The organism is Bythopirellula superficialaquae (assembly GCF_059632245.1).
In genome coordinates, this window is record NZ_CP197426.1 from 2,882,487 (window position 1) to 2,940,157 (window position 57,671).

Sequence of the window (57,671 nt, forward strand, 5' to 3'; positions counted from 1 at the left end):
AGTAATCGGGACATCGTTATGCCGTGACTTTCGCGTCATGGTTCGGTTATCGGCCCACGAACTGCATTTTGAGCCTCCGCTAGCCCGAGGATCTCCTGGCAACGTTTGCAGTGGCAGCCATGACCAACCGAGTGCGACGTACTAAGTCAGAGCGCGAGGCATTCTGACAGCGCAATTCAATGACCAAAAGGCAGCCAGTGAGTAAGTCCTTCTTGTCCAGATATCTCTCAACGCACCACTTGCGGCGGTGCAGCTGCCGGCAGGAGCTGACACGCCGGTCGGCGAATCTAGTATCTCATGACGGTTCGACATGTGCGAGCAAGTTTGACTTGATCACTGCGTTCTCGGAAAAAACGGTCTATTGATGACCAATGTCACGCGATGATGAGTTACTCGGCTTTTTATGCAGCCCATAGTCGCCGGAGGCTCCGGCCAACCGTCCGCCAGGTACAGACGGCCCGCAAAAACACTCGTCGAGTCACTCGATTCGCACGAATCAGCTTCGCCAAAAGATTTTTCTCCGCGAGCAGAAACTGACTGCAATGCCAACTAGCAGTGTGATAATGACTGCCCTCACAAATCCCATCCACGGCGATGTGACCATTCGACTCAATATCTCTTCGAGCGACGTCAGCGCGAGCAACGGGAGAACGAGGTTATGGATACCCACGTAGGCCATCATCGGGTTCTGACCGTTATCAATCAGCATCGCTACCCAGCGTCGTCGCTCCAACACATCCACGAGAATGGTGCACGCAATCAGTACGCAAATTGCTAGACCCACCGTGACGAAATAATAACTCATGGTCGCGTGATCTTTCTTGATGCCGCCTTCGTAGGGCTCGAAGAACAATCCTAAGACGAGCCAGTAAACTGCCCAATGAAACAGCCGTTGGAGGAATTTTTCTGTGTCGTCGCCCGGATTTCGCATCAGCCACGCGCCGAACACACACAAGGCAAACGTGGCCAGCGTTGTCGGCCGGAGCCACCGCGCATAGAGTCCAACCAGTAATACGATCACCAACACGATCATCAGCCCTGCGATTCCCACGAATCGGTTGCGCGACCATTTCGATTTGGCTTTCTGGGAATTGCGCTTCATCCAATCGAGCAGCAAGTCGCCGACGATGGTTCCAGGGATCACAATGAAAAGGTATTGGCAATATTCAAGCTGGTAAATCCACTCGGCGGGCGACCACATCCACAGGTCGTGCACCCAACCCTGTGCCGTGGTCGGGATGTTTGAAAGACGAATCGCCAGCAGCACGCCCAGGATGCCAAGGCGGAGCAGCAGATTGTTCCATGTGGCCCACCAACAGAGCGAGCCGAACACCACCATATTCGCCAGCAGCACGATGATGATGTCGCTGCGAGTGAGCGAGAAACCAGTGTTTTCCGGATAACGCAGAAGCGCGAACAACGCAATCGCACCTGCCCAGCCAGCAAGACGAATACCCCAACGAACGTACCGCGGCCACGTCTCCGGAAATCGCGTAAAGATCGAGAACAGCAACCCGAACGCCAGCAACGCGATGAGTTGCGTGGTAGCCGTGGGACGATCGCTGATTATACTAGGCTTGATGGCTTGCACGAAGAGGGCGAAGAATGCCAATAGCACACCGCGTTCGAGAATGAAACGGGCAATTTTCCAGTTCGGCTCGCCGCGCTCAATGCGCCGCTTCAACGCGATGGGAATCGCGGCGCCCAATGCAAACAGGAAGAAGGGGAACACCAAGTCGACCCAAGTGACACCGGGCAGGCTGCCGTTGAATATGTCATCGGGCGGCGGAACCTGAGCGTGGTACATCCACCCCGGCAGGGAGAGTTCGCCGAAGGGAAGCTGACCGGAAAGCAACATGCCAAGAATTGCCAATCCGCGCAGCGCATCGAGTCCCTGTGCACGAGCTAGTTGTGCCGCGATCCGACCTGAATGGTGCTCCGTCAAGTGTCCCCCCTCGGTAGTTTTACTGTCGGCTGCCGAATCCGGTCCCGCCCGTGCGTAGCTGGCAATCAGATCCTGGTGATTCTGGACAGCAGTTTCTCGAATCCGAGCATTATCCGGTATTTGGGTCGCGAGGTCACGCTCGAATCAAATGCGGATGCAGAGTTATCATGTCTGCTCATTGGGATATTCGTAGAGTCCGGAGCTGGCAGCGTCTCTTTAGATAGATTAACTGAATTTCCGTAACGCCTGGGCGCGCGAAGTGATCTGTGCATCAAGGCCGATGAAGTCTGCGTCAATGAACCGACCATAGCCCCCTGGATTTGTGACGGTGACGAATCTCCCCAGGTCACGTTGAAGCCTCAACTACGGCAGCTTCACTGGGTTCTCCAGTAGAGCCCGACCCAGAAAAAACGATCAGAGTGACGCCAGGCGTCCCCTAAATCGGGAATCGGCACGACAGCCACCCGCACGCCGTTGCAATACGCAGCGGAGTTGATGACGCCGCCGCGTGGCAACGCCGACGTGTTATCGGATTTCTCGGGAGTCACGATGTTCTGCTATACAAAGAAGTTTGGATTGATATTCCGATGGTCGTCCCTCTCGCAGCGATTCAGTTCTATCCTGGGAATGCATTGCCTCTACAACAAAATCCCTTCGATTGCCGCCATTGTACACTGCGCCCGAACTGCATCAATTTCCAGCGCGCTAACAGGATTGGCCTGAGCCTTCGCTCGGTAGCTCGTTCCGTAGCCATCGGACCAACTGCATTAGCCCCGTTCGGGCGTGCCCAGATGGGCGTCTCATTTTCGCTTGACTCCTCGAGCGAATTGGCGATTCGTCATGCTCGCGTAGCAGTCAACCCATCTCACCCCGGGCGGCGTCCCAAAAATCGGCCGATGTGCCGGGTGGGATTTGCACCCACGTGCGTTTGCCGACTTGCACGCCGCAACGTAATTTGACCAGGGCCATTCCTTAGCGAATTGACCCCGCGCGACTGCGACGGCAAGATCCCGTCACAACCATCCCCATCAGTAGGACGAGTGTGGAAGGTTCAGGCACGGCTAAACTGTTTGCGGTGAGTGTGCCTGCCCCAAAGTTGTTCTGCCACGAGGCCAGATGGCCGACATCGGTGTTCCGCTGCCACGCTAAAAAGTCACGCCCATCGACGTCGCCGTCGAAATCGAAGTCGCCGTCAGTGAGCGGCTCGAGAAAGAGCCCAGCCGAATCGATCCAGATCGCGCCATTGTCGGAGCCAGGTTGTCGGAAGACGAACGACAGGCGAGCCTCGACGGCATTTGCCGGAGCGACAGCTTCGATTTCGTGATCGAACCAGATGTTTTCGGCGGTAGTCCCATCATGGATGAGTTGAGACACCTCGCCCAAAAAAGCACTCGACCCAGACGCAGCCCCAAAGGCACTGTAGAATTCCAACTTCATAGTCACATCATTGCTCTTACCAAAGAGGGTGTCCCAGGAGGGAGTGCGAGAACTTGCCACCGCTCGCAACGAGTCGCCTGCTGTGATGGCTACGCCCTGCGTGACGCCGGAGAAGTTATTAGGGCCATTGAACTGCCCATAGAGCTTCAGGGCGTCTGAGCCGGTCCTGGCCAGATCGCCATTCGCTGAGACATTACCTATGGTGTTTCCGAAAGTGTTCCACCCAGTGAGCGAGCCGCCGGCGGCGTCAAAGTCTGCATTGGTAAGTAAGTTGCTGCCAGGCTCGGGGTCAATCGCCTCTCGTTGCCAGTACCGAACATAGTCAACAGTCATCGTCTGGGGCCAGATGGTTGAACCATTGGGATCGCCGCCGAAATCGCCGCCGACAGCCAGATTCACAATGATGTTTTTCGGTGTTTCAAAGATCGGCCGATCTGCCGTTTCGGTGACCGTGAAATGTAGGTTGCCGTCGACATAGTATTTGATGCTCGTCTCGTCCCATTCGGCGGCGTAAGTGTGAAAGCCAGCATGGAAGTTAACTGGCAGGCCACCAACGTTGGCGGTGTATTCATCGTAGACGAATTGATGCTGGCCGCAGCAAGGGCCCGGATTCGTCTGCCAATGGTAGGCGCTAGAGACGAGGTTGGGTTGGCTGCCACGATTTTCCAAGATGTCGATCTCACCCCCCTGGGGCCAAGGGACTTGATTCGCGTTCAGCCAGAACGCCGGCCACATCCCTTGAGATGTCGGTAGGTCGACCCGCGCCTCGAACCGCCCCGGGCCGAACAGATCTTTGGAAGTAATTAGACCCGATTGGTAACTTTTGCCTTCACGAGGCACATTGATGGCCGTGAGTTGCAAATTACCGCCAGAAACCGCAACTTGATTCGGATGGTAGTACTGCTTCTCGTTGTTGAAGCTGTCTTTCCGATCGAGTGCTGTCCAGTTTTGGGAATTAAGTGAAGTACTGTCGAACTCGTCGTTCCATACTAAATCCCAGCCAGGAACATCGGGAATCTGCGCTGAAACAATATTTGCCAGACATCCCAACCCTAATATTGCCAGCAGGAAACTGTTTCGGCTAAGACCACCATGTATGTGGCAACTGGAATAAGATTTGGACATGACACCCCTAATGCACTGAGTTTACCATTGACGAGCGTCTGACAGCTCTTCATGCACTGTTTCCTTAGACATTGTAGCCAAATGCTGGCGTACAGGCCACTCTTTCCGAGTGTTACTAGTTTAAGCCGTGTAGCATTGGCGTACTGGCATTTTTAGCCAGGACAATTTCTGGAAGCTTACTCGGAAAGCGCGTACTTTGTGTTTGCCAAGAATTTGAGTTGGGTCTGTCAGCCGCCTCACATAGCGTCCGATTGTTGTGCAGGAAGTGGGAGCTAACCTCTAAGTTGGGTCTGACGACCAATAAAACAGGATTACACGATCAGGGCTCTCCAACGTCTGCTTACATGTTACATGGGCGGTACTCGGGTGGACATGTCGGTTGTTCGTGTGACCTTCTTTGGCGCACTGGCGATGGCGTCAACAGCCGGGATTGGTAAACTATTTAGTGTCGCTATATGTCACTCACTGCAGAAATGCGACAGAACAATCGGTTGATCATGAGTGGCGGGCCAAGTCCGACATAAAGCAAGGCTTTCTTGCGGCCGCCAAGTTAACCGTGGCGTTATGTGGTAATCTTCCGTCTGGCCATGGAGAGGATCCAATAAATGACACCATCCACGAAAAAGAAACTCATTGAAGGTAATGCTGCCATCTGGGCCATCGCATCGTTGTTATCTTTCATCCTGCCGATGGTCGCAGAATCAGTCTCCGATGGCCCTGCAGCCTTCCTCAAAATGATGGTGCATACTGGGCCATTGCTGATAGGGCTCTTTTTATCCAGCGTTCTGATCAACAAGGCAATCGGCCAGACAACAGAATGATTCCTGGGCCGTATTTGCAGTTTGACCAACAAAACGATTCATTGATCGCGGCATTCCCTATTGAAAGCGGATTCACAATTCGACCGCTGTTAGTGCCATTGAAGTAATACTAATGCTCAGCAAATATCAAGACGCCGCTCAACAATTCAACATTCGCAAGACGTTCTGAGTGAAATGTCGATTCGTCATGTGCGTGCGAGACGCGGTCCCATGTTCCGAAAAACGGCCGGTTGCTGACTTGTCTCACTCTCCATCCAGTTCTGTCACCAATTACGCGATTCGCCGCTTCGCAAATCTTGCAATGATTGTCATCAGCAAAAGAGCAAAACAGGATGGCTCCGGTACGGCGGTGCTCGTCGCGGACAGCGAACTGAACCCGTAGTTGTTCTGCCAATCGCCAAGATCTCCGAGACTCGGATTGCGTTGCCACGCCAAAAAATCCCGTCCATCGACGTCGCCGTCGAGGTCGAAGTCACCGGGCTCGAACGGAGTGTATTCCAATGCAAGGCTCAACGGAGTGTCTTGAACGACGCTGAAGCGGCCGGTGGGAATCCCATTGGCGGCGGCGAACTGCGCATCGTCTACAATGAAATTGATGTCTTCGATGGGCATTCCCGAGAAGCCAAGAGCGGTGTCAATGAAGGGCCAAACGTACTCTGCATACGGATCGAAGTCTAGTAGGGCACCGGGCGTACTGCTTCCCATGAGGAGCGAAGTCATTTCAATCGTCATACCTGCCCCCGGCTCGGCTTCGAACTCCACACCGCCGTTGATGACGAACAGCCTATCCCAGGAATCCAAAAGAAGTTTGTCGATTTCGAAGCTAAAGGTGCTGTCGCCGGGATCGTTCGACATCACCCACGTCAGCGCATTGCTCGCGGTATTGGTAAAGTGCAGTGGGCCCGGACTGTATCCCGGGGCCAGCGCGCCGCCGGCATTCACTGTGACGACGCCGGCGATTGCTCCAGTGCCGGCCAGCGTGGCGCCGTTGTTAATTGTAACGGGACCGGAGCCAGTTGCACTGCCGTTGAATGGATTATTGTTGGCAGCCAACGTGCCGCTGTATACGATGGTTTCGCCTGTATAGGTATTCGAACTGGTGAGCGTCAGCGTACCTTCATCATACTTAGTTATGTTGCCAGCACCGGAAATCTGGCCAGGATACCAGATATTATCGGCTCGCCGAAAAACCACGTTGCCGTTATTCACCACGTTGCCGGATACGAAGCCTTCGGTGCCGCCGCTTCCGACGTACAATGTGCCCGATGCACCAATGAAAATGTCGCCCGTTCCGGTCGCGCTGCCAGTGGCATTGTAAGCGTAGAGATTGCCGTAGAGTGTGGTGCCGCCACTGTACGTGTTTGCGCCGCTGAGGTGGAAGTCGCCCGTGCCGGTTTTTGTTAAGCTACCTGAGCCGCTGATGACGCCGCCGAAGGTGGTCGATGTGTCGTTGCCGCCACTCGTAAGGTGGCCGCTGCCGAGGGTAACGTTGCCAGAACCTTCGAGCGAACCTATTGTCTCATGGAAGTTATTCAGATCGAGTGTCGCGCCACTGGAGACGGAGACAGACGATAGATCGGGAATTCGTTCATTGTTCCCCAATTGGATTGAACCCTCACTGATCGCAGTGTAGCCCTCGTAACTGTTGGTCCCCTCCAGCCGCAGCGTACCTGCGCCGGATTTGATCAAGTTGCCACCGGCAATGGCTCCAAGCCCGGCGGTGCGTGTTAGTGTCAGAGTCGTTCCCGCATTAGAAACTGCGATCTTGCCAGAGCCATTCAGTGTCTCAATAGAACGATTCGTTGAAGCACTTGAGCCGGTGTACTCCAACGTCCCACTGATTCCGATCGAAAAGTTTCCTCGCCCAAATGAGGAATTCGAACCGATGTTCGCGATTGTATCGCCGCTGAGAGTGCCGCCAGAAACACTGGTATTTCCGGTGTAGCTATTCATGCCAAGAAGTAGCAGCTTGTTGTTTCCCACCTTGTTGACGTCGCCCGATCCAGTGATTGTGCCGAAGAAAACGTTAGCAGTAAGGGAATTGCCGACAATTAAATCGCCGCCGCCTGAAAGCTCGATGATGCCGACCCCACCGACCAGGGCAACGGTCTCATTGAACCCGTTGAGGTCGAATGTTCCTACTGAGGAAAGAAATAAAGTGCCACTATCAGCGACTTGTTCACTTGCACCAAGTTGCAACACGCCGCCCCCTACAGAAGTATCGCCGGTGGAGCTGCTAAGGGCGTTCAGTTGAAGGGTGCCTCCACCCTGTTTAAAGAGGGTTCCTTCACCGCTAATAACTCCGGTCAAAGTGAGAACAGCATTGGGAGCAATATTGATGATACCTCCGCCTTCACCTAATTCGATAGTACGATTGGTGCTGTTGGATGGGCCCGTGTAGTCGAGCGTCCCGCCATCGGAGAGTGCAAAGTTTCCTCGGCCAAAAGCAGAGTTTGAGCCGACATTCGCAATTACATTACCGCTAAGTTTGCCGCCGGAAATGATATTTGTGCCGTTATAGTCATTGTTTGAGTTAGAGAGCGTAAGAGTGCCTCCACCCTGTTTAACGAGGTTTCCTTCACCGCTAATAACTCCGGTCAAATTGAGGACAGCACTGGAATCAGTAATACTAATGCCACCTCCGCCTTCGCCTAATTCGATAGTGCGATTAGTGCTGTTCGATGGGCCCGTGTAGTCGAACCTGCCACCGTTTGAGAATACAAAGTTTCCTCGGCCAAAAGCAGAATTGGAACCGACGTTGGCAATTTGGCTGCCGCTAAGTATGCCGCCAGAAATAGTATTCGTACCCGAATAAGAGTTATTACTATTAAAAAGTACCATTGAGCCGCCACCAGTCTTTGTAAGGCCGCCGCCGGAGCCGCTAATGACGCCGGCGAAACCGGTAGATGTACCGTCGCCGCCGGTTATGAGCGTGCCGCTGCCGAGCACGACGCTCGCGGTTGCACTGGGGCTGGATAATGAACCAATGGTTTCGCTGAAGTTGTTGAGGTTAAGGACGCCGCTGGCATCGAAAATAACTGCAGAATTATTAGGAATACGTTCGTTGCCTCCAAGGCGCAATGTACCAGTCCTAACCTGAGTAGCGCCTTCATAGGTGTTGTCTGCATTAAGCTGGAGAGTACCTTCTGATTCGATATAAAAATCTCCGGGGCCGCTGACGACACCCTGCAGAGTAAGTACGTTGGCGGGGTTGTCCACATCTATGGCACCTCCGCCAGTGCCAAGAATGAATGTGCGATTGGTTGACGTGGCGGGGCCTGCATATTGGAGGCGAGCGTGATTGCTGATCTCAAAGTTCCCCTGACCGAACGACGAATTGGCGCCTATGTTGGCCATGGTCGAGCCACTAAGTGTGCCGCCTGTGATAATCGTGTTTCCCGTGTACGAATTGTTCGTAGCAGAAAGGACGAGCCCTCGATCACCGCTCTTTGTGAACGAGCCCGTGCCGCTCACAAGCCCGCTTAACGTGAGAGTCGCACTGCCGCTAACCCGGGAGACAGAGATGCCCCCGCCATTGTTGAGAGTGAAAGTGCGGTTGGTAGAGACTGTCGAACCCGTGTAATCCAACGTACCTCCGTTAGTGAGCGCGAAGTTACCTTGGCCGAATACCGAGTTTGAGCCGTTATTGGCAAGCGTCGCGCCGCGGAGGGTGCCCCCGGAAACCGTATTGAGCCCAGTGTGCGGGCTACTTATCGTAAGTGTAAGAATACCGGCTCCGGTTTTAGTAAATCCTCCGGAGCCACTGGGATTATTCGTGAGGGTGAGTTCGGTACCAGAATTGGTCACGTCGATGATTCCGCCGCCCGAGTTCATGGCAAACGAGCGATTAGTGGATGCCGACACACCGGTGTATTCGAGCGTCGCGCCATTTGTAAAAGTGAAGCCGGTGGCAGTCGCTCCGAACGCGGAATTGACGCCTCGGTCCGCGATCGTATTGCCGCTGAGGGTTCCGCCGGAAATGGAAGTGTTTGCAGTGTAGGTGTTCGTCCCGGAGAGGATTAACTTACCGGTCCCATTCTTGAGCAATCCTTGCGGCCCACTGACCGTTGTTTCAATTGAAAGTGATCCGTCCGTCACCGAGATTTCGGGTGTTCCGGTAGTGATATCAAGATGGACCGTCCCCGAGCCCGAGATTGATCGCGACGACGCATTGGAATAAAAGAGGTTGGTCAACGTCATGTTGCCATCAAGGGTGAAATCACCCGCGTTGAGCGGCATACTGCCGATGTCCGCCGACTGTCCAAGCCCGTTTGGTGCAACACCTCCCACCCAATTCAAACCAGTTAGGAGGTCGCCGGGATCGATGGCATCCCAGGTTCGCGTTTGGGCACTCGTGGCGACCGGAAATGTTGCCAAGGATGCCATCATTGCCGCGGCGTGGAGGAATTGGAAAATTATCGCACGACAAAGTCGAGAATAAGGCACAGTGAAATCTCCATGTGAGCATGCTCGTATGTTGCGCTGCAAATTGACTACTTTGTTCGCCGTTGATAAACAATGAGTATTGCGCTGACCAGCAAGAAATATGTGCCCGGCTCTGGCACGGCAGTTTGTGTTGTTATCAACGAGCCCGACCCATAGTTGGCCTGCCAATCGGCAAGATCGCCGACTTCTGAATTTCGCTGCCAGGCCAAAAAGTCACGGCCATCGACGTCGCCATCGAGGTCGAAATCGCCAGGCTCGAATGGAGTGAATTCCAGTGCGAGACTCAGAGGTGTGTCTTGAATGACGCTAAAGCGGCCCGTGGGGATGCCATTGGCGGCGGCGAATTGAGAGTCGTCAACAATGAAGTTGATGTCTTCGATGGGCACTCCTGAAAAGCCGAGGGCTGTGTCAATGAACGGCCAAGCATACGCTTCGTAGGGACTGAAGTTCAAGAGAGCGCCGGGCCCAGCGGACACGCTGCCGGCTTCGCCTGCTCCGTCGCCGAGCGCTGAAAATGAACCGCCTCCTTCGTCGACTGCCAACGAATTTACCTGAACCGTGATACCCGACTCTGAATCCCCTTCGAAAACAACGCCCCCTTGGCTGGCAAGGAGCTCGTCCCACCCCGAAGCTGCCCCCGCGACGCCATCGGCGTTGTTAATATCGATTTCGAGTGTGCCGGCGTTGGGGGCATCAGGCAGAACAACGGTCACGGCGTCGTTCGTTGGCTTTTTGAATACCATTTTGCCAGCGCTATTAGGTAGGCCAACATCGATATTGAAGATCTCAAGGCTCCCGATGATGGTTTGACTGCTAGTATCCACCGGCCCTGAGAGATCTTTAGCTTCGATGAGTCCTCCGTCAATGGAGCTGCCCTCTCCAAACGTTAGCTTGTCAGCCTTAATTGTTTGAGTATTGATGACGAGTGTGCCAGGGAGTATCTCAATCTCTTCCCCGCTGGCGCCGTCAAGCACGGTGTCGATCGAGATCCTGAGTTTCGTAAAATTGATCCCCGGCCAATTAACGTAACCGCCATTGGGCTCGAGTTCCCCCACGACTATCCCGGTTCCAAGCAGGGATCCTCCGGCGTCAACGCGTACTTTAACGGGGCGGTCATTCGCTCCGATCCGACCCTGGCCCTCCATCGTCACGACGCCACCAGCTTCGATGATAAAGGCGCCGTCGTCCCCAAGCACAGGGTAATCGGGACCGACGACGACGCCTGGCAAATCTAACGAACTGCGGACGTACGTTGATCCGTAAACGTGTATGGCGGAGACAATTTTAGATACTGTAGCCCAAGCCTCTTCGGAAGGTTCAATAATCAAATCATCGGAGATTTCGAAAAGTTCGGTCACTTCCTCGCTCCGCTGCGTCCTTCGCAAGTAGCCGCCGCGAAGCGCAACGGAACCGTCAATTAGTCCAGCGCCTTCGAGTTTAGCACCTTCGACAATCACGTCCGAAGCAATGGTTCCATAGTTTGTGAGCGCAGCGTATTCGGTTTCAGAAGTCCCGCCAATGTAAAGCGGATCACCAGTCGTCTCGATTGTGCCGCCATGATCGTTTAGGATTTCGCCGTCAAGGAACTGCGTGTCGCCACCGAATTCGAGCGCGGCCCCATCCGCAACGGCAAAGTTGCCAATGTTCGTACCACCGGACAAAAGCGATAGTTTTCCATCGTAAACACTAACCGTCCCGGAGTTGTTAAAAGTTAAGCCACCGTAGAAGCGAGTCGTGCCGGTGCCTTGCTTGGTGAACGTACCGGCGTTGTTAAACGTGTTGGTGCCTCCATTGCCATGAGCGTAATTGGTGCCGCTACCGGCACTGGTAAAATCGCCGTTATTCTGGAACGTGCCATTGGCCATTCGCAGATTGCCGGTCCCGATCCACGTCACTGAACCCTCATTCACTAACTCTCGATTGAGGTCGTGATAGTAGTTCTGGTTAATCGCCAGCGTTGCGCCTGATGAGATCGTCGTCTGGCCAGCACCGCTCATCACGCCGTCGGTCCAGGTTGAGGAGCCGCTGAGTGCGATGTTGCCCGATCCGCCGAGCGTACCACCGGACAGATTCAACGCGTTGGCCGTCGTTGTGTTGTTGAGCGTGGCCAAAGTGACCGATGAACCGGTCACCGCCAGCGTGTCGACCGACACGGGTCCGGCAACTGTCATGCTTCCGCCTTGAAAGGTGAGCGTGCCGGTCGTGCTAATCGAACCATCGTAAGTGCTGCTGCCGCCGGTTACCTTCACATTAAGCCCACCCGTAATGTCGACATCGTCCGTCATCACATGATTGCCGCTGAACTCCAAGGTAGCGCCGGATAGTCCCGTAAAATCATCGGTATGGTTACCGCCACTTTCTAAGCGGAGGGTTCCTTGCTGAACGTCGACCGTCCCGGAGTTGTTAAATGTTAAGCCATCGTAGAAGCGAGTCGTGCCGGTGCCTTGCTTGGTGAACGTACCGGCGTTGTTAAACGTGTTGGTGCCTCCATTGCCATGAGCTTGATTGGTGCCGCTGCCGGCACTGGTAAAATCGCCGTTGTTCTGGAACGTGCCATTGGCCATTCGCAGGTCGCCGGTCCCGATCCACGTCACTGAGCCCTCATTCACCAACTGTCGGTTGAGGTCGTGATAGGTGTTCTGGTTAATCGCCAGCGTTGCGCCCGATGAGATCGTCGTCTGGCCAGCACCGCTCATCACGCCGTCGGTCCAGGTTGAGGAGCCGCTGAGTGCGATGTTGCCCGATCCGCCGAGCGTACCACCGGACAGATTCAACGCGTTGGCCGTCGTTGTGTTGTTGAGCGTGGCCAAAGTCATCGATGAACCGGTCACCGCCAGCGTGTCGACCGACACGGGTCCAGCAACTGTCATGCTTCCGCCCTGAAAAGTGAGCGTGCCGGTCGTGCTAATCGAACCATCGTAGGTGCTGCTGCCGCCGGTCACCTTCACATTAAGCCCACCCGTAATGTCGACATCGTCCGTCATCACATGATTGCCGCTGAACTCCAAGGTAGCGCCGGATAGTCCCGTAAAATCACCGGTATGGTTACCGCCACTTTCTAAGCGGAGGATCCCTTGCTGAACGTCGACCGTCCCGGAGTTGTTAAATGTTAAGCCACCATCGATGTTAGTCGTGCCGGTGCCTTGCTTGGTGAACGTACCGGCGTTGTTGAACGTGTTGGTGCCTCCATTGCCATGAGCTCGATTGGTGCCGCTACCGGCACTGGTAAAATCGCCGTTGTTCTGGAACGTGCCATTGGCCATCCGCAGATTGCCGGTCCCGATCCACGTCACTGAGCCCTCATTCACCAACTGTCGGTTGAGGTCGTGATAGGTGTCCTGGTTAATCGCTAGCGTTGCTCCCGATGAGATCGTCGTCTGGCCAGCACCGCTCATCACGCCGTCGGTCCAGGTGAAGAGAGTATTCACAATGAGATTAAACGAACCGGTAAGCGTGCCGCCGGCAAGTGCCAATCCTTCGATGGTGATATCCTGGTTTAGCGTGACGCCGCCGCTATTGATCACGGCGTCGTATGTAAACCCGCCGTTTCCATTATTTGGAAAGTCGAGCGACGTCCAGTGGGGCGAGGTCCAATCGTTCGTCGTGCCATCCCAAAGTGAAGTTACATCGGCTGCTGACGAGGCTCCGAGAAAAATCACAAAACAGATCATCCACCCGAAGACCGATACGCAAATAGTCTGACGTAGCGTACTCATGTCCAACATGATCCCCCCAATAAACGTTAATGCTCAGGACGCGAATCACTTTCACACTCACTGAGTTAGCCGTCAGCGCTGCTTTTTTGTCACCGAATCGTAGCAGAATTCTCGTCACCACGATAAACGGCGGCAGCTTTTCTCCGCTACAATTAAATTTCAGGAAAACCGGTGACGGATTTCCGTCTAAACCGGCTTATATCTTGGAGGAACTTCATGCCAGGCGAGCCACAATCAGAGAGCAGTGACTTGCTTTCCCGTGCCGCGTCTGGCGACCAGCGGGCGCAAGCCGAATTGCTGAGCAGATATCGCGACCAGCTCCGCCGGGCGATTACCATCCGACTGGATCGCCGGGTGAGTGCCCGCGTGGATCCCTCGGACATCGTGCAAGAGGCGCTTAAAGTCGCCCACGAACGGTTGCCGGCCTATCTGGCCGATCCCCAAATTCCTTTCTATCCCTGGCTCAGGCGGATCGCGTGGGACCGGCTGGCGGATGTCTATCGTACGCATGTGGCTGCTGAAAAGCGTACCGTTCTCAAGGAACACGCTTGGACTCCCAATCTCAATGACGAATCGGTGGCCGAATTAGCGCGGACCATCGTCACGAGTAGCATGAGTCCTCACGAGATCGTTGCGGACGCGGAACTTCGAGCCCAGGCAACTGAGGCCCTCATGCAACTCAGGCCGCAAGACCGTGAGGTATTGGTGCTCCGTTATTTGGAGCAACTGGGCGTGTCAGAGATTGCAAACGTATTGGGTATTAGTCAGACTTCAGTTACGTCGCGTCACTTGCGTGCTCTGCAACGCTTGCGGCGACATCTCGGCACCAGTCTGGAGTCCTGATTTCGATGAATGCCTCGGTTGCATCTCTTAATTCCCTTGATGCGGTTGATCCCAAAGTGGCAGAGATTGTCGAGGCGAGGCGATTACCGCCATGGTTCGCCCTTCTTGTACCGTTCCAAGTGCCTCTGAAATCGTGCAAGTTCGTCGGGCCGGGATGCTGTTTTAATTGCTTTCTCAGACCACGAAATAGCGTTCGGAAAGTCACCGGTTTCGGCGAATCCGGCTGCCAATGTGTCCATAACGTTTCCTACTTCGTAGTGGGTGACGTCTGCAGCTCTCGAGGCTAACTGGATTGCGCGTTTTCCATCACGAACCTCGTCTGAGTCGGATGTCGCCAGTAGCCACGACAAGCGGTTGGCATTATGCCAGTCATTGACCGACAACACTCTGACCGCATCATCGATGTAGTCGCGTGCCGTCGATGGATCTCCATGAGTGGCATGCCATCTGCCCAAAAGGTACAGTGGGCTCGCTAATTCGTGGGAGTCTGATCCAAACTCTCGTCTAATCAGCACGAGCGATTCTTCAAGTTGACCCTTCGCTTCCTCATGTTTGCCTTGCCGACTAAGCACACTGTACCGAATATCCATCGCGAACTGCACAATTTCAATTGACATTCCCGTGATGCGGCTTCCTATGTCTATCACCTGTTCGCTGAGTGTAAGAGCGTCGTCGTTCTTGCCTTGAAGAGAATAAACATAACTAAGCTGCTGCATTGCCTCGATTGTGAGCCGATGTTCAGGACCAAATTCTTTGCGGCGAAGTTTGACGACCTCCTCCTGCAAAGTTGAGGACTCCTCAAACTTGTGTGCACCTCGCAGAGACGTTGCCAGCCGCTCCTTCCATCTGACAGTCTCGTTTTGGTCGGGTCCGTATAGCTCACGACATACTCGCATGCCGGTTTCGCAAAGTGCCTCGGCTTCCTTCCACTTATTGAGTTTTAGATAAGCGAAGTATAATTTACTCATAGTCCAGTTCGTCTGGCTGTCCTTTATTCCTAGGACATTCAGCTCGCTTTCGAGTAATTCCTCATACAGCTTTGTTGCATCGTAATATTGCTGGCGTTCAAGGAATAGAATGCCGAGATTCCTAGTTAGACTCATTGACAAGGGGTCCCGCACGCCCAGCACCCTCCGACTGGTTTCCAACGTTTCCTTCCAGAGCTTATCAGCTCGCGACACATTGCCGTCATAAAAGCAAAGAACAGCCTGGTGTTGTAACGCAGTGAGTGTTTGACGGTTTTCGGGACCAAGCACCGCAAGGCTACTCGCCAGAGCCTCCTCGCATAAACGGTGCGCTTCGCTACGACTGGATTCGTTTTGCCCGCTGTCTGCAGTGAGAACTGATACTAATCGATTCTTTGACTCAATAGTAAGTGGGTGCTGCGATCCGAGATCATGCAAAGTCACTTCTAAGGCAGCCGCGCATAGTGCACGCGCCTCATCGATCTTTTTCTGGCCAAGTAAGACATCCGTTAGCGTCGTTGTCGACTCGAGCGTTTCGCGGCTGGTACGTCCTAATAATTGGCTGCGAGTCTGCAGGCCATTGCGTGCATGAGGTTCCGCCTTCTCGAAATTCCTCAGAGTCAAGTAGGTTTTGGCCATGGCCGTCCGGATTGAAGCTTCTACAAGCGGCTGATCAGAAAATGCGCCTGGTATGCGTGCCTCCGCATTCGCTAGGACTTCGCTCACTGTGACCTCTCTGTCCTGCGCCTTTTCATCGGCAGTGGCCGCCAACAGGTCATTTACCAAGAAGTTGACAACGGCTTCACTTCCAGCCGCCGCGCGCTCGGTACGACGGCGCTCGGCCAAAAGCATGCCGGTCGATGCGAGCGATCCAACTGTCACCAGCAGAAGCACGGCGGCCGTTCCTGCGACTAATCCCCGGTGCCGCCGCGACCACTTGGCAAGGCGATCAATCGCCGTCGGCGGTTTCGCCTTGATCGGCCGATTTTCCAGAAACGCCCGCAAGTCTTCGGCCAACCGTTGGGCCGTCTGGTATCGCTCCTCGGGATTCTTCGCCATCGCCTTGAGCACGATGGTTTCCAACTCGGGTGCAATGTGGCGGTCAATCTTGCGGAGCGCTAAGGGCTCCTCAAAGGCGACCTGCTTCAACAATTCCGACCGATCGGTTTCTCCGAACGCCGGCTGGAGCGTCATCAGTTCATAGAGTGTCGCGCCCAACGAATAAATATCCGCCCGATGGTCAATGAGCACCCGCTTGGCGAGAGCCTGTTCGGGGGCCATATAGCGGAGAGTGCCGATGATGTCGCCGGTCATCGTGAGGCCGGCGTCGGACTCGATCCGTGCCAGTCCAAAGTCAGTGATACAGAGTAGCCCTTCTCCATCCAACATGAGATTGCTGGGTTTGATGTCGCGGTGCAGGACGCCCATCTCGTGAGCGTGCTCCAAAGCCTCGGCGGCCTGAATGCCCAGCCGTGCAGCCGTGCGATAAAACTCCCCGGCGTGACGTGAATTGGCCGCCGGGATTGTGGAAAGTGCGGCGACCGGTTGGGTGTCAATCGCGGAATCGCATGTAGCATTTCTTTGCCCCGATTCCTTCCCTCTTCCGCCCTCTCCTTTCCGCCTTTCCTCTATGAATTCTGCCAGCGTCCGCCCGCAGATGAGCTGCATGGCGTAATAGTGAACTCCGCGATCTTCGCCGACCGAGTACACCGACACGATATGCGGATGATCCAGCGCGGCCGCGGCGCGGACTTCGTTGCGAAATCGCTGCAACATTTTTTCCTGCGCTAGCGCCGCGAAGGGAAGCACCTTCAATGCCACGTGACGGCCCATCGAGATTTGCTCGGCCTCGAAGACGGTCCCCATCCCACCCCTGCCTAGTTCGCGGATGATGCGAAAGTCCCCAAGCTGTTTTATAGCAGGTGGAGCCGTGTGATTGGCACCCGGCGTTTCATCTGCAAGTCCAGGCATATCGCCGAGTCGCAATAGGGCTTCCATCGTCGGCAGCAGCTCGCGAAGCTGATCCGCGTACTCGGGGTGCGCCGCGGCCAAGGCTTCGGCATCCACTCGCCCGCCATCTTGTAGTCGGCCAAGCGCGGCTTCGATGATATGCTCGACCTGAGGGTCAATTCTGTCGGCCGTGCTCAACGAGGAAACAAGAGATTTCATGATTGTTAGTAACAAGTCGCAACAGAAGGGTTTACAGGCAAACCCAAGGGAAGTGGCGATTTACGTTTTTGAAACCGCTGATCGACGTCAGCAATCGCTAATAGACATGCATAATGCCTATCAGCGACGATTAGCGTCCACTGGCGGTTAGCGTCTTCTCTGATGAATCTGTTCGTTCCTGTTGATGAATCTCTACCTTACGCGTCTCGACCTGTGCATCATCCTCACAATTCGTCCCCGAGCAGTCGCCTGAGCCGCTGCAGGGCGCGCAGATGTTGCGAGCTCAGTACAGTGTGACTGATCCCCAAGAGGGCGGCAATCTGCCCGACCCGCAAATGCTCCAAATACCGCAGGACCAGCATTTCACGATCGTGCGGCTTGAGCTGCAAGAGGGCGGCCTTGGTGCGGGCTTGCATCTCGGCGAGATTAAGGACATAGAAACTAATCCACGATGGTACCGCGCTGCGAAGGGGTGGGGGCGGATTCAAGACTCCGCCGTTCCCTACTACACCCGGTGAGGATTTGAAGTTTGATCGAAAGGCTCACATTTGTCTGCGCCGTGAAAGACAACGACGTGTAGTTTGCCAAAAGCAGAGCGATTTGGAACAAACGGGCTAGCTTACCTGGCTCGCCTGAAACGAACCGTCATCACGCTCTCAAGCGGTCTGAGTCGAACCGCGAGGAATTTATTGTAATTACGCCCCCCTCTTCTTCTGCAACGTTCTCGGCAAGGGGTGTTCGGGTTATCAACCGAAGTATAACAGATCGCCAGGAGAGGACCCGACCGGGGGATGGTCATGCAATTCAAGCATCTGGAGCGAAATGACGGTTCGACCTTGGTCTCAAACGTAGGTCTGAACGCGCTGCCCGGCGTAGTCGGAGTGACCGCGCCTCGCCACTGCCGGAAGTGCGGTCGGAGCGAAAGACCATTGCGAATTGGTGCGGTCGGCAAGGTGTAGCGGCTGATGCGTCCGCCGGCAGATGAGCCGCCCCGCCGATGCATTGTTGTGAAAACGCCCCCTGCTGGCGCAGAACTGCTTTATGCGTTGCTTGTTGAGGCTGCTAGTCGCCGGTAAACTGTTGCCGAGACATGGGTTCCGTGAATCGAAGACTGCATGGCGGAGGCGTAATATACGGCCGAGCGCCAAATTATCTCCGTCTTTCGAGCACTATGCGGCGCTACTCCTTAGAAATCTTGTTAGACGGCGGCACACTCCCTAAAAATGTCATGCCAAAAATACTTCGAACCAAGGAAGCTCGAACAATGGCGCGGACGATCCATATACGAGTTCTTGGGTGTGAGATTCTTCAAAAGATATCTCCTGCCTACTGAGCTGTTGCTCTTCCGTCTGCGCGGAACGAGGGCGATTCAGGGAGGTCGAGGGGTCCTAAAGGCAGAACTGAAGCGGCTCGAGTGGGAAACAAGGAGGAACGAAACAATTCATGTGCTGGCCCTGCTTCTTATCGGTTGCATTTTGGTATTTAGATTTCCACGATTGTCCATAGAACAGTTTCTTATGATCTTCGCCATCAACCTGTATGTAAATGTCTATCCCATTTTTTTGCAGCGCTATAATCGCTTTCGAATAGTGAGGTTATTGGGAGAGGCAAGGCGATGAAAGGCCTAGTCACAACGTCGCCTAACCATGGCGCTGCAGCGCACCGCCGCCCCGCCGGGCAGGTGGACGGTTCAGGTAATTTGGCCGCGACTGTTGCAGCCGACCGGGCGTTTCCGGCGGCGGTCGCTGAGCTTGATCGTTATCTGCCCCAGGCGGGCGTGACATTACGCTTGACTTCCTGAGCGAAAAGTCGGTTTGACATGGGGCACGAACAAGGTCTCTTGCTGGCAGAGTGCTTTGCTCGGTTTGACTTCGCCCTTGGCGGCCTCGATTTGATATCGGTCGCTTTTTCCGCTGCGGCTTGCGCCTGACCGCAATCTGCCGCAGTTGATGCAACTTCAGCGAGATAGTACGTCGCCAAAGTGAGCGAAGTCAGGTTCACTGCCGATGGTTAACGCGCGAATTTGTTGACGGGGCGTGTAGACACAATTAGTTTGGTCATAGGATACAAATTCAGACGATACGGCCGAACTTTCAATTGACCGGTTCTAATCTTGCTCGCGAATTGCGCACTGTTATATTTGGTCGCTCCGTCATGTGCGTGCGGTTTGGTTGCGGGGTCAGCCGATATTCAAGCAGCCATACGTATCGCGAGCTTCGACTCATCCGGGCATGCACGCACTATTCAACTTCGAATGATGTATCCCAACTTCACCTTTAATGCGGAAACGACGAATTGGGCAATCGACCTGACAACAATCTTGCGGTGGCAAGAGCTAGAAAGGCCAACAGTGTGAAGGCAAAGCAACCTGTATCTCGGATCGCAGAGAGGCCGCTTCTATGGTTGGCGATGTGGGCGTTGCTAGTCTGGCCGTCATTCGCTCAGTCAGCCGACCTATCAGGCTGGGACAGTGTCTGGAGCGATGAATTCAACGGCTCGTCGATTGACTACAGCCGCTGGGAAGTTGCCAACCGCGAGTTCAGTCCTAACAACGAACTACAGTTCTACCGGCCCGAGCAGGTCTCGGTCAGTGGCGGCCAGCTGCACATTACGGCGATCAACCAGCCGCTGGCCAGCAAGCCCTACCGCTCCGGCTTAGTCCGCACGTGGCAGGAGCACCGCTTTGGGCGGTGGGAGGTCCGCGCCGATCTGCCTTGGGGCCAGGGCATGTGGCCGGCCATCTGGCTTCTGCCCCGCGACCTCGGAGCCGGCTGGCCCACTGGTGGTGAGATCGACATCATGGAGAACGTCGGGAACAACACGTTCTTTGTGAAGGGCTCGTATCACTACAACTGGACTCCGGGCTCTCCCATCACTAGCAACCAAGATTACATCACTGGGGAGGACTTCGCAGCAGGCATGCACGATTATGCCGTGGAGTGGGAGCCGGACCAGATCCGCTTCTACGTGGACAACAATCTGTACCACACGGTTGACAATCCGATCCAGCCGGACGAAAAGCCTATGAGCCTGATCATCAATCTCGCCGTTGGTGGGAACTGGCCGGGGTCGCCGGACGGCTCGACGGTCTTTCCTCAAACGTTCGACATCGAGCACGCCCGGTACTGGACCCGCGACGAGACCGAGCTGATCAACCCCGACTTCGACCGATCAGGATGGGGGCTCAATGGCTGGACCGTGTTTGGCGATGAGATCGGCAACGTTTCGGCCCAGACCGAGGCCCCGCTCGACGGGACTCACTCCCTAAAGCTTTATGGACAGTTCAATGGGACGACGAACTTCTCCGGTGTCGCCCAGGGAATCAGCGTTCTCCCGGGACAGAACATCGTTGCCGAAGCCAGTGCCTTCGTACGGAGCCAGGACTCGATCTTCGGCACCGATAATCAGGTTCTCATGAAGCTTGAGTACTACCGCAGCTTTGGCGCGGCCTTTGGCGGTCCGGAATTTCTCGGCGAAGTCCCGCTGGTGATCGCTGACGGGACCACTGCGGAGGACGCTTGGGCCTTGCATCAGATCACCGATGTTGTCCCGGATGACGCGGTAGAGGCCCGGATCAGCTTCGTGTTCAGTCAACCAGGGTTCGGCGGCGGTGCGGTGCATATCGACGCTGTCTCGCTCCTGGCGACCGACCCCATTGCCGGTGATTTTGATCGTAACGGCATCGTCGACGGTAAGGACTTCCTACTATGGCAGCGTGATCCTAGTGTCGGTTCTCTATCTGACTGGCAGGCCAACTACGGTGCTTTCCTCAGCGCTGCCACGACGAACGTGCCCGAACCTGGTGGGGCTGCGTTGGCCCTCTTCGCGGTCGCCTTAATGGTCATTCGACATTACCGCTATTGAGTTCGGCACGCCGCGAAATTGGGCTTGCTGACAAGCTCCTCTGCAGCAGCGTTATCATTGCAATAAGATTGCGTTTTTGGATGGGGAGGCCCGCCTTTTCGCAAAAAATCGTGACCAATGCGGGCGTGACATATGTGAAATGTGCATGTTTTGCTTTGCCGCATGCTTGGACCTTCTGTGGAGAATCTAGATTACCTGTCAACAGAATTGTATTGGTTGGTACCCAACTAATTTGTAGCTCTTTGAAAAGCCGCATAAGGTCAAGCTTCTAGGATCGACGCGATAGTCCAATCTGATATCGCAGATTGACTATTTTGACATTCAATACCCACTCTCTGTCTGAGTCAGGGTATCTAACCTCCCTGAGCTCGATCTCGAGCAAGCGGTGGGTAAAAATCTTGCGGCCATGGGGCCCCCCAATCCAGATAGAGAATCATTGGGATCAGTCCAGCAAAAAATGATCTCGCGTCTGCGGCTTCAGAAACCTTGTCTCGCGCGTCTAAGGTTAGTCTGGATGGAAACCAGAGTCTGACACACGACGTCCTACCTAAGCGTTCTCATGCGTTCCAGGGACCATTCTTCACGTGGTGAAGAACTCCCTCAAGCGAATATCGACCGTGGTCTCTTGCAATCAGACGCAAACTCTTGCATTTCATAGCGAGTATCGCATCTCAAAACGCAACCGGTCAGCGATGATCTGCTCGCTGACCGGTTACGTGTCTTTTCTCAGCCAATCAGCCGTGCGACTTCGAGCCCCTTGGCCAGATCACGTTCCGCATAGACCTGGGTGACGTCGGCCGCACTATGACCCAAGATGATCTGCGCGGCTTCCAGTCCAAACTGCTTGCGGACCTCGGTCGCCGCGGCGTGACGCAGCTGGTTAGGAGACCAGCGATGGTCGGATTGCCACTGCTTGAGGGTGGCGACTTCGGCTGGGCTCAGCGAATCTCGGATGATCGATCCTAGCTCCGGGTGCGGAAAGGCTTTGTCGCAAGCGTAGTGGATGGCTCTACGATAACTATCGGTCGCGTAACGATTACCCGGGGATCGTTGAGGCTTTCGCTTGCGATTTGTGCCGGGACGGTTTCCGCAGCTTAAGGGTGTCACCCGCTTGGCAGAATCGATAGCACGCTTTTTGGCGACACTGTCGCAGGGCTTAAAGCAGTATTCCTCCTCACCGCGAGCCAAGTATCGCCAGAGAATCCCTTGAGCTTGTGGCCCCAGCAACACTTTTCGAGGTCGTCCATGATGCTCCGTCTTATGAGTCGAGGGTTGATAAAGCCAAACGTCTCCGCTGCGGTCAACGTCACACGGTCGCAGCAAACAGACCTCGGCAGGACGCATCCCGGTAAGCCGCTGCAAGCGGACCATATCGGCCACAATAGGGCCCATGTAAGGCAAAGTCAAGTCAACGGTCTGGTCATCTACTGGCAGGATGGGGTCTGTTTCCCGGGCTCCAGAGCGACCCACTCTGAGGCCGGCCACAGAGAATAGGGCTTGTGAGACCGCAGCTGGCAACAGTTCCTCAGCCACGGCCCATTTGAACATCCGCTTGATGCGGCTGGTTTGAGCGTTCACATAGCTGCGCGAATGATTCGCGTCGATCATCCGCTGCCGGAGAGTCTTGAGAGCCAAGGGACCAAACTCAGCTGCAGGTTTTTTACCGTACCACTCGCGCAGAAAACGGAGGGCCAAACGGATGTTTGGGGCTTCTCGCGTGCAATTGCCGTTGCGCTGGTAGTACTCTATGGCGAACTTGTAGTAACGGGCACAGATCTCAACGACGGTGATGCCATCGCTTGCTGCCACCAGCGGATTGCGGCTGTTCTGCAGCCACTCTCCGACCAGACGATCGTAAGCGATCTTGCTCGTCTTCGTGTTGTGTGGCCCCAGATAGATATCCCGACCGTTCAGCGTGACGACGGCCTGCCCGCTCGCGCGGTGCTTGCGATACTTGGGCAGATGATTGTTCGACCAAGGCATGATGCGGATCTCCTCGAAAATCCAAAAACGGTATGTACCGTTTTTGAAGCTTGGGAAACGCCGCGCTGTCGAACGTCGACAGGTAACAGAAACTCTTATTTCGGCAGAGGTTAGAAGAAGTACAGCCCACAGGAGTCGAACCTGTAACCTTCGGATTCGTAGTCTAGCCTATTCATCCGTACACGTTTCGGATACAATGCGAACACCGTGTTTTGTAGGTTCAACCAAAATTGCAATTCTGTCTTGCGTGACGATTCGGGCGCGATTTAGGTAACATTCTTGGTAACACAAACCAACTAGCGGCTTGATCACCGCGTCGGCTCCCATTCGCTGCTTAACCTTCCAGTGGCGGCGGATGGGGACCGGGTTGGAACTGGAAGGATTCTCATGCCGGTTCATATCAACGAAACAGCCGACGGTATGGCGGCTATCAAGGCTTTCAAAGACAAAGTAGCCGCATTGTCAGGACTCGGGAAATATCCGACCAATAACGCGGAATGGGTGACGGTTTTGACTCGTGCCGGATTCTCCGAAGAAAGAATCGAGCAATTCCTAGCAATGAGTGGTGCAGACGGTTTCGACTCGGTAGGGGAACTGCCATCCTGTTACATGTCGAGCGGGTCCGATGATTCCCCGCTTTTCTCGGTTCGATTGCTCGAAGGATTGCAACTCTGGTTCGACCGGCACAAGAAACCACCTGGAAAAAATAACACTCTATTCTCGCAAATTAAGGTAGAGCGAGGACCCAAGCAAGATTTCGTGCATCTAAGCAACACTCGATACGCCGTCACACCCGATTGGGCTGATGCGTTTGAGGCACTTATCTCCGCGAACGGACAGCCGGTTGGTATCACCAAAACAGCCGAAGGGGCTGGCTACGTCCGCAAGCCAAAAGACCAGATCAAGAACCTCAAATTACATCCAGACCTAGCGGCTACGTTTGCGAGAGGCAACGGAAATAGCGGCTATTTTCTGAAGCCTGAATTCTGCGCCCAACGTTAGGCGCATTTCGACCGATGGTTGGGCGCCACCGTCGGAAACTATAACTCCTATAGCTGAATCGCACTGGTTGGCGATTCGATTCTAACCGCTATGGAGTTTTCTAAGATGGCTGACACGCAACGCGAACCCGGCGTGATTCGCGCGGATTGTGCCTATTCCCTGGAACAAGTGAAATCCCGTTTGGGACTCGGCACGGCTGCTATTCGCACAGCACGGCGGAAGGGACTCACTGTGAGGCGCGTCGGGCGGAAAAGTTTCATTATGGGCGCGGATATTCTCGCCTATCTCAAAGAGCACGCCACGATTGTCGTGTGACCAACAAAAAACCCGCCACGGGATAAATCGCCGTAACGGGCGCACGGAGGCTAACCATGCACGATCATTCTAACATTCTGGAAGCGGACCCGCCAACAGATAGCAAGGCGGCTCGATTTTTAAGCGAAGCTCACCGGCGGGAACTGGTCGAGGGTTCGGGACTCACCGAAGCCACGATTGACGCGGCGGGATTTTATACCGAACAAAGTACGACCGCATTGTCGGCTCTGCTGAATCGGAAGTATCAAGCCAAGTACGGCGCGGCTCTGGTTATTCCCTACCACGATGAAAGCGGCACCGTGATACTACGGCGGGTGAAGCCGAACAATCCGCCGAAGGATGCGAAGGGGAGATCGAAAAAATATCTTCACCCCAGCGAAACCGGCGCTCGAGTTTACTTTCCGCGTGACGCATGGCGAGCGATTAACGACCCGACGGCACGGCTCTTGATTACCGAAGGGGAAAAGAAATCTCTTGCCGCAACGCAATCCGGGTTTGCTTGTCTTTCACTCCCCGGGGTGAACACGGGACAACGCAAACAAAGCACCGGATTGTGTCCTGACCTAACTCGAATCGAGTGGAAGAATCGGGAAGTGTTTATCGCGTTCGATTCTGACGCAACAACCAACGACAACGTGGAGCTGGCGTCTCGCAAGTTGGCGGCGGCTCTGGTGGATCGCGGCGCGAAGGTTCGCATTGTTCGCATACCGACCGCAGAGAATGGCGACAAGCAAGGCATCGACGATTTTCTTGTTACTCATGGTGCTGGCGAATTCTCCAAGTTGCTCGACAAAGCTCACGACCCGGAACCACCCGACGCGGGAGAGTTGAAAGACAACGCCAAGAACGCGGATCCCGCGACCGAAGCCGACGCGATGCTGGGCGGTTGTCAGTCTCACGGATTGTCGCGGCTTCGCTATTGGCGTGGTGGTTGGTGGTGGTGGTCCGCTGGTTGTTATCGAGAGAAGCCAGCCGACGAAGTGCGCGGCGAGACCGTCAATAATCTCAATCCTCGGTGGTTCAATATCAAGACGAACCATATCTCGGATGTTCTCGAACACTTGCGAGCGAAGTCGATGTTATCGGCAACAACCGAACCGGGAACGTGGTTGGGGAAAGCTCCGTTCGGTTGGAACGCGGCGGATTGTATCGCCACGAAAACGGAAGTGATTCACCTACCGAGTTTGGTAGAACGCCGGGAAGTGTTTTCTTGGATTGCCAGTCCGGCATTCTTCACAACCACAGCGTGTGAGTTCTCGATTGACGTGAACGCACCATTGCCGGAAAAGTGGCTCAAGTTTCTCGATTCACTCTGGCAGGATGACCCGCAAAGTGTCGAAGTGCTGCAAGAGATTTTCGGCTATCTTCTCACCGCCGATACAAGCCAACAAAAAATGTTCATGCTGGTTGGTCCCAAGCGTTCCGGCAAGGGAACGATTGCCAGAATTCTCACGGCTCTGGTTGGCAAGGGGAATGTCGTGGCACCAACTCTATCGGGACTCACGGGTGCGTTTGGATTGCAACCGTTGCTTGGCAAGTCTCTGGGGATTATTGCGGACGCGAGACTATCACGCCGACCGGATGAAGCCGTTATCGTCGAGCGGCTTTTAAGTGTCAGCGGCGAAGATACTCAAACCGTCGAGCGAAAGCACCAAACCGCTGTCACCTGCAAGTTGCCGACGCGTTTCCTGATTTTATCCAACGAATTGCCACGGTTGAACGATGCGAGTGGTGCGGTGGTGTCTCGCATCATCATGCTCAACACGATGCGAAGTTTCTATGGAGCGGAGGACCACGGCTTACTTGAAAAGTTGCTCCCCGAATTACCGGGAATTTTCTTGTGGGCGGTTGGTGGTTGGGCACGACTGCGGGAACGTGGTCGTTTCATCCAGCCAGATTCAAGCCTAGAAGCTCTTGGCGAGCTGAATGACTTAGCATCCCCGGTGGGTGCGTTCGTGCGCGACTGCTGCAACGTGGGACCGGCGGAAGTGGTTCCCGTGGCTGACTTGTTTTCGGCTTGGAAGAAGTGGTGCGAATCCCAAGGCAGAGAAAAGTTTACCGGGACTTTGCAGACATTCGGGCGGGATTTACTAGCCGTCGAATCTCGCATCCGCCGGGCACAACCCCGTGAGAATGGTGGTCGAATTCGGGTTTACCAAGGCATCGGATTAAAGGATGGATTTTGAAAGTGGAACGCAGTGGCACGCGGTCCCTTCTATTGCACGCGTAGGCGGGAAAACAAATATGAGTACAGAGATAAATAACAATATAGAGCTGCAATGGGTTGGCTCGCGTTCCATCGCGTGCCAGTCTCTCCCGTGGTGGCTGGCATCGGCTGCCGTGGAAACCCCGCAAACGCCAGAAACCCCGGCAATCCCAGCGGAAACCACCCCCGACGAATCGGAAACCTATTTCCCCGACGCGGTGGACCCTGCTGAGTTCGACGAAAACGAATTCTTCTGGTCCCATCTCTCCGACCGCGATCACGCCTATCTGACTTCTCCCCGCGAATTCCCGGCGGCTTGTCCGTGGTGCGGTGGTAGGACTCGGCATAGTCCGGCGTGTGAGGAACTGCGGGACCGACCGGGACAAGTTGTGCTGGAGTTCGGGAAGTACAAAGGCAAAGCGATTGCATCCGTACCACCCGACTACCTGAGCTGGCTATTGAGCTGCTGCGATTCCTTGCGGCAAGAGACACGGCAAGCCATTGGCGATTACCTGGAGCAAATGCGATGAACACCACCACCCGACAACGTGAACTGCCGTTCGATGAAGCCTACAACCGTGCAAGAGAAACCAAAGCCGAGCGTGTCGAGCGGCTACTTGGCAAAGCTCCGAAGCAACTGACCACGGCGGCGCGGATGTTCGATGAGAGTGCTTTCGCTGAAGCCAGCCGCATTGCACGCGGGGTTGGGTGGAGTGAGTTACATGCGGTTGCTCATTCGGTCGTGGCGGCTGAATCGTTCGGCGAAAAGGACCCACTCCTAAGTGCTGACAGTGTAAGGACTTGCGGAGCGGGTCCTTCCTGGAGTTAAGGCACTATGCCGCACAATGAATAGCCAATAACAACACTAGAAAAAAATTGTGACAATGCGACAACTCACGAAACCCGCCGAGATTGAACTGGTCAAGCTGCTGGCTCGCCATCAAGCACCGTGGCAACCGGTGCGGCACGACCGCGATAAAGCTCCGGCGATTCATGCCGCACGGCTTGCCGGTGGTTGGTTCAGCCTGGAACGCCTGGACATAGCAGAGCGGAAGCGGCGGGAACGTGCCATCGACGTACTAATTGCCAACGGCTTGCTCGAATCCCCCAAGGTGCTGACGGCGGACGGGAAGCGGCTGGCGAGATCGTGGACGTGGACCTACTCCACAGAGACTCTCTGCCGAGCCGTTCAACGAATCGCGGAGCGGGTGACGGCTGGCGATTGCCGACATGCCGGGTTGGTCCCTGAGACTCTCATCGTCGGCAAACAATGGGGTGATGACGTTCGACCGTTCGCGGCTTTGCAATCCATGCTGCAACCATTGTTGGCGGATGGCGTGATTGAAACCGAAAGCACTTGCCACGGTCAGACCTATTACCGCTTGGCGGACTCCCTAGGGGATGCTATCGCGGCGGCTCGTTCGCTGCTGGTCGATGGCGTGGCAATCCGTGGCGAGTTGCTGGACATGTATTTGAACACCTACACCACGGCACGGCGGGAGTTGCTGACTAGTGGTGCATCCTATCAAGACATTGGCGGCATCTCGTTACCGCTTTGCGTGGAGCTAGATAGCGGTCGTGATGATAACGACCTACAAAAAATCAGTTGTTTGTTTTCCAAGGATTTTTTTAACGAAGGAGTTTGAGATTATGGCAGTTGCCACATTGAAGAAACCAAAACAGGTAGCAGAGCCTCGGGTGGTGCTTGCCGAAGGGCTGGACGCTAATCATCCCTTGGCACTGGCTGGACCGTCGCAAGGCGATTTGTCGCAGGCGAATCAGTCAGCACTAAATGCGTATTGGCGGACGGCACTCGATTGGATTCGCGATGCAGAATCGCTAGTCGAGGACAGGGCGAATCTGTTAGCCAGCGGCATGGACAAGAAGGTGCGAGAAGTTCTCGCCACTTCCGAAAAGATACTCACCCGCCGGGCTGAACTGGAGAATGAACAGAAGCGTTTGAGAATCGAGAAGTATCGGATAGCGGCGATTCTCAAGCCTGAGTTTGCCAGAATCAAGCAAGAGTGCGCGGCGGCGCTCGATCGAACGATTACCGACACAATCGAGGTGATGAAGGCGGAAGGCATCAATCTTCACGAATCGGTGTTGCGACATCAGGCGGCGAATGAACGACCCGTGCTGGTGGCTCGATCACGGCTCACGACAGCCACACAAGAGCTACAGGCTATCGAGGGTCTGGCGGAAGTCGCCAAGAGAAGTGCCGAACAGTTTGGCATTCAAGAGATTGTGTTTCCGGTCCCCGATGGCGAGCAAATGATTATTGCCCGGTTGGCCAGTCTTTAACCAAAGGAGTTAGTTGAGATGAAATCGAAAATTAAGTTTGGAAATCAGGGTTTCAGCATTCGCAAAAAGGTTGCGAGGATCGACCAAAAGAAAGCCGAGCTATCGCGGACGATGACGCGATTCGAGCGAAAGCTGGTTGGCCTTCCCGATCCGCGTAAGGCATCGGTCCGATTGATCGGCAAGCATGTCGAGCGGACCGATGCCGATGGCACGATCACTCGCTACTTGGCACCGAAGCCGATGTTTCCGAAGAAAGCCACAAAGATGATCGCAGTTTAATCAATTCCGCTGATCGTGGAGCCGGATGACAACGGCGTCGAAGTGATACAGCGGGTGGCCCTGGCGCCCCGCTACTCTGGGCGGGTGGCTCGCAGCGACGCACCTCTACATCGCTGTGAGCCTGCCGGGGTTTTTAACATAGGAGTTTATTTCAATGGATGCGTTTGGCTCAAAAGTTTTGTATGCGGTCGTGGCTGAGAAGTACGACGGCGAAAAGTGTTGCATCAATAAGCACAACGAGATTGTGCCGATGGGCGAATCGGCGGGCTTTGCGGTTCCCAAGGTGATGCAGAAAGTTTTGCGAGATGCGAAGAGCGGACAAGTGCCGGGCGTGAAGCCTGAATCGGTTGAGTTCCGCAAGTTCGCTCGTGGTGGTGGGCTTCCCAGATAAGGGGTGCTCGTTGCTCCCCCCAAGCCGTCGTCGTCGTGGGAACGGGCGGCGGCGGTTGATTTAATTCAAGGCGATGATGGAAGTCAACCCAACGGAAGCCGAGATCAGGATTGCTTGTGCGAAGATTCAAGCCGGTTGGAGTGAAGCCGAGCGGCGGAAGCGTGGGGCGTGGATGGTGCAGGAAGTCGTGACGATCCGGGTCGTGGCAGATTCCGGCGAGCTTGGCGAGTTGGTCGACGGGATGATTGAGATGGACCCGCAACGGGTAGGTGTCAACATCAAGGCAACACGTTTGAACGCGGGAGAAGCCATCCTATGCGATTGATTTTTGACAGAGTTGACTAAAACGGATCGATTGAAGCAAAATAGCGTTATCAAAGCTCGAAAGAGCACAGCAAGAAATTATCAAAATGAAAGCAAGAAAAAAGAGCGCGTTGCTGCGCGGGTATGCGGTATCCGTAAGGACCGCGGGGGTACTTGCTACTCCTGATAGTGCCAGCGTAGCAACGCGCTTTTCGTTGCGCACTCTGCGCGGAAAGGTTTCACCATGCAGGATGAAATCAAAGTCTATGTCGTGAAGTATCCCGGGCGCACTAACCTAATGATGCGATACCTGGACCCGGCCACCAACAAACAAGTGGCACGCACCACCGGGACTAGCAAGCAACGGGAAGCCGAGAGAATTGCTTACAAGTGGGAAGCCGAGCTACGGAAGGGGACCTACCAAAAGCCTAACCGCATGACCTGGGGAGACTTCCGGCGAAAGTTCGAGACGGACTTCATGCCGGATATCAAAGGCACCTCGGCGGCTAACTATGATTCGACGTTCAAGGCGTTCGAGCAACTAACAAACCCGCAATACCTAGCAGACCTAACCACGGCGCGGGTAACAGCATTTAAGCGCGAATTGCAGAAGCCGTACACAATCACTAGAGGCAAGGGAAAGAAACAGACAAGCCGGGAGTCGAAACGGAGTGATGCGACCGTAGCGCGGCACCTGCGGCACCTGAAAGCGGCGGCACGTTGGGCGCACGAACAAGGCTATCTCTTGAGTGTTCCCAAGTTCAAAATGCCGGACGGCGTTAGCCGCATGAAGGGGAGACCAATTACCGGCGAGGAATTCGACCGCATGATTGATGCCACAGAGAAGATCGTCGGCAAGAACGCTGCCGATTCGTGGAGATTGCTGCTACGCGGGTTGTGGACTTCGGGATTGCGGCTAGGCGAGGCTCTGGCGTTACGCTGGGATGCCAAGTCTGGTTGTCCCCGTGTGATTCTCAACGGCATGAAAAGCGTTCTGGCGTTCGATGTTGATAGTCAGAAGTCGGGTAAGGTTCAACTAGCACCCCTAGCACCGGAAGCCGTGAACCTGTTGAAACCCATAGAACGCCAGCAAGGGTACGTGTTCTCTTTATCACTCAACGGCGATCCGGTTCGCCGGGAAGTCGATACCGTCGGCAAGGTAGTTAGTGCGATTGGCAAGGCGGCTGGCGTGGTGGTTGATGCCGAGCGTGGGAAGTTCGCCACGGCTCACGACCTGCGGCGTTCGTTCGGTTTTCGGTGGAGTCGCAGCGGAATCAGTATTGCCGAGCTGAAGGAACTGATGCGACATGCCGACATCGAAACCACGTTGACCTATTACGTGGGACAAAATGCCACAGATACCGCAACAAGGCTCTGGCAGGCGTTAGGTAACACTTTGGGTAACACCCCAAAGTCAGAAGAGCAAAAAACACTAGAAAAACAGTACAGCCCACAGGAGTCGAACCTGTAACCTTCGGATTCGTAGTCCGATGCTCTATCCAATTGAGCTAGGGCTGCAAGTGTATTGATTTCAACGCGTTGTGCCGCGGGCGTCAATGGGCCTTGAACCCCACTGGTCGCCTTTCTCGCGCGGGCTGCTTACCTTACGAAAGCGAACTCACGCGAAACGAACATTCTACACAAATTCCGGGCGCCGTTAAGGGCCCGTGAGTTACCGCTTTTCCGGGCCACCTGGGGCCGCTGATGCCAGCCTATCGTTGGCAGATAGTGCTATTTCGGCAGTCTCGCGCCCGATCTCGAAGCCACCGCCGCCCCGGCCAAACAGGAGGCCCAAGCGGAATATCTTGCCAAGGGAGTGACACCCGAGGATGGCTTGGGTTCGGACTAGGGCTCTGCGCTACGGGATTTCATCATCGGTTTCCTGTAGTACAAGACTCGATCGCGTGCCACTTAAATTACTTCTTGGAGACCGCCTTCAGCGATTCTAGCACTGCGACGATCTTCTCGTGATTACTTTGAGTTTGGCTTACCACCAACGAGTTATTCTTATCAAACGGCATAATTTCTCCTTCGCCCGTGCCTGCCGACATCCATGATGCCGGTTCAACGGTGGCTTGTAGGTGTGCGATGAGAATGGACGCATCAAAAACAGTCCCATCCTTTGAATCTTTGAACACTGGCAAATCATCAACAGTGTAGACAATGCGGATCAGCACATCACTTTCATCGACCGCAGCGGTGCTGATCCCCGCGATGGCGATCATCACTGCCGATATGGCAACTAGCTTGACGAATTTGGGCATGGGAGAATCCTTTCAGATCGGGGAAGAGTCGTTAGATGGAATCATAATCCTAAGCCAAGCGAAAGACGTAGATCAGTTTGCCCGGGAAGTGGAGGCATTTCCGGCATCGATTGGAATGGAATAAATTTTTGGTTGGAAGCTTGCTCTCCACCTCTACTCAGCAGATTTGCGAACAGAGCTGAAAACAAAATAGACCGGGATCATCTTGCGCAATTTACCACTCAATTAAGTTGATCGCCGCCCAATCGTGCCAACCTTGCCGAACTCCACCTTGGAATCTTTCGCCAAAAACGCTATACCAAACTCACCTTCCCCGCGCTTCTCCCTCCCGCTCTCCTTTCAATAAGGTACTCCCCATGGCGAAATGGTTTGGCCTGTTTCGGTTCGTCTCTGTCTGCCTCGTTGCGCTCGTCTGCGAATGGGCTCAGGCCGAAGGGCCGTGGCCGCAGTGGCGTGGTCCGCAGCGTGACGACATCTGCACCGAGACGGGACTCATTCAGGACTTCCCCGAGGCGGGGCCACCCCGGTTGTGGATTTTTGAAGACTGCGGCGCGGGCTATTCCGGTCCGGCCATCGTCGGCGACAAGGTCTACATCTTGGGCGGACGCGAGGGCAAAGACTTCCTGCTTTGCCTCGACGGTAACTCGGGCAAGGAATTGTGGGCGACGGAACTCGGCACGATGTTCGAGAACGATTGGGGCAACGGCCCGCGCTCGACGCCGACCATCGAGGGCGATTTCATTTACGCGATGGCTTCGAGCGGCAACTTGGTTTGCTTGAAAGCCGCCGACGGCGAAGTCATTTGGACCAAGGCGATGCAGGATCTGGGGGGCAAGATCCCCGTGTGGGGCTACAGTGAATCGCCACTGGTGCTGGACGATAAAGTCATTTGCACCCCGGGTGAACAGCAAGGGGCTATTGCCGCGCTCGACAAAAAGACGGGTGAGCTGTTGTGGCAGACGAAAGACTTGGTCGACGTGGCCCACTATTCGTCGGTGATGCCGATGGAGCATGACGGCAAAACAATTCTGGTCCAGCTGTTGTTCAAAGAACTTGTCGGCGTTGACTCTGCCGACGGCAAAGTGCTGTGGACGGTCCCCTTCCCCGGCAACGTCGCGGTGATTCCCACGCCGATTGTCTCGGGAGATAAGGTCTACGCGACGGCGGGTTACGGTGCGGGCTGTGTGATGCTGAAACTCGATGGCGATAAGGCGGAAGTCGTTTACGAAAACAAGAATATGACCAACCATCATGGCGGCGTGATTCTGCTCGACGGCCATATTTATGGTTATTCGGATGGCAAGGGCTGGGTTTGCCAGAATTTGGAATCAGGCGACATGGCGTGGCGCGAACGCGAAGCCCTCGGCAAGGGAGCGATTGGCTACGCCGATGGGCGATTTTATTGCCTGGAAGAAGATACGGGCGAAGTCGTACTGATCGCCGCGAGCGACAAAGGCTGGGAAGAGCATGGCCGATTCACGCTTGAGCCGCAAAGCAAGATACGCAAAGAACAGGGCAAGATTTGGACCCATCCCGTGATCGCCGATGGCAAGCTGTATTTGCGCGACCAGGATTTGGTGTACTGCTTTGATGTCAAAGCGCAGTGAGCTATACGGGGTCGCTTTACTTGCTGTCCGGCGCCGCCGTTTTGGGCTTCGGTTTGAGCACCACCCGCACGGGTGTTCCCAGTCGTGGAATCTTCTCGGTGTTGGCTTCGAACATCAGGCCATCATTCACTTGGCTGCTCTCAACGGGGATATCGAGCATCGCGGTTGAAAAGTTCGAGACGCAAATGAGATCTCCCGACTCGGCTTTGTAGTATTCCTTACCGGTCTCTTCGTCTTGCCAAAAACCGCTGCCAGCAAAAACCCACGGATAAGTCATCGGTTTCTCGGTGCGAATGTCTTTCACCCAATCTTGGGCCTTCGTGCTGTGCCATTTGCCTTCCTTATCGGGCCAGCGAATCTCAATTTCAATTTCCGAGCCCGCGGGCGCGCGAAATTTGGGACGAAAGCTCGCTGTATGCCCAACTTCCGCCCCTACGGCCAAGAGCGCCGCATGCAAGGTTTTCGCGCGGCTGAACACGGCCACGACCGATTCATGTTCTTTTGTGCCGACGGGGCAGGCCAACATTTCGAGCATTCCTTCGCGGAGCGACACATAGCCATCCACGTAGACCTGCTTGTTTTTCATATCCACCCAAACCACATCCGGCTTGGGAAGCGCCTTGGCACCCTCGGGCGCGGGGATCTTGGGGGGCCGGGTTTCGCCCGTCTTGGGATCAAAATACATGTACAACGCTTCTTGATCGCTGACATCATCGCCGGGCTCGCGCGGCGATTCGGCTGCCGCCTGTGGCTCAGCGGCTGGTTGCGTTTCCGCCTTTTCCTCAGCTGAAGAAACGCTCACTGCAACTGAAAGCAGTGCCATGATTGCCAGCAAACCCCAGGCGAGTGAATTCTTGTTCATGGCCAACCTTCGCCTATTCCGGTTTTTGTGCAGATTTTTAGAACTTCAGTTGCCGTGAATTATAGCGTCTTAACAATTGCCTGTCCCCGAAACTTCCCGAATAAAAATCCGTCTTCACCCCGTGAAGTTACGCTTCCCACACCTTAAAATGGCACCGCCGCTTAACCGTGCAATGACGCCACGAAACCCGTTTGAATCCGCTCAGCAAAATCTATGTCCGCTACGATTGACACCAACCTCGAAACGTCAACATCCCTCAACGGCCACGCCACGGCCAAATCTTCGTCGCGACTTTCCGCGCAAATGGGCCGCGCGAATTTCTGGCGCGAAGGTGCCCCCAAGAAAGTGAACGGTAAAGACGGCTGGCAAGTTTGGTCGAACCACTTGGCCAAGCGTAAAGCGCCGCTATCGCTTGATCGACTTTGCAAGGCAAAAGGGACCGCGTTGATTTGGGGGCTGAATCCCGCGCAACTCCCCACGGCCACTTTTGAGTTGTTGCAGCTGGTCGCGCAAATACAACGCAAGACGCCTCCCAAGCCGATCGTGCTTACCGACGCGCTCACACAATGGCTCTCCGGGACTCAGTCGCAACCACAGAGCTTGGAGTATGCACTTGAGTGTTTAGCAGTCGCTCACTTGCTTCCCTTCGCTGCTGCGCACATTGAAGGCGAACTGTGGTGGTCGGCGCTCGATACCTTGGCCGACACGGTCGAGCAATCACACAATTGGCATATCGATGCCGAAGTGCCTGCCCAGCAAGGATTGGCTCATCAACTGTTGGTTGGTGAATTGCCTTTGACGCTCGCTTATTTGTTTCCCGAAATTCGTCTGCTGTACAAACTTCGCACGGCCGGTTGGGATACGCTTGCCGAAGGGCTTGTCGAATTTCTCAATGGAGCGGGTTTGCCCCATGCGAGTTTTCTGCCCATCTTTCGCGGACTCATCGCCTGTTGGACGCGCTGCTGTGCGTTGACCGACGGGTCGAAGAAGAACATCTGGAGCGATAAAGCCGAAGCTCAATATCAAATGGCGGTCACGCGATCGCTTTGCTTATCATCGGCCACGGGGGCTGCCCTGCTCTGCGGCGATGACGTGCCGAATTGGACACCCGACTTTCTGGCCTGCATGCTACACGTCGGCGGAGATTCTTCCGATCGCAGCGCCGCGCGGGACTTGTTCGACAAGAAACTCACCAAGCAACTCGCAGGAAAATCAAACAAGCACGTCCCCGAGTTTTCGGAATCGTGCGAATGGGCGGGACTGGCTATGCTGCGGACCGAATTCGGTCGCGATAAAGCCGTACTTGCGATTGATTACTCGACCCCGCAGATGAAGCTCGATTTCTGGTGCGGCACGCAGCAATTGCTCACCGGCATTTGGATCGCCGAGCCCACTGCAGAAGGGAAAAAGCTCAGTCCCATCGGCCAGTGGGAAGAAACTTGTTGGTTCAGTGATTCCGACATTGACTACATCGAATTGTCAATTGAATACGAGAACGACTGCCGGATCGAACGCCAGATCGCCTTGGCACGCAAAGACAAGTTCTTGCTGCTGGTGGATAATGTCATGGATTCGCCTGGAGAATCGACTTCGCATCGTATCGTCTTGCCGTTGGGCGCCGGTATCGGGTTTGTTCCCGAAGCCGAAACCCGGGAAGGCTTGTTGATGGCCGACAAACCCATGGCCCGTGTGCTGCCGATCGCTCTGCCCGAATGGCGGGTTGATCCCCGTATTGGGGAGCTCACCGCGATCGACGGCCAATTGCAGCTTGTCGAAGATCGCCCCGGCAAGAACCTTTCTTGCCCGCTGTTCTTCGATTTCAATCCCAAGCGATTCAATCAAGCCAGCACGTGGCGGCAACTTACCGTGGCTCAGGCGCTGGAAATTCAACCTCCCGACGTTGCCGCCGGCTATCGAATTCAATGCGGCAAGGATCAGTGGCTGGTCTATCGCTCGCAGGCCGCCCCCGCCAATCGCACCGTACTGGGCTACAACTTGTCAATCGAAGGGGTCATCGGCCGGTTCCGCAGTCCCTCGGGCGAAGTGGAAGAACTTTTGCAGGTTGAAGGATAGAACAATCCTCGGTGAACATCGCGCAACTCATCGCCGATAACCTCGCTCGCGTTCAGGAACGCATCGCTCATACCGCGACATCGGTCGGACGTTCGCCCGACGATGTGCAACTCGTGGGCGTGAGCAAGTATGTCGGCATCGAAGAAACGGCAGCCTTGCTAACCGCGGGTTGCTCGATCTTGGGCGAGAGCCGGCCCCAGCAGCTGTGGGACAAAGCCGAAGCGCCCGCACTCGCCAACGCGAAATGGCACCTCATCGGCCACTTGCAACGCAACAAAGTTCGCCGCACGCTGCCTGTGGTTGATTTGATTCACAGCGTCGATAGCTGGCGACTGCTCGAAACGATTGAAGCCTGCGCCGCAGAAATCGGCAAGCCCGCGCGCGTGCTGTTGGAAGTCAACTGCTCAGGTGATGCCGCTAAGCATGGGCTAACGGGCGATGACTTGCGGCGCATTTTGCCGGACTTACCAACCCTAAAACATGTGTCCGTCTGCGGCCTGATGACGATGGCTGCCTTGGAAGGGGGCGAATCTGTAGCCGCCCAGAACTTCGCCGCCTTGAGACAACTCCGCGACGACGTTCAAGCAATGTGTCAGCCCGGAATCGAACTACACGAACTTTCCATGGGAATGAGCCACGACTTCGAAGCCGCCATCCGCGAGGGGGCCACTCTCGTGCGGGTTGGCTCGCTGCTCTTCGAGGGACTTTCGGCGTGATTCATTTGAAAGAAACGACCCAGGGGGTTATCCTTTCGGTCCGAGCTCAGCCAGGAGCCAAGCGGAACGCGATTACAGGTGTGCATAATGGCGCGCTTCGTGTTTCGGTCACCGCCGCCCCCGACAAAGGCAAGGCCAACGATGCGATTATCAATGTGTTAGCTGAATCTTTTCAATTAGCGAAGTCTTCGATAACCCCGCTGGGTGGTGCCACCTCGCGGCAGAAGACTTTTCTCCTCCAAGGCGTCAAATTAGATCTGGTGAAGTCGCTGCTTGCTAAACGACTCGGCTAATGATCTATCAGTCGAGAGCTCTGCGGTTTTGTGAAAAAATCTTTGAAAGCGATTGCACTCATTCGGGACTTGGAGTATTTATAGCCCTTGGAGGCTCGTTTACAGCGTTCGTAGCCGTCGCTGATCTTTTCAACGAAGAATACTTTTTTTGCTTCGATCTGAGGTAACACGCCCATCTCAACTGAGATGCAGGTCGCATTTGTCTTTTTGTCTAGTACTTCCAGGGTGTTTTCATGTACCTACATTTGCACCGTGGATGAAAGCCTTTTCACTTCATTACTCTTGTTAGGGGACGACTCATGAAAAAGAACATCATCTTGGCGCTAGCTCTCATCTATGCCGTAACTGCCTCACTGACGGCCCAGGCAGCCACTCTCTTCTTCGACTTTGGTGATAGTTCGCAGTTAGTGCCAAGCTCCGAAAACTACAATTCCATGACGGTCAATCCTCCCGGAACTCCGACAATCTTCAATGCCATCGATTCAACGGGAGCGGGCACAGGAATTGGAGCCAGTCTTTCCGGTTTCTTTAATGGCTCAAATACCAATGGCACAACGTCTCCAACGGGTGCAGCCGCCGTTTTCCACCCACAAGCCACTCGCGACAATGGTTTCGGACATGCTCAGGCATTTGGTGTTAATCCATTAACTCCAGAAGGAAAGATTGCTTTGAGCGGATTGGATACTTCAGGGAACTCCACTTATACTTTCACCTTTTTTGGCTCACGCACCGGCGTCGGTGACAACCGTGAAACCGTCTACACCGTACAAGGTGGCACGTCCAGCGCCAGCAGCTTGAACACCGCCAACAACACCAGCAATGTTGCCCTTGTTTCAGGAATTCTTCCGGATGCTAGTGGTGAAATTGATATTCTCATTTCAGCTGGCCCGAACAACACCAGTGCAAGCAGATTCTGGTATATCGGTGCCATGAGCATTGAAGTAACGACCACATTGGTTCCAGAACCAAGCACGGTTGGATTATTAATGTTTTCTGGCATGGCATTGGCTATTACTCGTCGGAAGAGATAGTTCGCACCTTCTCCCACACGATTAATTGCCACTCTCCGTTCTTCACGATCTGTGAGGCACGGCATGGCTCATACCATTTTAATCCTTCGAGCTGAGGTTTTTCTTCCATGTTTCATGCAATCAAGAAAACTGCGCTATCAATAATTTTGTTAGCTTCGTCAGTAAATATAGCTTTCGGCCAGGCTAAGGACATTCTTTGGTTTGGCAACAGTTTCACCAATGCCACTTGTTGTGGAGGATCGCAAAGTGTTCCCAACACATTTAGCCTGATCGCAATTGCAGCCGGCGAAATAGCGCCTCGCAACCGCAATGCGTCATTCGATGGTCGAAGTTTGCAGTGGCATATCGATAATAATTCCACCGTGATCACGACTGGCATCGTAGCCAGCGAGAAATGGGAGCATGTAGTTCTCCAAGATTTCTCCACGATGCCGACCCGCTTAGGCAGCACAGCTCAACACATTTCGAGCTCGGTAGCCCTTTACCAAAAGGTGGCTATCCACAGCCCGAATGTTGTTCCCGTGATGTACGAAACTTGGGCCCGCGGCTTTGGCCACTCCTACTATGCAGGTGGTGCCGGAGCGACCTACCCAGGTGGTCCTTCCGAAATGCAAGCCGAAACTCGTAGTGGCTATCAACAGTCGACTGCCGCAATTAATGCCGCTGTTGCTACAGACATCGGCAAATACGCCCCCGTGGGCGACGTGTGGGAATCGACCAACTTCGCAGCCAACATGTATGCCAACGATATTTACCACGCCAACGATCGTGGCACGTTGTTGAATGCATTGGTCCTGTACGCCACGATTTACGAAGATTACACCGTCAGCGATATCAATCTCAGCACGGTGTTGACCAATTTCAACCCGGACTTGACCCCTACTGATGCCACCGCGATTGCCGGTGCTGTAGACGCTTACTTTGCATCGCTGGTTGTCCCCGAACCCAGTTCAGCCGCTTTGCTGCTGGTGAGTACGGTCGGCTTGTTGCGTCGTCGCCGCTAAGCTTGACAGATATTTGAAGAACCTCGAACCCGGCGAGACAAAGTGCCTCGCCGGGTTTTTCTATGCGCTAACGCTTCAGCAATTTCTCGAATTTCTTCCACGGTAATGTATTCGCCACGTCTGCGGCGGTCAGCCCGCCCCGCCGTGCTTGGAGCACGCCGTACCGCATCACATTAAGCCCCTCTTCGCTGTGGGCGTCGGTGTTGATCACAATCGGAATGCCATGGCGCTTGGCCGCCGCGCAGTGGATGTCGTTCAGATCCAGTCGCGCGGGGTTCGCATTGAGTTCCAGCAGCTTCTTGCACTTCGCCGCCGCGGCGAACACCTGGTCGATATCCACGGCGTAAGCCTCACGCTTATTGATCAACCGCCCCGTGGGGTGAGCGATGATATCCACATGGGGATTCTCGATGGCCCCCAAGATTCGCTCGGTGATTTTCTCGCTCGGCTGATTCTGGCCGTAATGAACGCTGGCAATCACCCAATCCCCTTGCGCAAGCACTTCGTCGGGCAAATCCATTCCGCCGTTTTCCAGTATGTCGCATTCGATTCCCTTAAGAATCTGTATGCCAGCGAACTGCTTGCGAATGCGATCGATTTCCGCCCACTGCGCGAGCACACGCTCGCCGTTGAGTCCGTTGGCCATGCTCACGCGCTTGGAATGGTCGGTGATTGCGATGTATTCCAGTCCGCGTTCCTGAGCCGCCGTGATCATCTCTTCCAACGAGGCATGGCCATCGGTCGCATTGGTGTGCATGTGCAAATCGCCGCGGATATCCGAGAGTTCCACGAGCTTGGGGAGCTTTCCCTTCTTAGCCCATTCAAATTCTTCGCGGTCTTCACGCATCTCTGGCGGGAAATCGGGCAACCCTAGCGTGTCGTAAATCTCCTTTTCCTTTCTCCCCGCAAGATAAGTTTCGCTGCCGTCCTCTTCGACGCGAAAGATGCCCCATTCGCTGATCTTGAGTTGCTGCTTCTTCGCGAGTCCACGTAGCTTGACGTTATGAGCCTTCGAGCCCGTGAAGTATTGCAAGGCTGCTCCGAACGATTCTTTGGGCACGACCCGCAAGTCCATCTGCATGCCGGTTCCCAGTCGCACCGACATCTTGGTATCCCCTCGTGCAATCGTTTCTGCGATGCCTGGAAACTGGCCAAAGTGTTCCATCACCTCATCACTATCTTTTGCTTCCACCAGAAAATCGAGATCGCCAATCGTTTCACACCGCCGCCGATAGCTGCCTGCGGCTTCGATTTGTTTAATCCCTTTGTGTGTGCGCATGTGTTCGAGCACTTCCGCAACGATCGCATCCGCCACGGCCCACTTTGTCCGCTGATCACCGGCCTCGGCAATCGAAAGGCCCTTGAGAATCGTTTCCTCGGTTTTCGCGCCAAAGCCTTTGAGATTGCGAACCCGTTGCTCCTGGCAGGCGACCCGCAATTGATCGAGCGTTTCGATACCCAACTCCTTGAACAGCACAGCCGCTTTTTTGGGTCCCATCCCCGGCACACGCAAGATCGCCAATACCGTGGCCGGCACCTGGGCCTGCAACTCTTCCAGATATTTCAAACGCCCCGTCGTGACCAACTCGGTGATCTTATCGGCCAAATCCTTGCCAATTCCCGGCAAGTCGGTCAGTTTGCGCGTGGGGTCGGCGACTATCGCATTCACCGGTTCGGACAGGTCCCCCATCCCGCGTGAGGCGTTGCGGTAAGCCCGTACGCGAAACGGATTGGCATTCTGAAATTCTAAAATATCGGCGATTGTATCGAACGCAGCGGCAATATCTTTGTTTGTCATAACTGCCATTCTAGAACTCGGCAAAACGTCCTCCTAGCCATGGTCCCAAGTCTTAAAAACACCCTGTTTTCCAGACATTTTCCACCTGTCGCAAGCCTCATCCGCGTGAACTATACTTAAAGATTACCAACTTCCTAACAGAGCATGCCGAGTACTTTTGACTCGGCACACAATACTTCGCAGCCCGGAGCCCCCATGTCCGAAACCGCACCTTGGATTACCTACCGCCCTGAACTCAAAGTGCTCGATTGCACGATCCGCGATGGCGGGCTAATCAACAAGCATCAATTCTCAGACGAAACCGTCCGCGCGGTTTACGACACGTGCATCGAAGCCGGCATCGACTACATGGAAGTCGGCTACAAAAACTCACACAAGGCGTTCCCCAAGAGCGATTTCGGAGCGTGGCGGCATTGCGACGAAGCGGACCTCAATCGTCTCTTCGGCGGACATGATCCCGAACGCACGGGCTTGAAACTCTGCGCAATGGCCGACGCCGGCAAGAGCGACTACAAGGAGCAGATCGTTCCGCGTAGCGACAGCGTGCTGTCAATGATTCGCGTGGCCTTCTATGCTCATCAAGTTTCCGAAGCCGTGCAGATGATCGAATACTGCCACAACCACGGCTACGAAACGTGTGCCAACTTGATGGCCGTCTCGAACGTGGAAGATGTCGAAATCGACACGGTGCTGGCCGCGATTCGCAACACGCCAGCGCAAGTGATGGTGATCGTCGATAGCTTCGGCCACTTGTATCGCGAACAGATCGACCGTCTCTACAAAAAATACGCCGCTGCCCTCGAAGGAACCGGCAAGGAAATCGGCATTCACGCCCACAACAATCAGCAGCTGGCCTTCGCCAACACAATCGAAGCGATCATCCTCGGCTCAAACCGCGTGGACGCCACGATGTTCGGCCTGGGCCGCGGTGCTGGCAACTGCCACATGGAATTGCTCCTCGGCTTTCTGCGTAATCCCAAATTCAAGATGCGACCCGTCATCAAACTCATCCAAGAGCAAATCCTGCCACTCAAGCAAAAGATCGATTGGGGCCCCAGCATTCCTTACAATCTAGGTGGCCAGATGAATCTCCATCCCCGCGATGCGATGGAATTCCGCGAAGGCAAAGATCCCGACAATTACATCGCGTTCTACGATCAGTTGATGCAGGACTATTGATTCCTCATCACATCTCGAAAAAATTTAGCTGACACGAGCAGCATTGGCTAGCTCCATGCGCTGAGTTCTTGAGATGCACAGCTATTGTTGTTAATCAGTCGACACCCACACAACCGTTCCAATCGGAACTCTCTCGGCGACTGCTGGTCATTTGGCGACCTATCTTTGAGCAGCAGTTTTCTCGGGCAAGCCTGTAACATATTTCGACCCTTTAAGTCGCTCGCGACTTAGCTGGACTCGTCGCCATGCTCTCCAGTTTCTCATCACCTATTTGCAGGCAACTGCCACCTGGCCCGAAAAATGGTCCATTCGGCATTCGCCATATCTATCGCTGTAACACGCAACCGCTTAAGTTCTACGCTCGGCTGGCGAGCTACGGCGATCTGGCGACCTTTCGCATGTTCGGCGTGCGCGCGTATTTCCTGAATTCCCCCGAATTGATCCATACCGTGCTGCGCGAAACGGAAACCCGCTTTCGTAAACTGCCGCGTTCTTTGAATATGCTCTCGAGGGGCCTTGGAAAAGGTTTACTCTCGACCCAAGGTGCCGATTGGGCTGCCAATCGACGCATAGCACAAGGTGCCTTCACTTCGCGAGCGACCGCTGGAATTATCGATGCCGTTGCTCCTTATGTCGAAAAGTCGTTGAATCGATGGCCACATAAACAAACTTTTGAGCTGTTTGCTGAATTGGACCGCCTTACGATTGGCGTGGCCGCGCGGGGACTGCTCGGGGTGACGCTTGAGCAACATGCCATGCGAATTGGCCAGGCGGCGCGCATGCTCTCGGAAAGCTGGGCCTACTCTGTCAGACAGATTTTACCCATGCCAGCCTGGGTCCCATTTTCTCGTCAGCGTCATGAAGCACGTGCAGTGAAATTCCTACGCTCGACAGTATCACAGATCATTGCCCATCATGAAGACCTTGCGAGCGATAAACGCAATCTGATTTCGCACTTGATCGCTGCCTACACAGCAAATGGATCTGATGAACGTGACAGTCGTGAGCTCCTGATCGATCAACTGCTGACGATTCTGATTGCCGCCTATCATGCCAGTACGGTCACATTGTGCTGGACGCTGTATTTGCTTGCCAAGCACCCTGAAATCGCCGAACAAATTGCTGATGAAGTGAATGCGGTCCTAGGCGATCGCCTGCCGACATCTGCGGAACTTGGCAGACTCGACTTTACTGAAACCGTACTGCTCGAGTCGATGCGAATTTACCCTTCCGCATGGGAAATGTTCCCGCGGCAGGCCGTCGAGAACACAAAGTTAGGAGAATGGGCCATACCGCGCGGAGCGTGGATATTTATGAGTCCTTTCATCACCCATCGCGACGAGCGTTTCTTCGAGAATCCGCTCATGTTTGATCCCGACCGCTGGTCACCCGAGCGGATCAATTCCATTGATCCTCGTGCGTATTTCCCTTTCGGCGGTGGACGTCATATCTGCATTGGTCGTGACATGGCCATGAACCAGAATAAGCTTATGCTTGCGATGATCGTGAGACGGTTCCATTGTCATTTCAAATCGAACGACCATGTCCCAGCACCACTCCCACCGATGGCCCTCGTTCCCCGGGATCCGATGTGGGTCACTCTTGAGCCACGCTACGCCAACACCTTGGTGACCGTGTAAAGAGTGCTACCAACGGAATAAAAACAGCGCGAGCCCCAGCACCGCCAAACTTGTGGTTGCGGGTTCGGGAATGAGCGCCGCCACGAAATCTGCGTTTGGCTCGCCATACTGTTCATGCCATACCACGAGGTCCAACTCGTTGACCACTCCGTCGAAGTTGGCATCACCGGTCGAATTGTCGCTCTGACCACTCATCCCAAAACCGCGCTGCCAAACAAGAAAATCCCGGCCATCAATATCACCATCGCCATCAAAGTCGGCCGACGGGTCCATTGGTTCTGCAATGATGGGGTTCCAACCGTCTGTCCCGGCCAGCCAATTTTCTTTGGAATAGAGAGCGACTTGTTCAACCGTGAGTTGATGTGACCAAGCAGCTCGGCCGGAAACGTTGATGGGATTCCCCGCCAAATCCATGCTGTTGTATTCGGCGAAGTACGACGTCAGATGATTATTGCCTGACCACGTTTGCCAACCAAGCGAATTGATCAGCGGCCCCATTTTTGTGTCAATGAATATCGACCTCGAGTACGCCTGCCAAGGTCGACCCAGATACACGCTGCCGTTGGGGGCCGTGCCGGTGATCGTCGAATTCTTAAAGACATAGCCATTAGTTTCGGCGGCTGATTCGCGACCTTGGGCAGTCACGTAACCACCGACCTTCGCGAACAGCGTCGAGTTCTCGAAGAAGGCCGTTCCCTTACCGTAAATAAAATCGACACTCCCTTCGACGTAGGAATCGTAAAAGTAGTGTCGCCCGGATTCACTGCGGAGCGTATCCTGCCAACCGAGAAAGCGGCAATTGTTGAAGATCGCGCGATCGCCACGCACATAAATGGCCAAAGCCTGACCAGCATTCTGCCCTGCCGTGTTTTCAAAAGTGAGATTCTCGGCGATGAAATCCTTCCCGCGAATCACGGTACTCGCATGCACGGTCGACTCATTCGGCGGAGTGTTGGCGGTCTCGTAAAATGTCAGCTTTGTGTCCGCCGCGGTTGCCCCTTTGCCGCGCAATGTGATGAACGGCTTGTTATCCGGAACAATTACTCGCTGCTGATATTCCCCCGGCGTGATCTCGATGACATGCCGCACCGTGTTGTTCGCCGGCACGGCATCGACCGCGGCTTGCACCGTGGCATATTGACCGCTAGGACCAACGGTGAACGTCACATCTCCGCGCGCCATGTTCACCATGACGCACACAAATAGAGCCGTCGCAAAAGAGTAGCCTCTAAGCATCGTTTACCTATCCTTTAGCTGCTCCACCGCGTCTGCAAATCCCACCGATCAACAGTCCCATTACCACCATTAAAGAACTTGGTTCAGGCACCGCCGTTGAAGCGGCAAGTTGCCCAGCGTTGTAACCATTCTGCCACTGCTCCAGCTCGGTCGGGCTGTGAGGTTCGTTCGTCTCACCCCGTTGCCACATGAGAAAATCGCGGCCATCAACGTCGCCGTCGCCGTCGAAATCGCCGTCTTGAGCAACTGCAGCGACGACTGATAAAGCCCCACTAACGAGCAAATCCGAAGAATCCCAAGCCAGACCGTTCGCTAGTGCTGGCAGATTAAGATCGAATTCACTCGTTGCGAGGCTGAAACTGAAAATCTCAAAAACGTCACCCTCAAGGGGCGAATAATCATCGAGCAGCACATTCAGCGACCCACCCGCCGCGAGCGTGCCATCCACCCACACGGCGTCGTATTCGTTTGCTGCATTCCCAGCGATCTCGATCTCAATTGCGCCGCTGTTCATCGTGAGGTCCCCCATCACGTGAGTCACGCCAGGACTGTTGCCCGGCGCGATCGTGCCACCATTATTCGTGAGCGTGAATCCCACCGTCTCGGCACTGAGCACGCCACCCGTGAAGTTAAACGTGCCGCCCGAACCTTTCAACATCGTCTTCGTTGTGAGCTTGCCGCCGGAAAGATTCAGCACAGCCGTAGCCGAATTGTTATCGCCAATCACCGTGGTGCCATCGCTCATGCCGTAAGGAGCATCTTCGACATGGAGCCAACCATTGGTGATATTGAGCGTTGCGTTGTCACCCGGGTTCATTGCCAAAATGACATTGCCCGCGTGTTGCCCGACGGCGTCGACCACGACAGTGCCGTTGTTGATCACGGCCGAATCAAACTTTGACGGCTGCCAATACGACGTCGGCGTGACTATCCCCTGCCCCGCGATGTTGACTTGCTGGCCTTTGACTTCCCAGTTTTGAATGTTGGCAAAACGCCCGTTGGCCAGATCATTTTTGAACTCAATGGGTGTCGCGGCGGGCCACGCCGATATCTCGTTGAGATATTCTTCTAGGTCGCTGTAGCCGTCGTTATCGAAGTCGGCATTGTTGTTCGCCACATTGGCATCCAGCCCGTGATGCTGTTCCCAATGGTCAGGCATGCCGTCTTGGTCGGTATCCCAATTCGCAGCGCGGGTAAAAGGAGCCACACCACCGCTGGCGACTTGCGACAAAACCGTCGACCATTCCGTGGCCTGAACTCCGGTCGTAAGGTCGTTGATTACGCTGCCCGTCCCCGTGCGCACGCTCTGCACGATCCGTTCATCGATTGGATTGCGGTTGGTCCAGTTCGCCCCGCCATAGTCAAGCACGCGCTGAAGTGCCACGTCGGCCGTTTCTAAAACCGATGTTCCAGCAACTGGAAAAGCTTCGTTCACAAACACCTGTGTGCCGGCAAAAGCCGTGGGGCTCCCCGACGTTCTGTTGAACACCGTGCCATCAAAGGTGCCGTCTTTATCGAGATCGCGTTTGTTCCCGCCATTCTCGTAGATCTTCGTCGTGCCCGTGGGGGTGGCGTCGTCTCCCCCTGTGAAGATCGTCTGCCCGTTGTTATTCCCTTTGATGTAGTAATTGTTCAAAAAGTTCGTGCTGCTGTTTTGATCCGTTCCCGAGTAGCCGGCTCGATTGACCCAGTTATAGAACACATTGTTGGCCATATTCGTGACGGCACCGGTTGCTCCCGTCACGCTTCCCAACCGTGGCATACGCGAGTTGTTGTGCGCATACAAGTTGTGGTGATATGACGCCTGAGCGCCATCGACTTCCGTCGCAATGATCGAACCGTACGAATGTCCGTTATAATTGAGCCCCTCATTGATCAACGAATACTGAATCGTTGAATTAGCCCCCGCGTCGGTCTGCGAAATCCCTTCGTCGGTGAACCAACTTGCCGTCACATGGTCAACCACGGAATTCGTAAGCTGCAAACTAAACGCGTCGTAAGTAAAGCTCGTGGGATTCACCGGGTCCTTCCCCGGCCGCACCGTGATGTTTCGCAGTATGACGTTGTCGCCGGTGAACTTCGTTGCCACCCCCGCGATCGTGACACCTGCTCCCGGCGCAGTTTGCCCAGCCACGGTGATATTGCTCTTACCAGAACGGAACCACCAACTCGACCCGCCGCCGTTCTGAAAGATCGTTCCCCCCACGTCGAACACGATCGTGCGCCCAGCGGCAGGCGCATTATTGATCCCATACTTGAAGCTGCCAGGAATGAGGCCGTCCTTATCGAATTCCAGATTCGTGACATGGTAGACATCGCCCCCACGCCCGCCCGATGCAGTCGCCCCTGGACCCTCAGCCCCCGAAAAGGCGGGGAGTTGGCCATAGCCGAAGGACGGCATCAGCCCGCTCAGAGCCACTACGACAAAGAGATAGCGATTCTTCATACCGATGGCACGCCTCGAAACAGAACAGATGCCGCGACCACGCGGAGTTCCGCTCACCGCTTGGCGTTGCGTTAGGACAAAGAGAAGTACGAAAAGCGGCCCAATTGGCCGACTCTCCCAAGCTAATCGCGGGCCGGTTTTCGCTCAATCGGGCGTTGTTGCAATTTAGGGAGAGAAATACGCAAGGCGGGGCACTAGTGCTGCTGTTGCGACTGCTGGGCAGAGCCGCCTCAGCTTCTACTGAAGTGTCATTATTGCTTTCTTTGTCTGACAAAATGCTGTTCCGTGGGTTATGTTTTTCTGAGTTATGAACCACGTGCGTTAATGCCAATTTTTATGGCAAATAGATAGCGATTCGTTGTTCGCATTGATCCTCAATTTGGCACAACTTTCAAATGTGCCAGACAACCTTCTCGGGGCACTTGGTCAAATTTTACGACCCCCCTACTCCATTTCTTTTGACCACTTGTCTTTTCTGCGGCGATTAAGGCCGCTATTCACCGCATGTATGCCTTAAAATTGTTGCCCATGCGGCGAATAGGTGCTACATTCACCGCATAAGGTGCGGCGAATAATGGCTTATATACACGAAATACCGGGCTGGCCGGAAGTTGAATGGGATAGCGAAAAACTCGCCAGCCCCTTGGCCAAAGTACGGCACAAACAGGGGCGGCTCCTGGGAAAAATGGAAGCCCTGGGCTTCGATCTCATAGCTGAAGCCAGTCTAACCGTCCTCACTAGCGATGTCGTCAAGTCTTCGGCCATTGAAGGGGAAGCCCTCGATCCCGATGAGGTGCGATCATCGATTGCCCGTCGATTGGGCCTCGATGTGGGTGGGCTGCCTAAAGCGAGCCGAAACGTGGAAGGCGTCGTCGAGATGATGCTGGATGCAACGCAGAACTACACGGCCAAACTTACAGAAGAACGTCTATTTGGCTGGCACTCGGCTTTATTCCCCACGGGACGAAGCGGTATGTCGCGGATCGCTGTCGGTCAATGGCGACCTGTGGAAGCTGGACCGATGCAAGTTGTCTCAGGGCCCATCGGGCATGAGAAGGTTCATTTTAGGGCCCCCGATGCCAAGCGGCTCAAAGCGGAAATGGAGTGTTTCATCAAGTGGTTTAACAGCCCTCCGTCGATTGATCCGGTGCTCAAGGCGGCAGTGGCCCATTTCTGGTTTGTCACGATCCACCCGTTTGAAGATGGTAATGGCCGAATTGCGCGAGCCATCGCGGATATGGCGCTGGCCCGAGCTGACGATACCAAGGATCGCTTCTACAGCATGTCGTCGCAGATTGAAGCTGAGCGAAAAGAGTATTACCAGCAATTAGAGACAGCCCAACGCGGTGATCTCGATATCACACGATGGTTGTCATGGTTTTTGGCCTGCTTGGACCGGGCCTTGGATGGTGCTGAGCATGGGCTCAGCAGCGTCCTTTATAAAGCTCATCTTTGGCAGCGAATTAATCGCCAACCCGTCAATGAACGGCAACGATCGATCATCAATCGAATGCTCAACGGATTTGAGGGATTCTTGACGACTTCCAAGTATGTGAAGCTTGCGAAGTGTTCGTCAGATACGGCATTGCGCGACATTCAAGAACTACTGGCTCGCGGCATTTTAGCGCAAAATTCGAGCGGCGGTCGCAGCACAAGCTATCGGCTGGCGGAACCTGATGATGTCATCAATTGACATAATATTGATTATCACTTTATGGAAAAGCTATGGGATTATTCTAATCTCAGACGCAAAAAACGCGGCAATAAAATCGCAACCTACACGGACCCGCATAACTCTTAGATTGTTCCTACGAGCTTCCTTAGAAATGTACGTCTGCTAATACCAAATAAAGTGGCCAGAGATGCAAGGAGAGATGTCGTTGGTTCAGGAATCATCACCGAGGGATCGTGGGCACCAAAAAGAAAAAGACCATCAATGCCATGGACAGTCATATAAATACGATTATTCACAGCATAGGTATCTGAAATGCGTTGAATATCAATCGCAGCAAGCTCGGGGAAAATGTCGAAAAGATTTACTGCTGCTTCAGCGTCGTTAGGGACGATGCCAGGGTAATATCCGAAAAATTGACCCTCACTCGGTGCAGAAAGGACAACGAAATCACTTTGAGCGACCAGCGTATTGCCTTCGGGCAACTGATTATTATTACCATCGTGCGATAAGAGAATGTTGGAATCTCCTAATCGTATTCTGTAATCTCCGAAATCACTGCGTATAGCAACATTCACACCATTGCCTTCCAGGCGATCAGCAATGTTGCCGCCAAGTAGTCCCCCTCCCAACAATACGGTGACAGAACCATCGGGTGCCCAAAGGCCGGGGCCTGTTCCAATCGTGCCAGGAATAGCGACTTCACCCAACGCAAAACCAATTTCAGTAACATCAACGACATATTGGCTTGATTCACACACCCCAACAGCACAGCCTGTCGGTACACCCAGGGGAACGATGGAGCCATCTGCGCGAAAATCGGCGGCAAACTCCCCTATGTCTCTGCCTAAGGTTCGTAAATCGCGATCCACGCCAGCAACATAGTCAGCAGTTAGCCATGTGACAAGCTCATTGGTAGGACTATCCAATCTAAATAATGCACTTGCGCTATTGTTGCTAGGCTGCACGAAATTCGCCGCGACATAAATCTCACCGTCAAACGCCATAATAACTTGCGTTAAGGGATTAAATCCAACTGGCGAACCAAACTGGGAGTGTTCAATCGGAACGAAGGTGCTACCCGGGTTATCATCAAGTCGCCAGACGCCAGTCGAGACACTGATATATGCAGACTCGTCTATGACCGACAAGTTGATTCCGAATGGGTTAGATTGAACCACGGGATCAACTAGCGTCAATCCGAGCGGTGGCAAGGCGTAGGAAACACCTACTCCCCACGAGCTAGCGAAACACATAATGAGCAGAATTGCGCGACTCACTTGTATAAATTTGTTTCTCAACGGTGTATAAAACATCGATTTCTCAGTTGATATTAGTAGAAAAGATAAGGGGTCGGGAGTCTTAAAATTCGACGCCTGACTTCTTCTCTTTACGGCGACACATGAACGTGCTTAAACGGTTCATAGATTCGTGCTATTCATTCAATTCGTGGTTATTTCTCTTCTACCCCCTGGTCCCTCCTCCTTTCACCCCGGCCAAAAAACGACGTTGAACGGCTGCTTGGAATCGCGATAATTCTGTTTGCCCAATTTTAGGCATGATCTTTGAAAACCGAAATCGTAGACTCTGATTTGGAACGCACTGAGCGCGCGTTTTGTCCAAAACTCGACTCGTTTTGGCACGTGTGATTGCTGCAATGGCTTGGAATCTCAAGACTTGCGACACGGCCAAGTGACAGAACCCAGGAGTTTCGTCACCAAAGTTGGGACCCCAGCCCAGACGCAAAAACTCAGACGCGAAAAATCGAGCTTTGCGTGCTCAGGGGGCTGCAAACCAAGCAAACCTGGCCAAGCTCGCAAAGCTGCGGGGGAAGGACTGTAGGACCGTGGACTGTGGGACGATGGTCCTGTAGGCCGCGAACGAATGGCAAACTAGATTCTTCGGTCGCCTAGGCTCTTAGAATGACCGGAGTTCCAGACTGGATTCCCGCCCCACTTTCGTGAGGGCAAGCACTGCGCGGGAATGACGGGCTACTTGTGTCCAACCAACTTAATCAACTCAAGGAATGACTAAGTTGCAAAAGTTGATCAAGATGACAAAGTTCGTGATCAGGCTTTGTTCCCGAAGAGACTCATCGCCGGGCCGATTAGCCTTGCCGACGCACGAGCAAACCGCTCAGGCAAACCAAGCCCATGGCCACGGTCGCTGGTTCGGGGACCGTGTGGGGCTGACCGCTCGGAGTGACGGTCACATTAAAACCCTTTTTGTCGATCAGGGCACCGGTGCCCACGCCGACGGTCGCGGCATAAAGATGATTGTCGACGGTCACCAAGACTTTCGTCACATCCACCGGCAACGGCACAAGCAGCGAACCGGCCCACGCGGTCGCGAAGCTGGGACCACTCGCATCGGCGGAATGCAGGAACGAACTATCCGGAGCAAAGTTGTAGAAGTGCGTTGTAGAGGGGGCAACGACACCCACGTGATTGATTTCCAACACTTTGATTTCGGCGAAGGCAAGAACCGAAGTGAACGCGTCGCCGCCAAAAGGGGCGTTGAGAATGGTCAAACCAATTTCGTCGAAGTTCAAAGCGTCGATGAAGGCACCCGGCTTCGCTTCTACCGTGAAGGTGAGCTTGCCGTCGGTTTGATTCGCGGGACCACCACTTGTGGAAACCGCGGAAAACCCGGCCGTGGGCGAAAAGATCAGTTGGTCGGCCACGGAAATTGGCTGACCATAGAGCGGCAAGGTATCGCCCGTGGGCGAGCCTTCCGAAATGTTTGTGAACCAGACCGAATTGCCTGTGACGTTCGAATGGATGATGTCCGCGTGGGATTGTTGCACGAAGCAAGCAGACAAGGCAACAACAGCCACCAACAACGAATGACAAGCTACGGTTCTCTTCATAAGTCCACCCACATTCCGGAGATGAGTAATCAGTGTTTTAAAAACATGGCGCGCAGGACCAGCACAATCGTGACGTTGGTGCGCAGCATCACGTTATTAGGTCAATTTGGAGGGACGTTCCGTGCGTCTAGATTCCGACGCGATAGCCCCTATTGGCATTGCAGCTGCCCGCTGCAGTCGTTCCGACAAAGCCCTTTCTCGGAAGAGCGCTCATCGTGAGCGTGATTTCCTTGCCTCAGAATTCACTTTAGTTGGCCATGCCGTTACGTCAATTTTTTTGAAGCAACCTACGGAATTTCCTCAAATTAGTACGAATTTTGGCCAGCAGACAACCGCAAATGTCCACCTTTTTTACGGTTTGCCGTCGAAAATCGGGCGATTAGAGTCGCCCGATTCGTTCTTGCTGGTAAATCGGCAGGTGGCGGTAATACACCTCCAACATGTAGGTCGACAGGCAGGTGATAAACAACCGGCCCCCTTCGCTGTTCCAACGGAAGCCGCTGGGGTCCCAACTCCCCCGTTCGCGGCCAGTTTTTACCTGCTTTTGGGGAAGCAGTTCGCGCATCACGTTGTTCCAAGCTTGCCAATGCTTGCCTTCCATGTGGTGACAGACCTGCGTGGCGTAATACCAATAGTAAGCATCGCGGTCGCTACGGTCCCAATCGGGCAAGTTCTCAATCAAATAATTCGCACCAACAACCAAACGGTCGTCATCACGCTGCCAACCCAAGTACTGCCGGCAGAGCAATCCTTCGGCGGTCATGCTTTTGGATGGCGGAGAATTATCTTGATAGGAATAGTAGCTACCGTATTCGTGACTGACAGAATCAAGGAATTTGTTGATCTCTTGCAAGGTTTTTTCCGGGACTTTCAGTTCACCCATCCGCGCGCTTTGCATAGCCATCATGAACCAACCCGTGACAGAGAGATCGCTCCCCGAACCTGGGAAATACTTCCACCCACCTTCGGGAGCTTGCACACTTACGCAGTAATCAACGGCCAGCTGAGCTGGTTTGCGATAACGCTCATCGCGCGTCATGCCGTACAGCTCGCAAATGGCAATCGTGCACAAAGCTTGCGTATAAAGTTGCGCGGTCCCCTGCCCCGACTGAAAGAAATTCCCCGTGTCGGATTGTTGTTTCAAAAGCGCTTTCCAACCCCGGGTGACGGTTTCGGTGAACGGACCATCGGGATCGCTCTGCGGAGTATAGCCCGCTCCTTGAAAGGCCAGCAGCGCCATCGCCGTGGCGGCTTCGACGTTTTCGTTCACGGACCCGTTTTTATAGGGTCCTTGCAAACTCCACAGCCCTTGCCGGCCCTGATTTCGCGCGAGCCAATTCAGGGCTTCTCGCACCGCGTTTTGGGTTCCTCCCGTTCCGCCATACGCGCCCAACAGCGCCTCCTGCATCCCCGACTTGCGGCCGGAAAGTGCCAAGCGAATTGGCTCGACTTCACCCGTCAACGAGTCGATTGGAATAAGTGGATCAGTGACTGTCAGAGCTTCAGTGGCAAGCTCCTCAACTTCCAGAGGAGCTTCCGCCTCAAGCAAGGCATTCATTTCACCCTCAGGCACACCAATCGGCATGTCCAATTCACCATCGATGGGAATCTCCGAGTCGACCGTGTCGAATTGCAGCGAAAATCCTTGCCGCAGGTTTGGCTGGATGACAATCAGTCCCAGAATGATGACCACCAGCATGTGAAACACCGCGCTCACCAACCACGGCGGCGAATCTTCCAGAAGTTCGCCTAGCGTGGGCAGCCCCGGGAGTGAGTCGTCATCACTGAAATCCGATTGAGATGCGGGAGGCGGTGGCGGAGGAGGAGCAGGCGGTTTGTTTACAACGACAATAGGCACAACGGGAGCTGCATCGACCTTCATCAGGTCGTCGCCGACGCCTAATTGCGGCTCCGCACTAGCCATGTCCCACCACTCCGTCCCGTCGCGGCACTTTTCGGACAGGCGCCGAAAAATTCTCGCTCAATGCAGTCTACGAGTCACTGAAATACTGGACAAGCAAAGACCTGCGTTCCCAAACGAATTACCCACTCAGCGTCCACGATTTTGTCGGGCATAGAAAGAGCCAAACCAGCGACTTTCGAGCACTGCCAAGCGGTGGCCCGGCGATTGTGCGGCTCGTGCCGATTAGCAAAACTGGTCGGCGCGGCTAGTCGCTACCGAGAAATCTTGGGCATGATTGCCGATAGTCTGGGGGTCCGAAACGTTTGGCCGCGTGAATCGGGAAAAGTGCCACTTTCCCATTCGTGATGATCATGCTAGGATAACAAATCTCAATGACGCGGGGTGGAGCAGCCAGGTAGCTCGCGAGGCTCATAACCTCGAGGTCGTCGGTTCGAATCCGGCCCCCGCCACTTTCTTTAAGTCTTTGCTGATCAGTCCTTTGCGACGACCTGCCGACGTTCGGTAGTGCAGCTTGTTCGAAAGAAAAGTATCCAAAGTGGATACTTTCTGCGATTCAAGGAGGCACTAGCTATGTCGAGCGTTTCTATCAGCAAGCCCCCCAAGTATTGCCGTCAGCGTGACAAGAATCGTGGCGATCGCGCGTACGTTCGCATCGACGGCAAAACAATCTGGTTGGGCAACTATGGTTCCCCTGAAAGCAAAGAGCGGTACGCCGAACTAATCGGCAAGCCGACTGACCCAAAGCCTGAGTCTACCGACGACACAACCGTCGCTATGATCATGGCGGGTTACCTTGAATACGCGGAAACCTACTATCGTACACCCGATGGCAAGCCCGGTCGTGAGTACGAATTGATCCGCGAAGTGTTGCGACACGTTCGCCAGAATTGCAGCGATTTACCTGCCAAAGAGTTTGGACCCAAGCGACTCAAAACGATCCGCGAAGCCCTGGTCGAAGCCGGGCATTCTCGCAAATTCATCAATAAGAACATCGACCGGGTTCGCCGGATGTTCAAATGGGCTACGAGTGAAGAATTGATCCCCGTCGCAGTCCATTCCGCCTTAATGTCGGTCGTGGGATTGAAGCAAGGGCGCACAGAAGCCCCGGATTTGCCGCCAGTCATGCCTGTGAGTGATGCAGATGTAAATGCAACCCTCGAGCATTTACCGCCGGTCGTGGCGGATATGGTGAAACTGCAACGGCTCACCGCCATGCGTGGTGGCGAAGTCGTTCAAATGCGGCCCTGCGACGTTGATCGTAGCGGCAAGGTTTGGATTTATCGTCCTGCGACTCACAAGACTCAACACGTTGGCAAAGAGCGTGTCGTGATGATTGGTCCCAAAGCTCAAGCCATTCTGTTGCGATACCTAGTGCGTGACTCGCAAGCCTACTGTTTTCGTCCCTGTGACAGCGAAGAAAAGCGACAAGCCGAGCGGGCAGCGAATCGTAAGACTCCCCTGAGTTGTGGCAACCGCCCTGGCACGAATCGCGTCAACAGTCCGAAGAAACAAGCGGGCGAACGCTACGATACTGCCAGTTATCGTCGGGCAGTCCATCGCGCTTGTGATAAGGCATTCCCCGCCCCGGCTGGACTTAAAGGCGAAGCTCTAGCGAAGTGGCAATCGGATCATCGTTGGTGTCCGCATCAACTACGACATTCAGCCGCCACGGAAATTCGCAGCAAGTTCGGTCTCGAGGAAGCGCAGATTTTGCTAGGTCATGCCAGTGCCGACATCTCGCAAGTGTACGCCGAGCGTGACATGCAGAAGGGTTTGGAAGTCGCCGCGAAAATCGGCTGAGCGTCAATAGTGTACAAAAGTATTTGACACGAAAGAAAAATTTTGTAAAATCAAAGGCGTCAGGAATTAGTTGCCGGTGGTGAACAGAAATCATCGGCAACCCTGCAACAATTTGTTCGCTGGCACACGGCAACCGCAATATAAGATTACACCGTGTGCAGGGGTTACGACCGTACCTATTGTTCGCCCGCCTGCGGCTAATTAAGCCGTACACGGGCTGCATATCAAGTCGACCGGGTTTGCTTGGGTTCCCGGAGGCAGGGCGGTACTGACCGACTACGTGATTTTTTCGCGTTGTCGGTCGGTGCTGCCCTTTTTCGTGCGCATGATCGGCAACGCAACAACAACCATTTTGTTGCGAGGTCATTGCCATGGTGCACATTCTGAAACGTGAACCGGTCACATTCGCGGAAGCCTGCAAGGTTTTTCCATCTCGGCCCCATATCAACACGGTACGCCGTTGGGCGTTTGACGGCATCAACGGCGTCAAACTTCGCCACTTCAAGTGCGGCAATCGGCCCTGCACGACTCACGCAGATATCGAAGAGTTTCTCGCCGCGATCAATCCCGGCTATCAGTCCGAGCGGAAGCAAGTCGCAACTCCCGCCCATGAAGCGGCGGAAGCCAAGCTCGACGCGATGGGCGTCTGATTCTTTCACCACCCCGGCGGGCGCATAAAAAACCCGCCACCCAGGTTGACGTTTGGGTAGCGGGCGAATGGAGTATGCAAAATGAATTCTACCAAAGTGCGGAAGAATCCGCCAACTAAGGCGCGAAAACAATTTTATGAGTCATGCCTTACAAAACGAAATCGACGTTCAAAGGCTGACATCGACACGATCAAGACCGCGATCATCGAAGTGCTCGAATTGTCGTACCCGATGACAGTGCGGCAAATTTTCTATCAGCTTGTCGGTCGTGGAGTGATTGATAAGTGCGAAAACCAATATAACAACACCGTCTGCCGTCTATTGGCGATCATGCGGCGTGATGGCTCGATTCCTTACAACCGTATTGCAGACAACACCCGATGGATGCGTAAGCCAGATACTTACTCCTCGATGGAGGAGATGCTGGCTATCACAAAACAGACTTATCGCCGCGCGATTTGGGACAATCAGGACGCCTACGTCGAAATTTGGT

Annotated in this window: 43 protein-coding genes and 2 tRNA genes (1 of these 45 only partly in view); 29 read left to right on the forward strand and 16 right to left on the reverse strand. The window is 54.5% G+C overall.

From position 1 onward, the window contains the following. Window positions 1–496 precede the first annotated feature (496 nt). The gene (locus SH678x_RS11805) at window positions 497–1,945 is read right to left on the reverse strand and encodes a DUF5009 domain-containing protein (RefSeq protein ID WP_496918649.1); all 1,449 of its coding nucleotides are present in this window, start codon (window positions 1,943–1,945) and stop codon (window positions 497–499) included. Window positions 1,946–2,917: 972 nt separating this feature from the next. Continuing rightward, the gene (locus tag SH678x_RS11810) at window positions 2,918–4,507 is read right to left on the reverse strand and encodes a glycoside hydrolase family 16 protein (RefSeq protein WP_496918650.1); all 1,590 of its coding nucleotides are present in this window, start codon (window positions 4,505–4,507) and stop codon (window positions 2,918–2,920) included. 605 nt (window positions 4,508–5,112) lie between these two features. On the opposite strand from SH678x_RS11810, the gene SH678x_RS11815 reads away from it, so the two are divergent. Beyond that, entirely contained in the window at window positions 5,113–5,328 is a 216-nt protein-coding gene (locus SH678x_RS11815) for a hypothetical protein (protein WP_496918651.1), read from the forward strand. Between the two features lie 270 nt (window positions 5,329–5,598). On the opposite strand, the gene SH678x_RS11820 is transcribed toward SH678x_RS11815, so the two are convergent. Together SH678x_RS11820 and SH678x_RS11825 are read right to left on the reverse strand one after the other, a co-directional pair. Next, window positions 5,599–9,774 (reverse strand): beta strand repeat-containing protein, encoded by a 4,176-nt coding sequence (locus SH678x_RS11820; protein WP_496918652.1) that lies wholly within the window; start codon window positions 9,772–9,774, stop codon window positions 5,599–5,601. 47 nt (window positions 9,775–9,821) lie between these two features. Continuing rightward, window positions 9,822–13,490 (reverse strand): beta strand repeat-containing protein, encoded by a 3,669-nt coding sequence (locus SH678x_RS11825; RefSeq protein ID WP_496918653.1) that lies wholly within the window; start codon window positions 13,488–13,490, stop codon window positions 9,822–9,824. 216 nt (window positions 13,491–13,706) lie between these two features. Here SH678x_RS11825 and SH678x_RS11830 point away from each other — a divergent pair, with 216 nt between their 5' ends. After that, window positions 13,707–14,333 carry a sigma-70 family RNA polymerase sigma factor gene (locus SH678x_RS11830; RefSeq protein WP_496918654.1) on the forward strand — a complete coding sequence of 209 codons (627 nt, stop codon included), beginning with the start codon at window positions 13,707–13,709 and terminating at the stop codon, window positions 14,331–14,333. Window positions 14,334–14,416: 83 nt separating this feature from the next. Here the strand turns inward: SH678x_RS11830 and SH678x_RS11835 are convergent, their stop codons facing one another. Then, a complete protein-coding gene (locus SH678x_RS11835) occupies window positions 14,417–17,467 on the reverse strand; it encodes a serine/threonine protein kinase (protein WP_496918655.1) in 3,051 nt (1,016 codons plus the stop codon). 224 nt (window positions 17,468–17,691) lie between these two features. Next, window positions 17,692–17,883, reverse strand: a complete 192-nt coding sequence (locus tag SH678x_RS11840) for a sigma factor-like helix-turn-helix DNA-binding protein (RefSeq protein ID WP_496923067.1) — start codon at window positions 17,881–17,883, stop codon at window positions 17,692–17,694. 807 nt (window positions 17,884–18,690) lie between these two features. On the opposite strand from SH678x_RS11840, the gene SH678x_RS11845 reads away from it, so the two are divergent. The 3 genes from SH678x_RS11845 (at window position 18,691) to SH678x_RS11855 (ending at window position 21,331) form a co-directional block, all read left to right on the forward strand. After that, window positions 18,691–19,086, forward strand: a complete 396-nt coding sequence (locus SH678x_RS11845) for a glycosyl-4,4'-diaponeurosporenoate acyltransferase CrtO family protein (protein WP_496918656.1) — start codon at window positions 18,691–18,693, stop codon at window positions 19,084–19,086. Continuing rightward, the gene (locus SH678x_RS11850) at window positions 19,083–19,268 is read left to right on the forward strand and encodes a hypothetical protein (protein ID WP_496918657.1); all 186 of its coding nucleotides are present in this window, start codon (window positions 19,083–19,085) and stop codon (window positions 19,266–19,268) included. Before SH678x_RS11845 ends, SH678x_RS11850 begins: the two co-directional genes overlap by 4 nt. Window positions 19,269–19,876: 608 nt before the next feature. Next, the gene (locus SH678x_RS11855; protein ID WP_496918658.1) at window positions 19,877–21,331 is read left to right on the forward strand and encodes a family 16 glycosylhydrolase; all 1,455 of its coding nucleotides are present in this window, start codon (window positions 19,877–19,879) and stop codon (window positions 21,329–21,331) included. Between the two features lie 726 nt (window positions 21,332–22,057). On the opposite strand, the gene SH678x_RS11860 is transcribed toward SH678x_RS11855, so the two are convergent. After that, a complete protein-coding gene (locus tag SH678x_RS11860) occupies window positions 22,058–23,314 on the reverse strand; it encodes a tyrosine-type recombinase/integrase (RefSeq protein ID WP_496918659.1) in 1,257 nt (418 codons plus the stop codon). A 387-nt stretch (window positions 23,315–23,701) separates the two neighbouring features. On the opposite strand from SH678x_RS11860, the gene SH678x_RS11865 reads away from it, so the two are divergent. The 11 genes from SH678x_RS11865 to SH678x_RS11915 all read left to right on the forward strand — a co-directional run bounded on the left by SH678x_RS11865 (window position 23,702) and on the right by SH678x_RS11915 (window position 31,585). Continuing rightward, entirely contained in the window at window positions 23,702–24,316 is a 615-nt protein-coding gene (locus tag SH678x_RS11865; protein ID WP_496918660.1) for a hypothetical protein, read from the forward strand. A 105-nt stretch (window positions 24,317–24,421) separates the two neighbouring features. Further along, window positions 24,422–24,631: a hypothetical protein gene (locus SH678x_RS11870; RefSeq protein ID WP_496918661.1), complete on the forward strand. Its 210-nt coding sequence runs from the start codon at window positions 24,422–24,424 to the stop codon at window positions 24,629–24,631. Window positions 24,632–24,687: 56 nt separating this feature from the next. Further along, on the forward strand, window positions 24,688–26,817 hold the full coding sequence (locus SH678x_RS11875) for a phage/plasmid primase, P4 family (RefSeq protein ID WP_496918662.1): 2,130 nt from the start codon (window positions 24,688–24,690) through the stop codon (window positions 26,815–26,817). A 58-nt stretch (window positions 26,818–26,875) separates the two neighbouring features. After that, window positions 26,876–27,367 (forward strand): hypothetical protein, encoded by a 492-nt coding sequence (locus tag SH678x_RS11880; protein ID WP_496918663.1) that lies wholly within the window; start codon window positions 26,876–26,878, stop codon window positions 27,365–27,367. Further along, entirely contained in the window at window positions 27,364–27,666 is a 303-nt protein-coding gene (locus SH678x_RS11885; RefSeq protein WP_496918664.1) for a hypothetical protein, read from the forward strand. Before SH678x_RS11880 ends, SH678x_RS11885 begins: the two co-directional genes overlap by 4 nt. 55 nt (window positions 27,667–27,721) lie before the next feature. Next, window positions 27,722–28,483: a hypothetical protein gene (locus SH678x_RS11890; protein WP_496918665.1), complete on the forward strand. Its 762-nt coding sequence runs from the start codon at window positions 27,722–27,724 to the stop codon at window positions 28,481–28,483. Window positions 28,484–28,487: 4 nt separating this feature from the next. Further along, window positions 28,488–29,141, forward strand: coding sequence for a hypothetical protein (locus SH678x_RS11895; RefSeq protein WP_496918666.1), 654 nt, complete (start codon window positions 28,488–28,490; stop codon window positions 29,139–29,141). An 18-nt stretch (window positions 29,142–29,159) separates the two neighbouring features. Then, a complete protein-coding gene (locus SH678x_RS11900) occupies window positions 29,160–29,420 on the forward strand; it encodes a hypothetical protein (RefSeq protein WP_496918667.1) in 261 nt (86 codons plus the stop codon). 154 nt (window positions 29,421–29,574) lie between these two features. After that, entirely contained in the window at window positions 29,575–29,811 is a 237-nt protein-coding gene (locus SH678x_RS11905; protein WP_496918668.1) for a hypothetical protein, read from the forward strand. 73 nt (window positions 29,812–29,884) lie between these two features. Further along, window positions 29,885–30,136: a hypothetical protein gene (locus SH678x_RS11910; protein ID WP_496918669.1), complete on the forward strand. Its 252-nt coding sequence runs from the start codon at window positions 29,885–29,887 to the stop codon at window positions 30,134–30,136. 222 nt (window positions 30,137–30,358) lie between these two features. Next, window positions 30,359–31,585 (forward strand): tyrosine-type recombinase/integrase, encoded by a 1,227-nt coding sequence (locus tag SH678x_RS11915; protein ID WP_496918670.1) that lies wholly within the window; start codon window positions 30,359–30,361, stop codon window positions 31,583–31,585. Here SH678x_RS11915 and SH678x_RS11920 read toward each other — a convergent pair. Both SH678x_RS11920 and SH678x_RS11925 read right to left on the reverse strand, forming a co-directional pair. Further along, window positions 31,559–31,632: transfer RNA gene (locus SH678x_RS11920), tRNA-Arg, on the reverse strand. The two genes, SH678x_RS11915 and SH678x_RS11920, sit on opposite strands and share 27 nt — an antisense overlap. Window positions 31,633–32,030: 398 nt before the next feature. After that, the gene (locus SH678x_RS11925) at window positions 32,031–32,378 is read right to left on the reverse strand and encodes a hypothetical protein (RefSeq protein WP_496918671.1); all 348 of its coding nucleotides are present in this window, start codon (window positions 32,376–32,378) and stop codon (window positions 32,031–32,033) included. A 356-nt stretch (window positions 32,379–32,734) separates the two neighbouring features. Here SH678x_RS11925 and SH678x_RS11930 point away from each other — a divergent pair, with 356 nt between their 5' ends. Beyond that, window positions 32,735–33,985 carry a PQQ-binding-like beta-propeller repeat protein gene (locus tag SH678x_RS11930; RefSeq protein WP_496918672.1) on the forward strand — a complete coding sequence of 417 codons (1,251 nt, stop codon included), beginning with the start codon at window positions 32,735–32,737 and terminating at the stop codon, window positions 33,983–33,985. A 16-nt stretch (window positions 33,986–34,001) separates the two neighbouring features. Here SH678x_RS11930 and SH678x_RS11935 read toward each other — a convergent pair whose 3' ends face one another. Beyond that, a complete protein-coding gene (locus SH678x_RS11935; RefSeq protein ID WP_496918673.1) occupies window positions 34,002–34,847 on the reverse strand; it encodes a YdjY domain-containing protein in 846 nt (281 codons plus the stop codon). A 213-nt stretch (window positions 34,848–35,060) separates the two neighbouring features. Here SH678x_RS11935 and SH678x_RS11940 point away from each other — a divergent pair, with 213 nt between their 5' ends. The 5 genes from SH678x_RS11940 (at window position 35,061) to SH678x_RS11960 (ending at window position 39,964) form a co-directional block, all read left to right on the forward strand. Next, window positions 35,061–36,920, forward strand: coding sequence for a hypothetical protein (locus SH678x_RS11940; RefSeq protein ID WP_496918674.1), 1,860 nt, complete (start codon window positions 35,061–35,063; stop codon window positions 36,918–36,920). An 11-nt stretch (window positions 36,921–36,931) separates the two neighbouring features. Then, window positions 36,932–37,636 carry a YggS family pyridoxal phosphate-dependent enzyme gene (locus SH678x_RS11945; RefSeq protein ID WP_496918675.1) on the forward strand — a complete coding sequence of 235 codons (705 nt, stop codon included), beginning with the start codon at window positions 36,932–36,934 and terminating at the stop codon, window positions 37,634–37,636. Further along, window positions 37,633–37,929 carry a DUF167 domain-containing protein gene (locus SH678x_RS11950; RefSeq protein WP_496918676.1) on the forward strand — a complete coding sequence of 99 codons (297 nt, stop codon included), beginning with the start codon at window positions 37,633–37,635 and terminating at the stop codon, window positions 37,927–37,929. Before SH678x_RS11945 ends, SH678x_RS11950 begins: the two co-directional genes overlap by 4 nt. Window positions 37,930–38,228: 299 nt before the next feature. Then, on the forward strand, window positions 38,229–38,960 hold the full coding sequence (locus tag SH678x_RS11955) for a PEP-CTERM sorting domain-containing protein (protein ID WP_496918677.1): 732 nt from the start codon (window positions 38,229–38,231) through the stop codon (window positions 38,958–38,960). 107 nt (window positions 38,961–39,067) lie between these two features. After that, entirely contained in the window at window positions 39,068–39,964 is an 897-nt protein-coding gene (locus SH678x_RS11960; protein ID WP_496918678.1) for a PEP-CTERM sorting domain-containing protein, read from the forward strand. A gap of 67 nt (window positions 39,965–40,031) precedes the next feature. On the opposite strand, the gene polX is transcribed toward SH678x_RS11960, so the two are convergent. Then, window positions 40,032–41,762, reverse strand: a complete 1,731-nt coding sequence (gene polX, locus SH678x_RS11965) for a DNA polymerase/3'-5' exonuclease PolX (protein WP_496918679.1) — start codon at window positions 41,760–41,762, stop codon at window positions 40,032–40,034. 195 nt (window positions 41,763–41,957) lie between these two features. Here polX and SH678x_RS11970 point away from each other — a divergent pair, with 195 nt between their 5' ends. After that, window positions 41,958–42,941, forward strand: coding sequence for an aldolase catalytic domain-containing protein (locus tag SH678x_RS11970; RefSeq protein ID WP_496918680.1), 984 nt, complete (start codon window positions 41,958–41,960; stop codon window positions 42,939–42,941). A 245-nt stretch (window positions 42,942–43,186) separates the two neighbouring features. Beyond that, window positions 43,187–44,581: a cytochrome P450 gene (locus tag SH678x_RS11975; RefSeq protein WP_496918681.1), complete on the forward strand. Its 1,395-nt coding sequence runs from the start codon at window positions 43,187–43,189 to the stop codon at window positions 44,579–44,581. A 6-nt stretch (window positions 44,582–44,587) separates the two neighbouring features. Here SH678x_RS11975 and SH678x_RS11980 read toward each other — a convergent pair whose 3' ends face one another. Continuing rightward, window positions 44,588–45,817, reverse strand: coding sequence for a pectinesterase family protein (locus SH678x_RS11980; protein ID WP_496918682.1), 1,230 nt, complete (start codon window positions 45,815–45,817; stop codon window positions 44,588–44,590). Window positions 45,818–45,824: 7 nt separating this feature from the next. Continuing rightward, a complete protein-coding gene (locus SH678x_RS11985) occupies window positions 45,825–48,263 on the reverse strand; it encodes a hypothetical protein (protein ID WP_496918683.1) in 2,439 nt (812 codons plus the stop codon). 574 nt (window positions 48,264–48,837) lie between these two features. On the opposite strand from SH678x_RS11985, the gene SH678x_RS11990 reads away from it, so the two are divergent. Continuing rightward, window positions 48,838–49,956, forward strand: a complete 1,119-nt coding sequence (locus SH678x_RS11990) for a Fic family protein (RefSeq protein WP_496918684.1) — start codon at window positions 48,838–48,840, stop codon at window positions 49,954–49,956. A gap of 104 nt (window positions 49,957–50,060) precedes the next feature. Here the strand turns inward: SH678x_RS11990 and SH678x_RS11995 are convergent, their stop codons facing one another. From SH678x_RS11995 to SH678x_RS12005, 3 genes are all read right to left on the reverse strand, one after another. Continuing rightward, on the reverse strand, window positions 50,061–51,251 hold the full coding sequence (locus SH678x_RS11995; RefSeq protein WP_496918685.1) for a hypothetical protein: 1,191 nt from the start codon (window positions 51,249–51,251) through the stop codon (window positions 50,061–50,063). Window positions 51,252–52,042: 791 nt separating this feature from the next. Then, complete coding sequence (locus tag SH678x_RS12000; RefSeq protein WP_496918686.1) at window positions 52,043–52,804, reverse strand: hypothetical protein; 762 nt, start codon at window positions 52,802–52,804, stop codon at window positions 52,043–52,045. Window positions 52,805–53,183: 379 nt separating this feature from the next. Continuing rightward, window positions 53,184–54,728 carry a prenyltransferase/squalene oxidase repeat-containing protein gene (locus SH678x_RS12005; RefSeq protein WP_496918687.1) on the reverse strand — a complete coding sequence of 515 codons (1,545 nt, stop codon included), beginning with the start codon at window positions 54,726–54,728 and terminating at the stop codon, window positions 53,184–53,186. Window positions 54,729–55,103: 375 nt separating this feature from the next. On the opposite strand from SH678x_RS12005, the gene SH678x_RS12010 reads away from it, so the two are divergent. From SH678x_RS12010 to SH678x_RS12025, 4 genes are all read left to right on the forward strand, one after another. Beyond that, window positions 55,104–55,177 (forward strand) — tRNA-Met (locus SH678x_RS12010). A gap of 121 nt (window positions 55,178–55,298) precedes the next feature. Then, window positions 55,299–56,528, forward strand: coding sequence for a tyrosine-type recombinase/integrase (locus SH678x_RS12015; RefSeq protein WP_496918688.1), 1,230 nt, complete (start codon window positions 55,299–55,301; stop codon window positions 56,526–56,528). Window positions 56,529–56,899: 371 nt separating this feature from the next. Continuing rightward, window positions 56,900–57,178 (forward strand): DUF1580 domain-containing protein, encoded by a 279-nt coding sequence (locus SH678x_RS12020; protein WP_496918689.1) that lies wholly within the window; start codon window positions 56,900–56,902, stop codon window positions 57,176–57,178. A gap of 81 nt (window positions 57,179–57,259) precedes the next feature. Then, window positions 57,260–57,671: the 5' end (the start) of a hypothetical protein gene (locus tag SH678x_RS12025; RefSeq protein WP_496918690.1), read on the forward strand. Its footprint extends 509 nt past the window's final position; only the first 412 of its 921 coding nucleotides appear in the window; the start codon lies at window positions 57,260–57,262; its stop codon lies off the right edge, out of view.

Excerpts from the sequence above, each read along its gene's own strand:
- SH678x_RS11810 (WP_496918650.1), bottom strand. The coding sequence starts at position 4,507 with ATGTCCAAATCTTATTCCAGTTGCCACATACATGGTGGTCTTAGCCGA.
- SH678x_RS11815 (WP_496918651.1), top strand. The coding sequence starts at position 5,113 with ATGACACCATCCACGAAAAAGAAACTCATTGAAGGTAATGCTGCCATC.
- SH678x_RS11825 (WP_496918653.1), bottom strand. The coding sequence starts at position 13,490 with ATGAGTACGCTACGTCAGACTATTTGCGTATCGGTCTTCGGGTGGATG.
- SH678x_RS11830 (WP_496918654.1), top strand. The coding sequence starts at position 13,707 with ATGCCAGGCGAGCCACAATCAGAGAGCAGTGACTTGCTTTCCCGTGCC.
- SH678x_RS11835 (WP_496918655.1), bottom strand. The coding sequence starts at position 17,467 with ATGAAATCTCTTGTTTCCTCGTTGAGCACGGCCGACAGAATTGACCCT.
- SH678x_RS11840 (WP_496923067.1), bottom strand. The coding sequence starts at position 17,883 with ATGCAAGCCCGCACCAAGGCCGCCCTCTTGCAGCTCAAGCCGCACGAT.
- SH678x_RS11845 (WP_496918656.1), top strand. The coding sequence starts at position 18,691 with ATGTCATGCCAAAAATACTTCGAACCAAGGAAGCTCGAACAATGGCGC.
- SH678x_RS11850 (WP_496918657.1), top strand. The coding sequence starts at position 19,083 with ATGAAAGGCCTAGTCACAACGTCGCCTAACCATGGCGCTGCAGCGCAC.
- SH678x_RS11855 (WP_496918658.1), top strand. The coding sequence starts at position 19,877 with ATGTGGGCGTTGCTAGTCTGGCCGTCATTCGCTCAGTCAGCCGACCTA.
- SH678x_RS11860 (WP_496918659.1), bottom strand. The coding sequence starts at position 23,314 with ATGCCTTGGTCGAACAATCATCTGCCCAAGTATCGCAAGCACCGCGCG.
- SH678x_RS11865 (WP_496918660.1), top strand. The coding sequence starts at position 23,702 with ATGCCGGTTCATATCAACGAAACAGCCGACGGTATGGCGGCTATCAAG.
- SH678x_RS11870 (WP_496918661.1), top strand. The coding sequence starts at position 24,422 with ATGGCTGACACGCAACGCGAACCCGGCGTGATTCGCGCGGATTGTGCC.
- SH678x_RS11875 (WP_496918662.1), top strand. The coding sequence starts at position 24,688 with ATGCACGATCATTCTAACATTCTGGAAGCGGACCCGCCAACAGATAGC.
- SH678x_RS11880 (WP_496918663.1), top strand. The coding sequence starts at position 26,876 with ATGAGTACAGAGATAAATAACAATATAGAGCTGCAATGGGTTGGCTCG.
- SH678x_RS11885 (WP_496918664.1), top strand. The coding sequence starts at position 27,364 with ATGAACACCACCACCCGACAACGTGAACTGCCGTTCGATGAAGCCTAC.
- SH678x_RS11890 (WP_496918665.1), top strand. The coding sequence starts at position 27,722 with ATGCGACAACTCACGAAACCCGCCGAGATTGAACTGGTCAAGCTGCTG.
- SH678x_RS11895 (WP_496918666.1), top strand. The coding sequence starts at position 28,488 with ATGGCAGTTGCCACATTGAAGAAACCAAAACAGGTAGCAGAGCCTCGG.
- SH678x_RS11900 (WP_496918667.1), top strand. The coding sequence starts at position 29,160 with ATGAAATCGAAAATTAAGTTTGGAAATCAGGGTTTCAGCATTCGCAAA.
- SH678x_RS11905 (WP_496918668.1), top strand. The coding sequence starts at position 29,575 with ATGGATGCGTTTGGCTCAAAAGTTTTGTATGCGGTCGTGGCTGAGAAG.
- SH678x_RS11910 (WP_496918669.1), top strand. The coding sequence starts at position 29,885 with ATGATGGAAGTCAACCCAACGGAAGCCGAGATCAGGATTGCTTGTGCG.
- SH678x_RS11915 (WP_496918670.1), top strand. The coding sequence starts at position 30,359 with ATGCAGGATGAAATCAAAGTCTATGTCGTGAAGTATCCCGGGCGCACT.
- SH678x_RS11925 (WP_496918671.1), bottom strand. The coding sequence starts at position 32,378 with ATGCCCAAATTCGTCAAGCTAGTTGCCATATCGGCAGTGATGATCGCC.
- SH678x_RS11930 (WP_496918672.1), top strand. The coding sequence starts at position 32,735 with ATGGCGAAATGGTTTGGCCTGTTTCGGTTCGTCTCTGTCTGCCTCGTT.
- SH678x_RS11935 (WP_496918673.1), bottom strand. The coding sequence starts at position 34,847 with ATGAACAAGAATTCACTCGCCTGGGGTTTGCTGGCAATCATGGCACTG.
- SH678x_RS11940 (WP_496918674.1), top strand. The coding sequence starts at position 35,061 with ATGTCCGCTACGATTGACACCAACCTCGAAACGTCAACATCCCTCAAC.
- SH678x_RS11955 (WP_496918677.1), top strand. The coding sequence starts at position 38,229 with ATGAAAAAGAACATCATCTTGGCGCTAGCTCTCATCTATGCCGTAACT.
- SH678x_RS11960 (WP_496918678.1), top strand. The coding sequence starts at position 39,068 with ATGTTTCATGCAATCAAGAAAACTGCGCTATCAATAATTTTGTTAGCT.
- polX (WP_496918679.1), bottom strand. The coding sequence starts at position 41,762 with ATGACAAACAAAGATATTGCCGCTGCGTTCGATACAATCGCCGATATT.
- SH678x_RS11970 (WP_496918680.1), top strand. The coding sequence starts at position 41,958 with ATGTCCGAAACCGCACCTTGGATTACCTACCGCCCTGAACTCAAAGTG.
- SH678x_RS11975 (WP_496918681.1), top strand. The coding sequence starts at position 43,187 with ATGCTCTCCAGTTTCTCATCACCTATTTGCAGGCAACTGCCACCTGGC.
- SH678x_RS11980 (WP_496918682.1), bottom strand. The coding sequence starts at position 45,817 with ATGCTTAGAGGCTACTCTTTTGCGACGGCTCTATTTGTGTGCGTCATG.
- SH678x_RS11985 (WP_496918683.1), bottom strand. The coding sequence starts at position 48,263 with ATGAAGAATCGCTATCTCTTTGTCGTAGTGGCTCTGAGCGGGCTGATG.
- SH678x_RS11990 (WP_496918684.1), top strand. The coding sequence starts at position 48,838 with ATGGCTTATATACACGAAATACCGGGCTGGCCGGAAGTTGAATGGGAT.
- SH678x_RS11995 (WP_496918685.1), bottom strand. The coding sequence starts at position 51,251 with ATGTTTTATACACCGTTGAGAAACAAATTTATACAAGTGAGTCGCGCA.
- SH678x_RS12000 (WP_496918686.1), bottom strand. The coding sequence starts at position 52,804 with ATGAAGAGAACCGTAGCTTGTCATTCGTTGTTGGTGGCTGTTGTTGCC.
- SH678x_RS12005 (WP_496918687.1), bottom strand. The coding sequence starts at position 54,728 with ATGGCTAGTGCGGAGCCGCAATTAGGCGTCGGCGACGACCTGATGAAG.
- SH678x_RS12015 (WP_496918688.1), top strand. The coding sequence starts at position 55,299 with ATGTCGAGCGTTTCTATCAGCAAGCCCCCCAAGTATTGCCGTCAGCGT.
- SH678x_RS12020 (WP_496918689.1), top strand. The coding sequence starts at position 56,900 with ATGGTGCACATTCTGAAACGTGAACCGGTCACATTCGCGGAAGCCTGC.